Here is a 55,708-nt window from a genome sequence, read left to right on the forward strand (position 1 = left end):
CCTCGAGAAGGAGCTGCACGCGCCTTCCGTCTACGACGAGGCGGTGATGCTGCTGGCGCGCAGCGGCTTCCCCATCGCGCCGGAACGCCTGGCCGCCGACCCGACCCGGCCCACCCAGCCGGACGAGAGCGTGAAGGCGGCCTGGCTGGGCGTCTACCAGGACACCGAGCACCACTGGGCGCTGTACGAACTGGCCGAGAAGCTGGTCGACCTGGAGACCGCGTTCCGCTTCTGGCGCTTCCGCCACGTGACCACGGTCGAGCGCATCATCGGCTTCAAGCTGGGCACCGGCGGCACCTCGGGCGCCAGCTACCTGCGCAAGATGCTCGACGTGGTGCTGTTCCCGGAACTGTTCGCCCTGCGTACCGCGCTCTGACCGCCGGCCCGCGCGGGCGGTGTATGATCGCCTTGTTCGCTTGATAAAAAGAAAAAATGTCGACCTCGCCGCCCGTCCTCGGGCAGTCGTTCTCCCTTTACCTCGACCTGACCCGCCTGCTGGCGGCGGTCATGGTCGTGTTCGCCCATTTCGCCTACTTCGGCGTGATCCCGCAGGGGGCGTGGGGCGTCCTGCCGGCCATGGGGCGCGAGGCGGTGATCGTGTTCTTCGTCCTGTCCGGCTACCTGATCGCCGCCACCACGCTGCGCTCCGGCCAGCGCCCGTCCGCGCGTGCCTATGCGGCGGCGCGGCTGTCGCGGGTGTATTCGGTGGCCTTGCCGGTCCTGCTGCTGGCGCTGGCCGGGGCCGCCGCCGCACGCGCCCTCGGCGACGCCATCCCGTCGCACGCCTACGTGCTCGACAAGCTGTACCTGTACCTGCCGCTACACCTGCTGTTCCTCGGCCAGCACTGGAGCCTGGCCGAAGTCCCGCCCTATCTGGTGCCCTGGTGGTCGCTCGACTACGAAGCCTGGTACTACCTGCTGTTCGGGCTGGCCTGCTACCTGCGCGGCGCGCGCCGCGCCATCCTCGTCGCGCTGGCGCTGGCCCTGATGGGCTACAAGCTCTGGCTGCTGCTGCCGATGTGGCTGGCCGGGGTGTGGCTGTGCCGCAGCTACCGCCGTCCGTGGTTCACGCCGGCGGCGGCCAGGTGCGGCTGGGCGGCGAGCCTGCTGCTGCTGGGCGCCTGGGTCGGGCTGGATGCCGAAGCGCCGCTGCGCGCCGCCGCCCTTGCCTGGTGGCCCTTTCCGTCCCTGCCGCTGGGCAGCGCCGACCGCTTCCTGGGCGACTACCTGCTGTGCGCGATCGTGCTGGCCAACTTCGCCTGCGCGCGCGATGCCGACTTCGCGGCGCTGCTGCGTGTCGCCCCGGCGCTGCGGCGGGCGGCCTCCTATACCTTCACGCTCTACCTGTCGCATGCGGTGGTGATCGGGCTCTGGCTGGCGCTGTATCCGCACGATCCGCGCTCGCACGCCGACATCCTGCTGCTGGCCGCCGCCATCGCGGCCGCCACCCGTGCGCTCGGCGCCGTGACCGAACACCGCCGCGACGCCTGGCGCGCCTGCTTCGCACGGCTGGTGGCGCCGCGCCACGTGTCCGCCGGCGACGCGCAGGACAAGACCGCGGCCTGATACCGCCGGCGCTTTCGACGTACAATCGTCCTTGATTTTTTCCCAACGACGGAGGCGCGATGAAGTGCGACGTACTGATCCTGGCAGGACTGTGGAACTCCGGCCCCGAACACTGGCAAAGCCAGTGGCAGGCGCGCTATCCGGCCTGGACCAAGGCCGCGCACCGCGACTGGAACTGTCCCGAGCGCGACGAATGGGTGGCCGAACTGGACGCCGCGATCGCGGCTTGCCGCGGCGCCCCGATCCTGGTCGCGCACAGCCTGGGCTGCATGCTGGTGGCGCACTGGGCTGCCAGCCGTTCGCCGCTGAAGGTGGCCGGCGCCTTCCTGGTGGCGCCCAGCGACGTCGAAGCGCCCAGCTACCCGGTGCCGGTGAACGGTTTCGCCCCGATTCCGCTCGCGCCCCTGCCCTTCCCGAGCATGGTGCTCGCCAGCGGCAACGATCCCTACATCACGCAGGAGCGCGCCGGCGTTTTCGCTGCAAGCTGGGGCAGCCGGCTGGTGCCGATCGGCGATGCCGGCCACGTCAACGCCGACTCGGGCCACGGCCCCTGGCCGGAAGGCGAACGCCTGCTGCAGGAATTCTGCGACCAGCTCGGGCAACCCGCATGAGCGTCCTGGAGACGGCGCGCCTGCGCCTGGAGCCGATCTGCCCCGCCCACTACGAGGGGCTGCGCGTGCTGAACGCCGACCCGGCGGTGCAGCGCTACATCGCCGGCCGCCCGGAAACGCCCGAGGAAACGGCAGCCATGATCGCGCGCGTGCAGGGGCGCTGGGCGCAGTTCGGCCATTCGTGGTGGAGCTTCATCGAACGGGACACGGGCGAACTGGTCGGCGCCGGCTGCATCCAGCACCTGGGACACGACCCGGCCAACCAGCACGAGATCGGCTGGCGCCTGCGCCCGGACCGCTGGGGCCGCGGCTACGCGAGCGAGGCCGCGCGCCGCATGGCGGCCTTCGCATTCGACGACCTGAAAGCCCCGTCGCTGGCGGCGATCTGCCATCCGGAGAATGCCGATTCCGCCAAGGTGATGCAGCGGCTCGGCATGCGCTACCGGGGCGAAGAGGTCTGGCATGCGCAGACGGTAGCGGTCTACCAGATCGACGCATCGGAATTCGCGGCGCTGCGCCGGATGGCGGCCGCCTGATCGCACCACACGACAACACAAGGCAACAACAGCATGAAGACCTACCACGGCAGCTGCCATTGCGGCAGCGTACGCTTCGAAGCCGACATCGACCTGGGCGCCGGCACCATCAAGTGCAACTGCACGATCTGCACCAAGATGCGCTTCTGGGCAGCGCAGGTGCCGTCCAGCGCCTTCCGCCTGCTGGCAGGGGGCGGCAGCCTGCGCGAATACCGCTTCCACACCCGCCAGGACGCCCATTATTTCTGCGGCCAGTGCGGCATCAACACCTTCTCGACCGGCACGTCGGCGGCGCTGGGGCCTTTCCATGCGGTGGTGCTGGCCAGCCTGGACGACCTGCCGGTGGAGGAACTCCTGGCCGCGCCGGTGCGCTGTCTCGACGGCCGCAACGACAACTGGGTGACGCCGCCCGCCGAGACGCGCCACCTGTAGGCGAAAAAAAACCGGGACACGCGGCCCCGGTTCGGTGTGGCTGACGAAAACGCTTACTTCGCCGTCGCCAGCAGCATCTCGTTCAGGCGCTTCACAAAACTGGCCGGATCGCTCAGGCTGCCGCCCTCGGCCAGCATGGCCTGGTCGAACAGGATGTGCGACCAGTCGGCGAAGCGCGCGCCTTCCGCGTCCTCGTACTTCAGGCGCGTCACCAGCGGGTGGTTCGGGTTGATCTCGAGGATCGGCTTCGATTCCGGCGCGTCCTGGCCGGCCGCCTTCAGCATGCGCAGCAGGTTACCCGACAGCTCGTTCTCGTCCGCGACCAGGCAGGCCGGCGAATCGGTGAGGCGGAAGGTCACGCGCACGTCCTTGGCCTTGTCGCCCAGGGCGCCCTTCATCTTCTCGACCAGTTCCTTGTAGCCAGCTTCGACTTCCTGGTGCTCCTTCTTCTCGGCTTCGTCTTCCAGCGCGCCCAGGTCCAGGCCGCCCTTGGCGACCGACACCAGTTCCTTGCCTTCGAACTCGCTCAGGAAGGACAGCATCCACTCGTCCACGCGGTCCGTCATCAGGAGCACTTCGACGCCCTTCTTGCGGAAGATCTCGAGGTGCGGGCTGTTCCTGGCGGCGTTGTAGCTGTCGGCGGTGACGTAATAGATCTTGTCCTGGCCTTCCTTCATGCGCTCGACGTAGTCGGCGAAGGACACGGTCTGGTCGGCCGCATCGTTGGCGGTCGACGCGAAGCGCAGCAGCTTGGCGATGCGGTCCTTGTTGGTGGCGTCCTCGCCGATGCCTTCCTTGAGCACCTGGCCGAATTCCTTCCAGAAGGTGGTGTACTTGTCGCGACCGGCCTGCTCTTCCGAGTTGGCCATCTCTTCCAGCATGCCCAGCACGCGCTTGGTCGAGCCTTCGCGGATCACCTTCACGTCGCGCGACTCCTGCAGGATCTCGCGCGAGACGTTCAGCGGCAGGTCGCTCGAATCGATCACGCCCTTGATGAAGCGCAGGTAGGTCGGCATCAGCTGCTCGGCGTCGTCCATGATGAAGACGCGCTTCACGTACAGCTTGATGCCGGCGCGCTTGTTGCGGTCCCACAGGTCGAACGGGGCGTGCGCCGGCACGTACAGCAGCTGGGTGTACTCGCTGCGGCCTTCCACGCGGTTGTGGGTATGGGCCAGCGGGTCCTGGAAGTCGTGCGAGACGTGCTTGTAGAACTCGTTGTACTGCTCTTCGGTGATGTCGCTCTTCGAGCGCGCCCACAGCGCGCTGGCCTGGTTGACGGTCTCGAACTCGTCCTTCAGGACGGTCTGCTTCTGCTCTTCGTCCCACTCTTCCTTCTGCATCACGATCGGCAGCGAGATGTGGTCCGAGTACTTGCGGATGATCGACTTCAGCTTCCACGACGACAGCAGCTCTTCCTCGCCGGCGCGCAGGTGCAGGATCACGTCGGTGCCGCGGCTGGCCTTCTCGATCGCTTCGATGCTGTAGTCGCCTTCGCCGGTCGATTCCCAGCGCACGCCTTCGGAGGCGAAGGCGCCGGCGCGGCGGGTATTGACGATGACGCGGTCGGCCACGATGAAGGCCGAGTAGAAGCCCACGCCGAACTGGCCGATCAGGGCCGCATCCTGCTGCTGGTCGCCCGACAGCTTGCTGAAGAATTCCTTGGTGCCCGACTTGGCGATGGTGCCCAGGTGCGCGATGACTTCGTCGCGGCTCATGCCGATGCCGTTGTCCGAAATCGTGATGGTGCGCGCATCCTTGTCGAAGCTGACCTTGATCTTCAGTTCATGGTCGTTGCCGTACAGGGCGTCGTTGTTGATCGCCTCGAAGCGCAGCTTGTCGGCCGCGTCGGAAGCGTTCGAGATCAGTTCGCGCAGGAAGATCTCCTTGTTCGAGTACAAGGAGTGGATCATGAGCTGCAACAGCTGTTTTACTTCTGCCTGGAAGCCAAGGGTTTCTTTTTCGGCAACTGCCATCTTGTTCCTCGTGTTAATTCAGGTTGGGAATAGCGCCCGGGGGCGGATTGCAGCCATATTGGGCTCGCGGAAAGCTTTTCAAGGGGCGGTTTTGGAATAAAATAAGAAAAACACAACAGGGGGACGGCGCCGGCGCAGGCCCGCCCCGGCAGCGGAACATAGGCATTGTGGCTGGCCCGACGTACAATACCTGCTTCTTTCACTGCAACGTCAATCAAACCATGTCCGTCTACGACAAACTCAAAGAACTGAACATCACCCTGGCCGCGCCGGCCACCCCGGCCGCCGCCTACGTCATGTACGTGCAAACCGGCAACCTCGTGTTCATCTCGGGCCACATCGCCAAGAACGCCGACGGCTCGCCGAACGCCGGCATCCTGGGCAAGGACAAGACCACCGCCGACGGCCAGGCCGCTGCGCGCTCGGTCGCCATCGACCTGCTCGGCACCCTGCAGGAAGCCGTCGGCGGCGACCTGAACCGCGTCAAGCGCATCGTCAAGGTGATGAGCCTGGTCGCCTCGACCCCGGACTACAACGAGCAGCACCTGGTCACCAACGGCTGCTCCGAACTGATCGGCGAAGTGTTCGGCGATGCCGGCAAGCACGCGCGTTCGGCCTTCGGCGTCGCCTCGCTGCCGCGCGGCACCTGCGTCGAAATCGAGATGATCGCCGAAGTCGCCTAAACATTTGTTTAGACGAGCATTGCATTTGTTTTAAATTCGTACCGATCGCGGGCTGGGCCTACCCGGCCCGGTCCATCCCCGAGGCCGCCTACCCGCGTGCCTTATAATGGTCCGGCACTACCCGTGCGGTCCCTTCCTGAGAGTCCTGTGAGAACAGCATGAAAATCGACAATCCAAATCCCATCCAGTGGCAGTTTTCGGAACGCGCGCAGCAGCTGCAAAGCTCGTTCATCCGCGAAATCCTGAAGATCACCCAGCGTCCGGAGATCATCTCCTTCGCCGGTGGCCTGCCGTCGCCAGCCACGTTCCCGGTCGAGCGCATGAAAGAAGCCTACGACAAGGTCCTGAGCGAGAACGGCAAGGTCGCGCTGCAGTACGGCCCGACCGACGGCTATGGCCCGCTGCGGGAATGGATCGCCAACTCGCTCTCCACGGAAGGCAGCCGCATCCTGCCGGAACAGATCCTGATGACCTCGGGCTCGCAGCAGGCGCTCGACCTGCTGGGCAAGGTCCTGATCGACGAAGGCAGCCGCGTGCTGGTCGAAACCCCGAGCTACCTCGGCGCCCTGCAGGCCTTCTCGGTCTACCGTCCTGAATTCGCATCGGTCGACACCGACGAACACGGCCTGGTGCCGTCCTCGATCGACGCGATCGCGCAAGGCGCGCGCCTGCTGTACGCGCTGCCGAACTTCCAGAACCCGACCGGCCGCTCGCTGTCGGTCGAACGCCGCCAGGAACTGGTGGAGACCTGCGCGCGCCTCGGCCTGCCGCTGATCGAGGACGACCCTTACGGCACCCTGTCCTACCGCGGCGAGCCGATGCCGAAGATGGTCGCGATGAACCCGGAAGGCGTCATCTACATGGGGTCGTTCTCGAAGGTGCTGACCCCGGGCATCCGCCTCGGCTACGTCTGCGCCCCGCTGCCGCTGGTGCGCCGCCTCGAGCTGGCCAAGCAGGCGGCCGACCTGCACACCGCCCAGCTGACCCAGATGGTGGTGCACGAAGTGGTCAAGGACGGCTTCCTCGACCAGCACATCCCGACCATCCGCAAGCTGTACGGCGACCAGTGCCAGGTGATGCTGGACGCGATGACCGAACACTTCCCGGCCAGCGTGACCTGGACCAAGCCGGAAGGCGGCATGTTCATCTGGGTGACCCTGCCGAAGAGCATCGACGCCATGAAACTGCTCGACCAGTCGCTGGCCGCCCGCGTGGCCTTCGTCCCGGGCGCGCCGTTCTACGCCAACGAACCGGCCACCAATACCCTGCGCCTGTCCTTCGTGACCGTGCCGCCGGAACGCATCCGCGAAGGCATTGCCATCCTCGGCAAGCTGATCAAGGACATGCTGTAAGCACCACACGGCTTGCCGAGGGGAAACCGCCGGTTAGCGCCGGCGCTTGACCGCGAGTAGCGGCGCTACAACAGCGCTACAATATTCAGCGCAGTTTGTGTGCTTGTGGCAACAAATGTTGTCACAAGGGCCGGGGATCGGAGTATGATTTCCGACAGACAACACCCCGGTTTCCCTGCAAGCGAATGAACCACCCTGCTTTCGCGCCCGCGCTGCCCGTACGCCAGGCTGCGATCCTGATCGTCGACGACGCGCCCGCCAGCCTCGGGCTGCTGCAGGATATGCTGCGCAGCCACGGTTACCGGACCTTCGTCGCGATCTCCGGCGAACGCGCGCTCGACCTGGCGCAGCGGGTCCAGCCCGACCTGATCCTGCTCGACGTCATGCTGCCCGGCCTGGACGGCCTGGAGACCTGCCGCCGCCTGAAGGCCAACGCCGCCACCGCCGACATCCCGGTGATCTTCGTCAGCGCCTGCTCCGACACCGAGGACATCGTCGCCGGCTTCGACCAGGGCGCCGCCGACTACATCGCCAAGCCGCTGCGCCTGCCCGAAGTCATCGCGCGGGTGCGCGCCCAGCTCAACTTCCGCTCGGCCAGCCAATCGCACACCCAGCAGGCTGCGCGCCTGCGCATGATCGTCGAGGGCATGGACGAGGGCCTGATGCTGCTCGGCCAGGACGGCCGCATCCAGTACGCCAACCCGGCCAGCGAGCGCTGCCTGGGCTACAGCGAGACCGAACTCGCGGGCCGGCCGCTGGCCGCCCTGCTGGCGGAGCCGGCCGCGAACGACTACGCTGCCTATTTCGACCGCCGCGCCCCGAACCCGGACCCGCAGGGCGGCGACGCCGTCCCGGAGCGCTGCCGCGGCACCCGCGAAGTGCTGCTGCAGCAGCGCGACGGCAGCCTGCGCGCGATGGACCTGAGCCTGTCGCCGATGGCCTCGGGCGAACAGCTGTACGTCGCCCTGCTGCACGACATCACCCACCACAAGCAATCCGAGAACGCGCTGCAGCGCGCGGCCCTGGCCGACCCGCTCACCGGCATCGCCAACCGCCGCCAGTTCGACGCCTGCCTCGAGCGCGAATGGCAGCGCGCGATCCGCACCGTGCGCCCGCTGTCGCTGCTGGTGCTGGACGTCGACCATTTCAAGCTCTACAACGACCTGCTCGGCCATGCCGCCGGCGACCAGTGCCTGCAGGCCGTGGCCAGCACGCTGCAGGCGCACGCCCTGCGCGCGACCGACCTGGCGGCGCGCTACGGCGGCGAAGAATTCGTGCTGCTGCTGCCCGACACCCCCTACGGCGGCGCGGCCAAGCTGGCCGAATCGATCCGCACCGACGTCGAACGCCTGCGGGTGCCAAATCCGCGCTCGACCACCTCCGACTTCGTCACCGTCAGCATCGGCGCGGCGACCTTCGTGCCGACCCAGTTCGACGACATCCGCTCGCTGTTCCTGACGGCCGACCGCGCCATGTACGAGGCCAAGGCGGCCGGGCGCAACCGGGTGCTGGCGGTGGAAGGCGGCTACGCCTGGGAAGCGATGCACCGGGCGCTGGCGCGCTGACTCCCTCAGACCCGCTGCGGATACCCGGTAATGCGCGCGATGTCGCGGTACATCGGCTGCAGCCGGCGGTACATCTTCAGGTAGACCTCGCGGTACAGGCGCTCGTAGACCGCCTGGTTGCCGGGAACCGGCTCGAACACCCTGCCCACCCGTGTCATGGCACCGATCGCCGTGGGAAAGTCCGGGTACAGGCCCAGCCCCACGACGGCGTCGATCGCGGCACCCAGCCCCGAGGTCTCGTACACGTGCGGGCGCGCGGTCGGCAGGCCGAAGATGTCGGCGGTGAGCTGCATCGCCACGTCGCTCTGCGAGCCGCCGCCCGACACCCGCAGCTCGGTGATACGCGAGCCCGAGCGCCGCTCGATGCGCTCCTTCCCCTCGCGCAGCGCATAGGCCAGCCCTTCCAGGATGGCGCGGTACACGTGAGCGCGCGTGTGCACGTCGCCGAAGCCGATGATGGCGCCCTTGGCTTCGCGCCCCGGCACCCGGATGCCCGGGGTCCAGTAGGGCTGCAGCATCAGGCCCATCGAACCGGGCGGCACGGTGCTGGCCAGTTCGTCGAACAGGCGCTCGGGCGCCACGTCTTCCAGCAAGGCGCGCGATTGCTCGTGGTGACCGAACTGCTCCTTGAACCAGTTGACCATCCAGTAGCCGCGAAACACCTGGACCTCAAGGCTGTAGGCGCCGGGAAGCGCCGCCGGATAGGGCGGCACGAAGGGCGTCACCTCGACGTAGCGGCTGGTGGTGGTGTTGATGGTGGCGGTGGTGCCGTAGCTCAGGCAACCGATATGCGGCGCATCGCAACCGGCCCCGATCACCTCGCAGGCCTTGTCGGCGGCCGCTGCCAGCAGCGGCAGGCCTTGCGGAATGCCGGTGTCGCGCGCCGCCTGCGCACTGATCTCGCCCAGCTGCGTGCCCGGCTCCTGCAGCTCGGGCAGCATGTGCGGCTCTACCGCCAGCGCCTGCCATTTCCAGTCGCGCCGTCCGGCCCACCTGCGGCGGCGGTAGTCGAAAGGCAGGTAGGCCACCTGCGAGCCGGACGAATCGGCGAAGCGCCCGCACAGGCGCCAGTTCAGGTAGCCCGACAGCAGCAGGAACTTGTGGGTCCCCCGCCAGACCTCGGGCTGGTGCGCGCGGATCCAGTTGATCTCGGCTTCGCCGCGGAAGCAGTCGATGGTGCCATCGACCCGCGCCAGCTTGAAGGCCGCGCGCCAGAGCGGGCCGATGGGCGGTACGGTCTCGGTACGGCGCTGGTCGAGCCAGGTGATGGCCGGGCGCAGCGGCTTGCCCTCGCGGTCGAGGTTGATGACGGTGCCGCGCTGGGTGGTCACCGCCACGCCGGCGATACGGGCGCGGTCCGCGCCGGGCAGCGTCCAGAGCGTCCGGCAGGCCTGGCACAGCGCCTGCCAGAAGCCTTCCGGACCGTACTCGGCCCAGCCGGGGTGTTCGCTGCGGTAATCCTGCAGCGGCACCTGGGACTTGGCGACGATCTCGCCCTGCAGGTCGAACAGGATGGCGCGCACGCTCTGGGTGCCGTTGTCGATGGCGAGGATCAGCGGGTCATGCATGGAGGTGTTCCGTTCCGGTACACGGCAGGCTGTAGTGGGCCTGCCACAAGCCGAGATAGGCGGCCTGCTCGGCCTCCCAGCGCGCATCGCTCCAGCCCAGCTCCGGCTGGCAGATGGCGCGGATGCGCGGCAGCAGCGTCTGTCCGCCGGCGCGCAATTGGATGCCGAGGCGGGTACGGCGCAGCAGCAGGTCTTCCAGCCGGAGCACGGCTTCGCTGCGCGCGGCCCAGCGCAGTTCGGCCCAGGGCGTCAGGGTCCCGGGGATGGTCTCCAGTTCGCCGTCCTGCGCGGCATCGAGGAGGGCTTGCGCATGGCGCCCGTGGCGCCCGGCCAGGCGCTGCAGCACGCCATGCGGCAGGCCGCGCGGCCCGCGTGGCAGGGCCAGCGGCGCGAACACCGGCCCTGGGGCAAGGTCGGCCTGCCAGCCGGGCAATTGGCGCGCCACAATGCGCAAGGTGTCGAGGGCGATCGCGCGGAAGGTGGTCAGCTTGCCGCCGGTGACCGCCACCAGGCCCGGCTCGTCCCAGACCAGGTGCTCGCGCGTCTCCCTCGAGGGATCCCCGCGGGTGCCGCTGTCGAGCACCGGGCGCACCCCGGCATAGGTGGCGAGTACGTCGCCGTCCTGCAGCTGCAGCTGCGGGAACTGGGCGCGCAGCGCCGCCATCAGGTAGTCGAACTCGGCGCGCGTGACCTTCGCCTCCACGGCAAGGCCTTCGCCGTGGTCGACGTCGGTGGTGCCCACCAGGGTCACGCCCTCCCAGGGAAAGGCGAATACCGGCCGGCCATCGACCGGATGCATCAGGCTGACCGCCTGCGCCAGCGGCAGGCGCCAGGCCTGCAGCACCAGGTGGCTGCCGCGCAGCGGACGCAGGCGCGGCGCTCCACCCTGCCCGGCAATGCCGCCGGCCCACGCCCCGGTGGCATTCACGACCACCCTGGCCGACACCTCGCCGGCGGCGCCGCTGCGGGCGTCGCGCAGCAGCGCGCCGCTCACCCTGCCGCCCTCGCGCAGCAGGTGTTCAACCGCCACGTAGTTGCGCGCTTCGGCGCCGATGCTGCGCGCCTCGTCCAGCACGCGCAGCACCAGGCGTGCGTCGTCGGTCTTGGCATCCAGGTAGCGGATGCCGCCCGTCAGTCCTTGGTGGCGGATGTTCGGCGCCAGCATCCGGAAAGCCTCGGCATCGAGCCAGTGGGCCTCACGGCGCCCGGCCATGGCATCGTAGAGCGCCAGGCCGGCGAGAAAACTGCGCCGCTTGCGCGCGCTGTTGCCGTAATCCGGGAAGGCGAAACCCTGCGCTTCGACCAGGCCGGGCGCATCGCGCAGCAGGGCTTCGCGCTCGCGCACCGATTCGCGGGTCAGGCGCAGCCGCCCCTCCGCCAGGTAGCGCAGGCCGCCGTGCACCAGCTTGGACGAGCGGCTCGAGGTGCCCCAGGCGAAGTCGCGCTGCTCGACCAGCAGCGCCTTCAGGCCACGCCGCGCGGCTTCCAGCAGGATGCCGGCGCCCGTGATGCCGCCGCCGATCACCAGGATGTCGAGGTCGTCGTGCTTCATGATGCGACCAGCTTGCCCGGATTCATGCGCCCGTCCGGGTCGAAATGGCGGAACAGCGCCGTCATCGCCCCCAGCCCCAACTCGCCCTTCTCGATGCCCAGCCAGGGCGCGTGGTCGGCGCCGACCCCGTGCTGGTGGCTGATGGTGCCTCCCGCCGCCACGATCGCCTCGGACACGCGCGTCTTCAACTGGCGCCAGCGCGCCAGGTCGGCCTCGAAACTGCCGGCCAGCCTGAACACGAAGGTCGAGTACACGCTCGCGCCTTGCGGGTAGAGGTGCGACAGGTGGGTATAGGCGTGCATCCGCTCGCCCCAAGGCTGCAACGCCTCGGCGGCGGCGCGCTCAATGCCGTCCATCGCGCTGCTCACGTGCGGCCAGTCGACCGCGGTTTCCACGGTGTCGATCGCATAACCCTGCGCCCAGGCCGCATTGCGCAGGTAGACGCTGCGGAAGCGGTTGCGGCGCCAGCGTTCGCCCAGGACGCGCCCCACGTGCACGCCGCCATGGCCGCGTGCCAGCGCGAGCGCCGCGCGCAGCGCCGGCAGCGTCTGCGCCTTCGCGCCGCTCACCCCGATCATCAGCATGCACTTGCCTTCCCTGCAGCCGCGCAGCGACAGCCAGCCCTCCAGCAGGCGCACCAGCCTGGCGTGGCCGGCCAGGGTCAGCATGGTGGTGGTTTCCACCGCGTTCGACAGGCGCAGCATCGACAGCGGCAGGCGCGCCTGCGCCAGTTCGCGCACCGCCGCCACGGCCTGCTCCCAGCCCGGGAAGAACACCGCATGAAAGGCTTCGTGTTGCGGCAGGCGGCTGATGCGCACCGTGGCATGGGTCAGGATGCCGAGCCGTCCTTCGGAACCGAGCACCATTTCGCGCAGGTCGATGCCGGCGCTGGATGCCGGAAAGGTCGGTATCTCGAGCGTGCCCCTGGGTGTCTCGACCCGGCCACCGGCGAACAGTCCCTCGATGCGTCCGTAGCGCAGCGACTGCTGGCCGGAGGAGCGCGTCACCACCCAGCCGCCCAGGGTCGAGTATTCGAAGGACTGCGGGAAGTGGCCAAGGGTGTAGCCGTGCGCGCGCAACTGGGCTTCGAGGTCGGGCCCGGCCACGCCGGCGCAAAAAGTGGCCAGCTGGGCTTCGCGGTCGAGCGAGACCAGCGCGCGCATGCGTCCCATGTCGATGCTGAGCACCGGGCGGGAAGCCTCAATGATGCCGAGGTGGCCGGCCACGCTGGTGCCGCCGCCGTAGGGAATCACGTCGGCGCCGGTGCTTGCTGCAAACGCCAGCAGCTCGCGCACCTGTTCCGCGGATTCCGGATAGCCGACGCCGTCCGGCGCCGCCCCGACGCGGCCATGGCGCAGGCGCAGCCAGTCGGGCAGGCTCTGGCCCAATGCGTGCCGCAACCTGGCCTGCGGGCTGGCGTCGACCAGCGGGTGCGGCGGCAGGCGGCCCGGCGCCAGCTGCGCGCAGGCCGCATCGAAGCTGGCGTCGTTCGGGGTACTGCCCTGCCCCAGCCGTTCGCGCAGGAAGGCCCGTGCCTCCGGTGCCAGCTCCGTCTCGATCGAATCGTCTCCCCAGCCATTCCATCGCCGCATGCTCGTTCCTTTTTATGTACAGCAATTGCCAATTAAGCCAGAATAGGCCCCTCTACTCCAACCGTCTTGCGCTTTCATGCCACAGTCTTGCTCCATTGCGTCAGCCGGCACGGATGGCGGCCGGGTGACCGGCGCCTATCTGCAGCCGGTGCTCGAAGCCGCCGCGGCGCAGGGCATCGATGCCGACCGGCTGGCGCGGGCGGCGGGCCTGCCGCCTGCACTGCTCACTGCCGACTCCCTGGGCGCCCGCGACTACCTGGCTCTACTGGACGCAGGTGCGCACCTGAGCGAAGACCTGCATTTCGGCCTGCACGTCGGCGAACGGGTCCGGCCCGGCACCTACTCGGTCTACGGCCTGGTGCTGATGGCCTGCCGCGACTTCGGCCAGGCGCTGGAACATACGCTGCGCTACGAGCAGCTTGCCCACGACCTGGGCCGCTCGCATCTGGCGCTGGAGGGGGTGGACGCCCTGTATGGCTGGACCAGCCACTATCCCGGCGCCTCGCGCCACCTGGTGGAAAGCGTGTTTGCCGGCATCCGCGTCTTCGGCAGCTGGCTGGCCGGACGGCCGCTCGCTCCGCGCGCGATCGCCTTCGCCCACCGCAGCGATGCGCCGGCCGGCGAATACCTGCGCGTGCTCGGCGTGCAAGCGCAGTTTGGCGCGCCCGCCAACACGGCGCGCTTCGACGCCGCCCTGCTCGCGGCGCCGGTGCCGAATGCCGATCCAAGCCTTTATCCGGTGCTGCGCCGGCATGCCGAACGGCTGCTGAACGAGCGCGGCGCCCAGGGCGCGGGCCTGGCGGCGCAGCTGCGCGCGGCCCTGATCCGCGCACTCCCGCACGGCGCGGCGCGCCTGCCGGCGGTGGCGGAGCAGCTCGGCATGTCGCCGCGTACCCTGCAGCGCAAGCTGGCCGATGCCGGCAGCAGCTTCCAGCACGTGCTCGACGGCGTGCGCTACGAACTGGCCCAGGACTACCTGCGCCAGCGCGAGCTGGGCCTGGTGGACATCGCCTTCCTGCTGGGCTACCAGGAGCAGAGCGCATTGACCCACGCTTTCCGCGAGTGGTCGGGCGTCAATCCGGGCGCCTGGCGCGAAACCTACTTCAGGAGTCGACATGGACAGCAATAAGCGACATGAGCTGGTGCGCATGGGTTGGGACATCCATGCCGTCGTCGAAGAAAGCTACCGTCAGCATCCCGCAAGCAAAAACGATCCGGAAGACTGGCGCGAGAAGCGGCGCCTGCTGCTGGCCGACATGGCGATCCACCTGCTCCAGACCGCGCTCGAGCCGGGCGACATCGAACTGGACAAGCTGCGCAACAACCTGCACGCGATCCTGACTATTTCGGACGGGTTCCTGCCGGATGCCGGATTCAGGACAGCGCCCGGAAAGCTGTACGGCGACCGAGGCCGAGGGCTGCTGTAAAATCAGACCACGCCGGCGACGTCGGTGTTTCAAATGCACTCATCAAGGAATGGTATGGCGAAGAAAGAAGAACTCGACGAAGAAACCCTGGCGTTCATCCAGTGGTGTGTCGAGGTGGAAGGTTTCCTTGTGAAGGGCGGCGCGACCGTCAGGCAGGCACAGGACCATATCGAAGAACAGGTCGAGTGGTTCATGGACCAGTTCTACGACGGGCTGACGCCCGAAGAAGCGGCCAGGGAAGCCCTGGCCTGAACGCGCCGGCAAGCGCCGGTCGTACACGCTGCCGCACCCGCCGTTCCCAGGGCCAGGCCCATTTCGGCGTGGCTCACTGCAGCCGATGCACTAGGAGGCCGGTCCGGGTTTCAAGACCTCGAGCTGGTCGGGTGCGAGTGCGATGGTCTGGGCCGGGAAGGCCAGGCTGAAGCCCGCTTCCTCCAGGCGGCAAACAATCGCCAGCAGCAGGGCTTCGCGCACGACGACGCTGACCTCGAATTCGGGGACGTCGATATACGAGAACACCTCGACATCGAATGAGCGTGCGCCGATCGCACCCAGGTTCGCACGCGCCCCCTCGGCGATGTTCTCGTGCCCGAGCACCACCTGCCTGACAATGCCGACGGCTTCCTCGAGCCGCGCGGCCGGCGTGCGGTAGTCCAGCGCAATGACCGGATTGAACAGGAAGCGGTCGCGCGCGGCGAAGTTCTCGATCTGGCGCGACGAGAAGTCGCCGTTCGGGATGGTCACCAGGGTGCGGCCCAGCGTACGGATGCGGCTCGAGCGGATCCCGATGTCTTCCACGGTGCCGATCACGTCCCCGACCTTGATGAAGTCGCCCACCTGCGCGGGGCGATCGGCGATCACGGTGACGCTGCCGACCAGGTTCTCCACGGTCTTCTGCGCACCCAGCGCCAGTGCGATGCCGCCGATGCCGAGCGCCGCGATGCCGGTGGTGACATCGATGCCGAAGGTGTCCAGGATGCCGATCCCCGAGAACAGGAGCAGCAGCACCTTGGCCGTGCGGCGTAGCAGGATGATGACGGACACCACCTGGCGCCGGCCGCGCCGTTGCATGCGCGTGATGGCCAGCTGGGCGACGGCATTGACCAGGCGCAGGCCGAACCAGACGAAGGCAATGACCAGCAGGATGCCGGTATAGCGCAGCAGGGTCTGGCGCGCCACGATAGCGACCGGCAAGCGCTCGGCCCATTCGAAGAACACGAACACGGCAATCAGGAGGCTGAACGGCGGCAGGGCCGCTTCGAAAAAGCGGTAGAAGCCGTTGGCGGCGGGATCGGCCACGAAGCGGCGCATGATGGCGACCAGGATCGTCGCCAGCGTCCACAAGCCAACGAAGACCAGCATGCCCAGACCGACCAGCATGCCCCAGTCTTCCAGTGGCGCGCCGGCCACGGTGAACTGCGCGCGTTGCGTGAGCGGCCGTCCGCCAGACCCACCGGTCGCCGCTGCAATGCCCCCCGTGGTCTCGCGCGAGATGCGCCAGATCTGCTGCCCGTCCTCTTCGCCGCGGCTGAGCAGGACCGGAATGGTCCTGCCCTTGACCACGATTTCGCCGACCCGTTCCTGGTTCACCGGGAGCTCGTCGCCGATCCTGCCGGTCGCAACGTTCGACAGGGCGGCATAGGGTTCCAGCGATCCGCCACTGTCGAGCAGCGCCTGGAACTCGCGCGCCCTGGCCGCCGCGGTGGCGCGCTGACGGCTGCTGTTGGCCGGCAGGTCGAAGTACTGCGCGGCGCGGTCGTAGTCGTGTTCGGCCAGGGCCCGGATCAGCCCGGAAACCGTCGAACGCGGCGTTTCACGGCCAAGCAGGTCGGCCTCGGCGGCCGCGGCCTGGGCGGCCTCTTCGGGCGGGGCGGCGAAGGCCACCGTGGACGTCAGGATCACTGCAAACAGCAGCCATGCCAGGGACAAGGGTAGCAGTACGCTCCGGAAAGAAAAACGCATTCTCGAGCAACTCCTTCGAATGTGGGCAGCGCGAAGTCTAGCATCCAGCCGGTCCCGGCACTGTCCGGGCGCCTCCCGATCGCTTCTGCGGGCAAGGGCTATAATTGGCTGAATATTCAAAGTAAACAGGCCGCTCATGCGCGGTGACCGACGTGAATCCACATCTCGACCAGCTCCACCCCTACCCCTTCGAACAGCTGCGCCAGCTGTTCTCCGGCGTGACCCCGAATCCGGAATACAGCCCGATCAGCCTGGGCATCGGCGAGCCGAAGCACCCGACGCCCGCCTTCATCGAGAAAGCCCTGCTGCATGCGATGAGCGGCCTGGCCGTCTACCCCAGCACCCACGGCGGCGAGCCGCTGCGGGTGGCGATCGCGGGCTGGCTGGAGCGCCGCTACGGCATCCCGGCGGTCGACCCGGCCACCATGGTGCTGCCAGTGAACGGCTCGCGCGAGGCGCTGTTCGCTTTTGCCCAGTGCACCGTCGACGGTAGCAGGAGCGGTGCGCTGGTGATGAGCCCCAACCCCTTCTACCAGATCTACGAAGGCGCGGCCTACCTGAGCGGCGCTACGCCGTATTATGTGAATTCCGAACCCGGCCGCAACTTCGCGCCGGACTTCGGCAGCGTGCCCGATGAGGTCTGGTCGCGTGTGCAGCTGCTCTACGTCTGCTCGCCGGGCAACCCGACCGGGGCCGTGCTCACGCTCGAGGACTGGCAGCAGCTGTTCGCGCTGTCCGAGCGCCACGGCTTCGTGGTCGCGGCAGACGAATGCTATTCCGAGATCTACTTCGGCGCGATGCCGCCGCTGGGCGCGCTGGAAGCGGCGCACCAGCTGGGCCGCAGCAGCGGCGACCGCCCGTACAAGAACCTGGTCGTGTTCTCGAGCCTGTCGAAGCGCTCGAACGTGCCGGGGATGCGCTCGGGCTTCGTGGCGGGCGACCCGCAACTGCTGAAGAAATTCCTGCTCTACCGTACCTACTGCGGCGGCGCAATGTCGCCGCCGGTGCAGGCGGCCTCGATCGCGGCCTGGAACGACGAGCAGCACGTGCAGGAAAACCGCGCGCTGTACCGCGAAAAATTCCAGCTCATCACGCCGCTGCTGAAGGAAGTGATGGACGTCGAACTGCCCGACGCCGGCTTCTACCTGTGGGCCGACGTGCGCCGGACCGGCCTGTCGGACACCGAGTTCGCACGCCGCCTGTACGCCGAATATAATGTGACGGTTTTGCCGGGTAGTTATCTTGCACGCGAAGCGCACGGCCTCAACCCGGGCCGCCACCGCATCCGCATGGCACTGGTCGCCAGTGTCGACGAAGGACTCGAAGCCGCCAACCGCATCGTCGAGTTCTGCAAGGGACTGTAAGCCGGCAGCACCACCGAACAACCCAACCAACGAATCATCATGACCCAACAACTCCAGAACATCATCGACACCGCGTGGGAACAGCGCGCGGAGATCAGCCCAGCCAGCGCCAGCCCTGAGGTGCGCGACGCGGTCGCCCACGTGCTCGCGGGCCTGGATGCCGGCACCCTGCGCGTGGCCCAGAAAGACAGCGGCAGCTGGGTCGTGAACCAGTGGATCAAGAAGGCGGTCCTGCTGTCCTTCCGCCTCGAGAACAACGTGGTAATGGGCGGCGGCGGCACCCTCGGCGGAAGCCCGCAGTTCTACGACAAGGTTCCGACCAAGTTCGCCGACTACACCCCGGAAGATTTCGCCAAGGGTGGCTTCCGCGTGGTGCCGCCGGCGGTGGCCCGCCGCGGCAGCTTCATCGGCAAGAACGTGGTGCTGATGCCGTCCTACGTCAACATCGGCGCCTACGTCGACGAAGGCGCGATGGTCGACACCTGGGCCACCGTCGGCTCCTGCGCCCAGATCGGCAAGAACGTGCACCTGTCGGGCGGCGTCGGCATCGGCGGCGTGCTCGAGCCGATGCAGGCCAACCCGACCATCATCGAAGATAACTGCTTCATCGGCGCCCGCTCGGAGATCGTCGAAGGCGTGATCGTCGAAGAGAACTCGGTGATCTCGATGGGCGTCTACATCGGCCAGTCGACCAAGATCTACAACCGCGAAACCGGCGAGATCAGCTACGGCCGCGTGCCGTCGGGCTCGGTGGTGGTGTCGGGCAGCCTGCCGTCCGCGGACGGCAAGTACAGCCTGTACTGCGCCGTGATCGTCAAGCGCGTGGACGCCCAGACCCGCGCCAAGACCGGCATCAACGAGCTGCTGCGCGGCGACTGATGCGCCTGCTGACCGCGTGGGCGGGATGACCCGCCCACCCTACAACGGCGAGCCGGTTCTCGTAGGGTGGGCGGCTTCGCCGCCCACGCGGTCAAGCAGCATTGGAGCACCACTAAATTAGGAGACGATGCCATGGCCATGGACCGCCTGTTCCAGCTGATGAAGGAGAAGAACGCATCCGACATGTTCTTCGCCGTGAACTCGCCGGTGCACATCAAGATCAACGGGAACCTCATCCCGATCAACCAGCATCGTCTCGAACCCGACAATATCGTCTCGCTGCTGTCCGAGATCGCCACGCCCGAGCAGATGCAGGAGCTCGAGCGCGAGAACGAACTGAACATGGGCGTGTCGGTCCCCAACCTGGGGCGCTTCCGCCTGTCGGCCTTCCGCCAGCGCGGCTCGATCTCGGCGGTGTTCCGCTTCGTGCCCGCGAATATCCCGCCGCTCGGCGAACTGGGCCTGCCGCCGGTCTTGTCCGAACTGATCATGGAAAAGCGCGGCCTGCTGCTGATCGTGGGCGCCACGGGTTCCGGCAAGTCGACCACCATCGCCTCGATGCTGGACCACCGCAACGAACAGCGCACCGGCCATATCCTGACGCTGGAAGACCCGATCGAATACCTGTTCAAGAACAAGAAGTCGATCGTCAACCAGCGCGAGATCGGCAGCGACGCCACCAGCTTCGGCACCGCCCTGCGCAACTCGATGCGCCAGGCGCCCGACTGCATCCTGATCGGCGAAATCCGCGACAAGGAAACCATGGCGGCGGCGCTGGCCTACGCCCAGTCGGGCCACCTGGTGCTGGCCACCCTGCACGCCAATAACAGCTACAACGCGCTGAACCGCATCATCAGCTTCTACCCGATCGAGAACCGCGCCGCCCTGCTGCAGGACCTGGCGTCGAGCGTCAAGGCGATCGTCTCGCAGCGCCTGGTCAAATCCAGCGCCGGCGGCCAGCGCCAGGCCGCGGTCGAGGTCATGCTCAACACCCGCTACATCGCCGACCTGATCGAAAAAGGCGAGATCGGCCAGATCAAGGACGCGATGGACAAGAGCCTGTCGCCGGGCTCGCAATCGTTCGAGACCGCCCTGCTCAAGCTGGTGAAGGACGGCCTGGTGAGCCAGGAAGAAGCGCTGGCGAATGCCGACTCGGCCACCAACCTGCTCTGGCTGCTCAACAACGGGCCGGACAGCCAGGTGCAGGAAGAGCAGGACAAGCCGGGCGCTGGAAAAGGGCCGGAAGGGCAAGGCCCTTCCTTTACCGAGTTCACGCTCAACTAGCAGGGGCCGGGCGCCCTGCCGTAGCATCCTCCCCTCTCCATCTGTGTACAATCTCCGGGTAAGGCGCTTGTGCTATCCTCGCGCGTTTCCAAATTTCAAGTATCGCTCGCCCAGCCGAGCGCATGCATCGACGCCTCTACCATGACCATTACCCTCTACGGCATCCCCAACTGCGACACCGTCAAGAAAGCCCGCACCTGGCTGGCGGACAAGGGCCACGACTTCACCTTCCACGACTTCAAGAAGCAAGGCTTGACGCGCGAACTGGTGGCCGGCTGGCTCGAACAGCTCGACTGGGAAACCCTGGTCAACCGCAAGGGCACGACCTGGCGGAACCTAGACGACGAGCGCAAGGCGCAGATCGTCGACAAGGCCAGCGCACTGGAGCTGATGCTGGAAAACCCGTCCGTCATCAAGCGCCCGGTGCTTGCCGGCGTCGGCCCCGTCTCGGTCGGCTTCTCGGCCGACATGTACGAGGCCAAGTTCAAGGCAGCCGCATGAAACCCTCGCGCACCCAACTTCTCACCGAAGAACTGATCGCCCTCGATTCGGTCACGCCGCACGACAAGGGCTGCCAGCAGCGCCTGATCGCGCTGCTGGCGCCGCTCGGTTTCCACTGCGAGACCATCGAATCGAACGGCGTCACCAACCTGTGGGCGCGCAAGGGAACGACCTCGCCGGTGTTCGTGTTCGCCGGCCATACCGACGTGGTGCCGTCCGGCCCCGAACATCAATGGCAGTCGGCGCCCTTCGTGCCGACCCGGCGCGACGGCAAGCTGTATGGCCGCGGCGCCTCGGACATGAAGACCTCGATCGCGGCCATGGTGGTGGCTTGCGAAGAATTCATCGCCGCGCATCCGGAGCACAAGGGCTCGATCGCCTTCCTCATCACCAGCGACGAGGAAGGCCCGGCGGTCGACGGCACCGTGGTCGTCTGCGAAAAACTGGAAGAACGCGGCGAGACCCTGGATTACTGCCTGGTGGGCGAACCGACCTCGGTGCACGTGCTAGGCGACACCATCAAGAACGGCCGCCGCGGCTCGCTCTCGGGCCACCTGGTGATCAAGGGCATCCAGGGCCACATCGCCTACCCGCACCTGGCGCGCAACCCGATCCACCAGGCCGCGCCGGCGCTGGCGGAACTGGCGGCGGAAAGCTGGGACGAAGGCAACGAATACTATGCGCCGACCAGCTGGCAGATTTCCAACATCCAGGCCGGCACCGGCGCCAACAACGTGATCCCGGGCAGCGTAAGCCTGGACTTCAACTTCCGCTTCTCCACGGCCAGCACCGCCGACGGCCTGGAAGCGCGCGTGCATGCCATCCTCGACCGCCACGGCCTGGACTACGAGCTGCAGTGGACCCTGTCCGGCCAGCCCTTCCTGACGCCGAAAGGCCTGCTCTCGGACACGCTGTGCAACGCGATCTTCGACGAACTGGGCGTGCAGACCGAGCTGTCGACCACCGGCGGCACCTCCGACGGGCGCTTCATCGCCCGCATCTGCCCGCAGGTGATAGAATTCGGGCCTCCGAACGCCAGCATCCACAAGATCGACGAACACATCGAGCTGCGCTACATCGATCCCCTCAAGAACATCTACCGCCGCACGCTGGAACAGCTGCTGGCGCAGTAACAACAATACCTCGGGAGAAGGCCATGACCAACACCACTTTCAGCACGCCGCGCGATCTGCTGCGCTATGCGATCACCCGCTTCAACTCTGCCCGCCTGTTCTTCGGCCACGGCAGCGCCGAGGCCTTCGACGAAGCGGCCTACCTGATCCTGCACACCCTCAAGCTGCCGCTGGACCGCCTCGATCCCTTCCTGGATGCGAAGCTGCTGCCCGAGGAAGTGATCCAGGTGATGGAAGTGATCGAGCGCCGCGTCACCGAGCGCGTGCCGGCAGCCTACATCACCCGCGAAGCCTGGCTGGGCGAGTACCACTTCTACGTGGACGAGCGCGTGCTGGTGCCGCGCTCCTTCATCGCCGAACTGATTCCCCAGACCTTCAGCCCCTGGGTGCAGGATCCGGAAAATGTGGAAAACGTGCTGGAACTGTGCACCGGCAGCGGCTGCCTGGCGATCATGATGGCCGACGCTTTCCCGAACGCCGTGGTCGACGCGGTCGACATCTCGAAGGATGCGCTGGCCGTGGCCGAGCACAACATCCGCGAGTACAAGCTGGAAGGCCGGGTCAACCCGATCGAATCGGACCTGTACACCAACGTCCCGTTCAAGAAGTACGACCTGATCGTCACCAACCCGCCCTACGTGAACAGCGTCTCGATGGGCAAGCTGCCGCCGGAATACCTGCGCGAGCCGCAGATCGCCCTGGCAGGCGGCGAGGACGGCATGGACCTGGTGCGCAAGATCGTCGAAGGCGCGGCCGAGCGCCTGACGCCGGAAGGCATCCTGGTGGTCGAGATCGGCAACGAGCGCGACTACGCCGAAGCGGCCTTCGGGCACCTGGGCCTGACCTGGCTGAGCACCAGCGCCGGCGACGATGCGGTGTTCCTGCTGACGGCCGAACAGCTGCAATCGCAATAATTTACGTTTGCTTTAACGATGTTCGTAGGGTGGGCGGCTTTGCCGCCCACGCGTCCAACCAGCAGATGCGTCACCACAGCGCATGCGAGAGTTGAACGCGTGGGCGGGAGACCGCCCACCCTACGTAAAACTAGAAACTTGCAATGATCCGCTTCCAGAACGTCAGCCTCATGCGCGGCACCAAGCCGCTGCTTGAGGGCGCCGACCTTACCCTCAACCCGGGCGACAAGATCGGCCTGATCGGCGCCAACGGCGCCGGCAAATCGAGCCTGTTCGCCATGCTGCGCGGCGAGCTGCATCCTGACCAGGGAGCGATCGATTTCCCGGCCAAGTGGCGCATGGCCTACGTGGCGCAGGAGACCCCGGCGCTGGACCGCCCGGCGCTGGACTACGCGATCGACGGCGACGTCAACCTGCGCCGCCTGCAGGCCGAACTGGCCGAGCTGGAAGCGCATCCGGACGCGCACGACCACGGCATGCGCCTGGGCGAACTCCACAGCCTGCTGCTTGACGCCGACGCCTACACGGTGCAGTCGCGCGGCGAGCAGCTGCTGCTGGGCCTGGGCTTCTCGCTCGAGCAGATGCAGCAGCCGGTGGCCAGCTTCTCGGGCGGCTGGCGCATGCGCCTGAACCTGGCGCAGGCCCTGATGTGCCCTTCCGACCTGCTGCTGCTGGACGAGCCGACCAACCACTTGGACCTGGACGCGATCATCTGGCTGGAAGACTGGCTGAAACGCTATCCGGGCACCCTGATCATCATCTCGCACGACCGCGATTTCCTTGACGAGATCGTCAACGTGGTCGTGCACATCGACCAGCGCAGCCTGACGCGCTACTCGGGCAACTATTCCGCCTTCGAGCGCCAGCGCGCCGCCCACCTGGTGCTGGCCGCGGCGGCCTTCGAAAAGCAGCAGCGCACCCGCGCCCACCTGCAGTCCTTCGTGGACCGCTTCAAGGCCAAGGCCACCAAGGCGCGCCAGGCCCAGAGCCGCATGAAGGCGCTGGCCAAGATGGAAGAACTGGCGCCGCTGCGCGCCGCCGCCGAATTCTCCTTCGAGTTCCGCGAGCCACTGTCCGCGCCCAACCCGCTGCTGGTGCTGGACAACGTCGATGCCGGCTATCCGCTGCTCGACGAGCATGGCGACAAGGTCGGCGGCAAAGCCATCGTCAAGCGCGTGAACTTCTCGCTGCAGATCGGCCAGCGCATTGGCCTCTTGGGCGTGAACGGCGCCGGCAAGTCGACCCTGATCAAGACCGTGGCCGGTGAATTGATGCCCCTGGAGGGCAAGGCGACCCTGGGCAAGGGCCTGTCGATCGGCTATTTTGCCCAGCACCAGGTCGAGATGCTGCGCCACGACGAGTCGCCCCTGTGGCATTTGGCGAAGATCGCGCCGACCGTGCGCGAACAGGAGCTGCGTAACTTCCTCGGCAGCTTCAACTTCCCGGGCGACATGGTGACCAGCCCGATCGCGCCCTTCTCCGGCGGCGAAAAGGCGCGCCTGGCGCTGGCCCTGATCGTGTGGCAGCGGCCCAACTTGCTGCTGCTGGACGAACCGACCAACCACCTCGACCTGGAAACGCGCGAGGCGCTGACCATGGCGCTGGCGCAGTTCGAGGGCACCGTGGTGCTGGTCTCGCACGACCGCCACCTGCTGCGCGCCACCACCGACGAATTCATCATCGTCGCCGACGGCAAACTGCAGCCTTTCGATGGCGACCTGGACGACTACAAGGAATGGCTGTTCCAGACCAAGCTCGGCAAGGGCACCGCTACCCTGCCGACGGCGGCGCCGTCGAAGCCCGGCGCGCCTGCCGCGAGCCCCGCCCTGGCGCCGGTCGACCGCAAGGAACAGAAGCGCCAGGAAGCCGAAGAACGCCAGCGCCTGGCCGCGGTGCGCAAGCCGCTCGAGAACCGCGTCAAGCGCCTGGAAGAGCAGATGGCCAAGCTGAACGCGAAGAAGGCCGAAATCGACGCCCAGCTGCTCGACCCGGCCGTCTACGAGGCCGAGAACAAGGACAAGCTCAAGACCCTGGTGGCCGACCAGGCCTTTGCCTCGCGCGATCTGGAGCAGCTCGAATCCGAATGGCTGGAGCTGCAGGAGCAGCTCGAAGGCCTGGCTGCCTGAGGCCTGCTCAGGCCACCTGACGCGGTTCGGCCGGCGCCACCGCCATCAGGCGCTCGATATCGATCAGGATCATGCGGCGTCCGCGCGCCAGGCCCAGACCGATCAGGTAATCGGCATCGCGCCGGGCGCCCGGCAGCGGCGCCACCTGTTCCGGGCGCAGGCGCACCACGCCGGTGACGCGCTCCACCACGACCCCCACCATGCCGGCCTGCACCCGCACGATCACCACGTCGGTGTCCGGCTCGGGCAGCGAAAAGCTGCTGGCGAACGCGGCCCGCAGGTCCATCACCGGCATGATCACCCCGCGCGAGAGCGCCACGCCGCCGATGATCTCGCCGTCATTGGAAAAGCGCTCGAGCGACCGGAAAACTTTCAATTCCTGCACGGCGGCATAGTCGAGCCCGTATTCGAGCCCGCCCAGGGTAAAACCGAGGAATTGCTGGGATGCGGCGAGGATCTGGGTTGGCATGGCGGTTCCTTTCGTCGGCACCACCTATGCTAAATGCTTGATCGTTCGAAATTGTTGACTGCAGTCAACTAGCGACCTGCGCTGGATGCGCGCTGGCGTTCTTGTCCCGGTTTCTGGGCGTCCTCGCCGCCAAGCAACATGGCCACCAGCGGCGCGTCGTTCGGATTGACCAGCACGTCGGTCAGTTGCGCGCGCGGCACCAGCGAGACCGCCTGGCTCTCCCAACCCATGTCGGACGGGCAGCCGCCCACGCGCCGGCCCAGGTAGTAGCGTGTCCGGCTGCGGCTGCGGGTCAGGTCGGCCAGGAAGCCGGTCAGGACCACGCGCAGGCCGCTCTCCTCGAAGGCTTCGCGCACCGCCGTGGCGCGCAGGGGCACGCCCGGGTCGAGCGTCCCCTTGGGGAAGGTGGCCGGGTAGCCGCCGAAGGCGTTCGAGGGATGCACCACCCAGACCCGCCCGTCGCCTTCCAGGATGACCACGCCCGCCGCCACGCGCTTGCCCGGCGCCGGCACGAAGGGCGGCTCGGGGAAGTCGTCGACCTGGGCCACGTCCCGTTGCGCCACCAGCGCCCAGCCGGCATCGTCTTGCGGCGCGTCGCGCCAGATGGCGCAGGCGATGCCGTTCAGGGAAGCAGGCGCCGGCCCGTGCGGCACCACCGTGGCGATGCGGCCCGGGTCGAGCCAGCTGTCCATGGAGCTCGCCTGGGTGGGGGAATGCAAGGCCACGCTGGCGCCGTCGTCGTCGATCTTTGGATGGTGGAGAATCATGCGTTCATTGTACGGCAGGCGCCGCGCCGGTTGGCTTGGCCGGCCGCTTCCGCATTGCCCTCCCACCTCTTCTGTGACAAGATCGGCGGACTGCCTCGGAAAACTGCCCAACCCGACAAGAATGAACAAGACACCCGGCTCCGCCCCCATTACCCTCGCGCTCGACAACGTCCTGCTCGACACCCGGCCACGCCGGCTCGGGGGCTGGCGCCGCGGCGGCGCCGAATTCCTGTACTTCGGTTTCAAGAATGCGCGCGCCTGCCTGTTCGTGGGCCTGTTCTTTGCCGCCATGATGCTTACCCCGCGCGCCGGCGTGTTCGGCCTGCCGCGCTACGACCTGCTGCTGCTGGTGGCGCTGGCCATCCAGCTGTGGATGGTGCGCTCCGGCCTCGAGACGATCGACGAACTGAAGGCGATCTGCCTGTTCCACGCAATCGGCTTCGCGCTCGAGGCCTTCAAGGTGTCGGGCGCGATCCAGTCCTGGGCCTACCCCGACTTCGCCTATACCAAGGTAATCGGCGTGCCACTGTTCTCGGGCTTCATGTACGCCGCGATCGGCAGCTACATCGTGCAGGCCTGGCGCCTGTTCGACCTGCGCATCCGCCACCATCCGCCGCACTGGATGGCCTGGACGATCGCGATCCTGATCTACCTGAACTTCTTCACCCACCATTACATCGGCGACTACCGCTGGTACTTGGCGGCCTGCGCGCTCGGCCTGTACTCGCGCACCACCGTGGTGTTCCGCCCGCTGGACCGCGACCGCAAGATGCCGCTGCTGCTCTCGTTCGTGCTGATCGGCTTCTTCATCTGGCTGGCCGAGAACATCGGCACCTTCTGGGGCGTGTGGCGCTACCCGAACCAGCTGGGGGCCTGGTCGGTGGTCCACGTGAGCAAATGGAGCTCGTGGTCGCTACTGGTAATCATGACCTTCACCATCGTCGCCAACCTCAAGCACATCAAGCAAAAGATTCATGTCGCACGGGCCTAGGCCCGGGCGGTAGTATGATGAATGCCTTACGCATGTGTCCGCTTTCCTGAGGGAATTCCATGAAACCGACGACCTGCATCGCCGCCCTGTGCGCCGCCCTTCTGCTGCTGGCCTGCCCGGCCCATGCAATCGGCTTCCAGAGCGAACGGGCGCTTGCCGCCGGCGAAGTCGACCTGCGGGGCCTGCTGGCCGGACTCGAGCGCCAGCGCGCGAACGCCATCCGCAAGCGCGATGTCGCCGCCCTGCGCCACCTGATGGACCGCCAGTACCTCCACGTCGACAGCCGCGGGCGCGTGCGCAGCAAGACCGAGCTGCTGTCGGCACTCGAGCGCGACGATTTCCATTACCGGAGTTACCAGGTCGAATCGGCCGAGGTGCAGGAGCTCGGCGGCGGCGCGGCCCTGGTCACCGGCAACTTCACATCGCTGCAGTCCGGCGCCAAGGCCCGGCCCTTCCGCGGGCGCTACGTGCACGTCTGGGTACGCCAATCGGACGGCTGGAAGAACACCTTTCACCAGGTCACCGGGATCAGGCCGGCGAGCACCCGCTGCCAGTGCGATTGATACCCCCTGCCGGGCTCAGGACGCCAGCGCCGCGGGGGGCGGCGCAGTACTCCACCTGAAGCTGCCGCTGCTTCCCGCAAACAGCAACTCGGCGCCGCTGGCGTCGCGCAGGCGCGTCCGGATCTCGCGCACCCGCATCTCGCGCGCCTGCAGCGTGCGCGCGCCTGCGCCCTCGCCCTCGGCGCCCGGTGCGGCATCGGGCTCGACGTCCAGGGCGCGCACCGTGACCTCGCCGGCCACCTGCGCGATGGCGACGCCGGCGGCATCGGCGGGCTGGGCGCGCTGCACCTCCAGTTTCGCCAGCAGGGCCATGCCGGCCTGCTGCTCGGCCTCGATATCCTTGATCTCCTGCGACAGCGCGGCCATCTGCTTGAGCGCCGGCGCGGCGCCCGCGGCCAGCTTCCTGAACGCCGGCTGCTGCTCGGGCGTGAGCACCAGCTCGCCCTTGCGCACGCGTCCGGCCAGCCTGACGTAGCTGGCCACTTCCGGCTGGGCGCTGACCGCTCCCATCGCGCCGCGCCGCGCCTGCGCCATCTCGCCGAACTGGCCGACCCGCTCGCGGATCAGCGCCAGCGCCTGGTCGATGCGGCCGCAGTCGGGGCGCAGCACGAAGACCCGCATCTCGCTGTGTCCGCGCGGCGCGGCGCGCTCGATGGTAATCCGCTTGGCGGCGATGGTGCAGCCCTCGGCCTGGCCCGCTTCCACCACGTCGGCCACGATTTCGCAGTTGAGCGCCTCCACCACCGTGACCTTGCTGCCCGAGATGCTGCAGTTCTCGGCGCGCTGCAGGCTGACTTCGCCGTTGGCGCTGTGGATGGCGGCGCTTGAGGCCACGCCGGCGACGACGATCGGACCGTCCGCGTTGCGCGCGCTGCCGCCCATCAGGTTGCGGTTCAGGCGCACCGTTCCGCCGCGCGAGACCACGTTGCCGAAGACGTCGGCATGCACCGTGATGCTCTCGCCTTCGACCACCCGGTTTTCCTGGATCTCGCCGAATTCCTCGTAGTCGCCTTCCAGCTGCAGGTTGCCGGTGGTGCGGGCGCTGACGCCGTCGTGGCTGACGATCTTGTCGCCCACCGAGAGCCGGTTGCCCTCGACGTTGAGGAAGCCGTCCTGCAGCGCCACCACGAACTCGCCCTCCGCGATGCGGTCGACAGTGGTGCCGGGCCCGCTCCATTCGGCCAGGTCGAGGTCGGCCGGCAACTCCGGCGCCAGCGCGATGCCCTGCAGTTCGAAGCCCGCTTCGCCATGCGTGCGCGGCAGTTTCTGCAGCAGGCGCTTGCCGCGCTGGACCTGCGGGAAGCGGTTCTGGAAGCTCATCAGGTCGAGCTTGCCGTTGGCCAGTTGGCGCGGGGCGTCGCTGCGGTGCAGTTCGCTCGACACTTCGACCACGCGCGCGTCCTGCCCCGGGCGCGGCGGCAGGCGGCGCGCCACCGTCACCCGGCCGGCGGCGACCGATCCGATGGCGCCTGCCACCGCCGCGAGATCGATCCCGAAGCGGATGCCCTTCATCCACATGTCGGCGATGAATTCGTCGATGTCGAGCCGGGTCGGCTGCTCCACGCCGTCGGCGTCGACCAGGAACACCGGCTCGAAGTAATACTCGGCCTGGCCGTCCGCGATCTTGACGGCGCGGTAGAGCGCGCGCCGGCGCGGGTCGAACGGCAGGATATCGTCGGCCAGGCGCAGCACGGCGCCGCCGCCCCGCATGGACGTCGAGCGCGGCAGCTCGGGACCATGGCCGAACAGGGCCTTGATCAGGACGGGATAATCGAGGCCGGCGAAATAGTGATTGCGCAGCAGGACGCTCTCGACCGCCGCCAGCAGCGTGGGGCCGAGCGCGGCGGCGTCGCAATAGACGCCGTCCGCCTGTCTGAGGATGCAGGCTTCGGCGGACGGAGCGCTGGATACGGTGGAATTGGGCACGGCACACGCTCCCCTTCTGGTAGGTGTGCGTAACGATAGCATGTTACCTAGGGTAAATAAACATATGGCAACAAGATATCCGTCAAGAAACTCTATACACGAGGACAAGCCACTGATCGGTCGACACTGACGGCGCCAACGACAACGGCGCCCGCAGGCGCCGTTTGGATGGAGCGAACCAGCCGCTGCGTCAGCGGCGGCGCGCGTTCGGGTACAGGTCCATGCCGGCTTCGTTGATCTGGCGGCGCAGGTCGCGGCGCTCGTCCGGCGTCATGCGGCCGCCGCGGCGGTTGCCTTCCTCGCGCATCGCCTGCTCGCGCATGGCCTGCTCCTGCTGGCGGCGGGCCTCCTCGCGCATCTGCATTTCGTAGGCGCGCTGGTCGTAGCGCGGATCCTGCTGGCGGGCGTCGAAACGCTCGCGCATCTGCTGCTGCGGGATTTCTTCACGGCGCGGACCACGATCCTGTCCGCCCGCCATGGCGCCGGCGGCAGTCACGGCGAGGACGCAAGCGACCACGCCGCACCGGGCGAGGCGTGCCAGCCGGCCGCCGCTTGCAGCTGCAACTTCTGCCTGGGTTTTCGTAGACACGTTGTTCATGGTGTTCCTCTTCCGCGATGCCATATAAACAGATAAGCTGTGACTTCCACTTGCCGCCAGTGTATGTGCATACCGTCCGAGGAGTAAGCCTGATTGGGTAAAGTTTGTAACACAATGTAATGGCTGAGCCATATGGGCGAGGTGTCCAAGCCATAAGACGTTACCATAGCGACATGCTTCTGACAATTCTGGATTCCATATGAACGCATCGACGAATAATACGGGGTCGACCCCGGCCAACGGCGCCCCCGGCAACCAGGGCGGCCACTCCGCCAAGATCATGGTGGTGGACGACGACGTCCGCCTGCGCGACCTCCTGCGCCGCTATCTCACCGAGCAGGGCTTCCAGGTGGTGACTGCGGAAAGCGCCCCGGCCATGAACAAGCTGTGGCTGCGCGAACGCTACGACCTCCTGGTGCTCGATCTGATGCTGCCCGGCGAAGATGGGCTGTCGATCTGCCGCCGCCTGCGCGGCGCCGGCGACCAGACCCCGATCATCATGTTGACCGCCAAGGGCGAGGACGTGGACCGCATCGTCGGCCTCGAGATGGGCGCCGACGACTACCTGCCCAAGCCCTTCAACCCGCGCGAGCTGGTGGCCCGCATCGGCGCGGTCCTGCGCCGCAAGGGTCCGGACGAGATCCCGGGCGCGCCCAGCGAGACCCCGCAGACCTTCGAGTTCGGCGACTTCGTGCTCGACCTGGGCACGCGCACGCTCAAGAAGAACGGCGAGACCGTGCCCCTGACGACCGGCGAATTCTCGGTGCTGAAGGTGTTCGCGCGCCATGCGCGCCAGCCGCTGTCGCGCGAGAAGCTGATGGAACTGGCCCGGGGTCGCGAATACGAGGTGTTCGACCGCTCGCTGGACGTGCAGATCTCGCGCCTGCGCAAGCTGATCGAGCCGGATCCTTCCAGCCCGCTGTACATCCAGACCGTCTGGGGCCTGGGCTATGTGTTCATCCCTGAAGGACAGCCGCGCTAGTGTTTGCCCCATTCTCGGCGGCGCGGCGCGCCGCCCGCTTCGCCTGGTACCGGAGCGGCCTGTTCTGGCGCACCTTTCTGTTGATGTCGGCGCTTACCGCCGTCTCGATCGGTTCGTGGATCGGCATGATCAGCGTGTTCCAGCGCGGCCCGCAGGTGCAGCAGACCGCCGAGCTGGTGGTGTCGGTGGTCACCCTCACCCGGGCCGCCCTCACCCATTCGGCGCCCGACCTGCGGCGCGAGCTGCTGCTCGAGCTGGTGTCGAACGAAGGCATTCGCATCCTCACGCTGAACGACGACGACCTGGTCGAACCGCCGCCCAACAATCCGCTGATGCCAGAGATCGCGGCCCTCGTGCGCGAGCGCCTGGGCAAGCAGACCCGCTTTTCCAGCGGCGTCAATGGCGTGCCGGGCTTCTACATCAGCTTCAACATCGACGGCGACGAATACTGGCTGATGCTCGAGCGCGAGCGCCTGGCCGGCCTGACGCGGGTGCAGTGGATCGGCTGGGCCACGCTGGTGGGCCTGCTGTCCCTGATCGGCGCGGCCTTCATCTCCTCGCTGGTCAACCGGCCGCTGGCGCGGCTGACGGCGGCGGCGCGCGCCATCGCCAAGGGCGAGCGCCCAAGCCCGTTGCCCGAGAAGGGTTCGCAGGAGATCATCGAGGCCAACCGCAGCTTCAACCAGATGGTCGAAGACCTGGCCCAGGTCGAGAAGGACCGTGCGGTGATCCTGGCCGGCATCTCGCATGACCTGCGCACCCCGCTGGCGCGCATGCAGCTCGAGGTCGAGATGGCCAACCTGCCGCAGGATGCCCGCGAAGGCATGCAGTCGGACATCAACCAGATGGATGCGATCATCGGCCAGTTCCTGGACTACGCCAAGCCGACCGACGCCGCCACCTTCGTGGGGGTGAACCTGTCCGAGATGCTGTCCGATGTCGGGCGCGAAGCAGGACGCATCCGCGACCTGCGGGTGCAGGTCGACCTGATGCCGGGCGTGCACGTGATGGGCAACGCCACCGACCTGCGGCGCGTGATCAACAACATCATCGAGAACGCCCGCAAGTACGGCAAGACGCCGGGCCAGGACTATACCGAGATCGCGATCGTGCTGCGGGTCAAGGCGACCGGCCACGGGCGCCGGGCCGTGATCGAGATCTGCGACCACGGCGTGGGCGTGCCGCAAGACCAGATCGACCAGCTGCTGAAACCCTTCACGCGCCTGGACAGCGCGCGCGGCCAGGCCAACGGCGCCGGCCTGGGCCTGGCCATCGTCGAGCGCGTGCTCACGCGCCACAACGCCGAACTCACGGTGAGCAACCGCGAAGGCGGCGGCCTGCTGCTGCAACTGGCGCTGCCGCTGGCGGGGTAAGCAGCCCATGGCCCAGCTGCTGGCGATCCTGCTGCGCGGCTTCGGCCGCAACCTGCTGGTGTTCGCGGCCATCGTGCTGGTGCTCGCGTCCGGGCGCTGGCTGCGCGGCGAGTGGGCCGACATCCAGCACATCGTCGGCGAACTGCCGGCACTGCGCCAGGCCCAGGCCGGCTTCGACGCGCGCCGCACCGTGCTGGCGCGCACGGCGGAAGAAGAGATGCGCCGCCTGTCGGGCGCCGGCATCAGGCAGCTCGACCAGCGGATCGCCACCCTCGACGGCGAGATCGCGCAGCTGCAGCGCGCGCAGCAGGCCGCACCGGTGCTGGAGGCCGCGCTCGCGGGCCGCGATGCGCTGGCGCAGCGGCTGGCCCAGTCGGCCCAGCGCGCGCTGGACATCGAACTGCGACGCCAGCAGAAGGCCTACCTGCTGGCCCTGCGCGCACGCGTGGACGCCGTCGCCAACCGGCGGGCGGCGCTGGCCACCCTGGAACGGCTGCACCAGGAACACATCACTGTCTACGCCGCGCTGCGGGACACGATGCAGCGGCGCGCCCGCGCCGCAGCGGCCGCCGGGCCATGGGGCAAGCTGTTCTTCACCGCGTCTTACCGCGAATTGCAGGCGCTGGAGGCGCTGGAGCGCCGGCTACGGGCCCGCAACGAGGCGGCGCACCGCGCCTTCGTGGCGCAGCGCGCCCTGGTCAGCGGGCTGCCTTCGGTCGAGGCACTCGGCGCATTCCGCCCCGACCAGCAAGCCCTGGGGGCCGCCGCCGCGCCGCTGCGCGAACGTCTCCAGCAAGTGGAGCAACTGGCCGGCACCAGCGCCGCCTGGCGCGCCTGGCAGGTGCTGCAGCCGCTGCTGCTGCCGGCGCTGCTGGTGCTGGTGGCCTGGTGGCTGGTCCCAGGCGCCATCCGCGCCCTGTTCTACTTCGTGCTGGCGCCGCTGGCGGCGCGCAGGCCGCCGATCGTGATCGGCGCCGACCGTCCGGATTTACCGACGTCCCTGCCCGCTTCCCTGCTCACTTCCCAGCGCATTTCCGCCGTCGCGCAACGGGTGCGGCTGGCGCCGGGCGAGGAACTGCTGATCCGTCCGGATTATTGCCAGAGCCAGCCGGCAGGCGTTGCCGTCGCCACCCGCGTGCTGTTCGACTGGCGCCGGCCGCTGAGCAGCCTTGCCGCCAGGCTGTGGATGCTCAAGCGCCTGCGCGCCGTGACGGCGGCCGAGGTGGTGGTGTCGCCCACCGGCGACCCGCTGGACGAAGTCGCGCTGCTGGAACTGGGCCCCGGAGAATCCTTCGTACTGCAGCCGCGCGGCCTGGTGGGGATGGTCCACCCGCTCGGCCGGCGGCCCGCCATCCGCAGCCACTGGCGCCTGGGCACCCTGCATGCCTGGCTCACCCTGCAGCTGCGCTACCTGAGCTTCGAGGGGCCGGCGACACTGGTGGTGAAAGGGTGCCGCGGCGTGCGCCTGGAGGGCGCCGGCGCCGGCCGCAGGATCAGCCAGGATGCGACCCTGGGCTTCAGCGCCCAGGCCCGCTACACCACCGTGCGCGCCGATCCCTTCCTGCCCTACCTGATGGGCAGGCAGCCCCTGTTGCAGGACAGCTTCGCCGGAGCGGGCGCCCGCTTCCTGTACGAGGAAGTGCCGCGCAGCGCCCGCGCCGGCCAGGGCGGGCGCAATCCCTTCGAGGTGCTGATCGACGCCGGGCTGAAGGCCTTCGGCATCTAGCGCGTCCGCGGTGGGGTGAAAATGCCATGCAAGCGGCATGGACGGCGGCCGTGCGGCCGCCTCCTTTCACCCCTGTTTCAGGCTCGCCAGTGCCTCGGCAATGCCCGGATAGCGGAACACGAAGCCCTCCCGCTCCAGGCGGCGCGGCGCCACGCGCTGGCCTTCCAGCAGCAGGTCGGCCTGCTCGCCCAGCGCCAGCCGCATCGGCCAGCCCGGCGTCGGCACGAAGGCGGGGCGGCGCCAGATGCGCGCGGCCGTCCTGCTGAACGCCGCCTGGGTGACCGATTCGGGTGCGGTGAAATTGCTCACCCCGATGCCCGGCCCGGCAGCGGCGTCCAGCGCATGGCGCCAGCGGTGCGCCATGCCGCGCACCAGGTCGTCCACGTGGATCCAGGACAGCCACTGGCGTCCGCTCCCCAGCCTGCCGCCCGCGCCCAGCAGGATCGGCAGCAGCATCGCGGGCAGCGCGCCGCCGGCGCCGAGCACCAGGCCGAAGCGCATGCACTCGACCCGCACGCCATGCTGCGCGGCCTCGCCCGCCGCTTCTTCCCATTCGCGGCACAGGTCCGACATGAACATCGCTTGCGGCGGCGCGGCTTCGTCCAGCACCGCGTCGTCGCCGATCTTCTGGATGCCGTAGTAGCCGATCGCGGAAGCGTTCAGCAGCAGGAAGGGTTTGTGGCGCGCCTGCGCGATCCAGGCGACCAGCCGGCGCGTCAATCCGACGCGGCTGCGGCGCAGGGCCGCCTTGCGCGCCTCGGTCCAGCGCGGGCCGAGGATGCGGGCGCCGGCCAGGTTGACGACCACGTCCACCCGGCAATCCGGTCCCAGCGCATCCGGCGCGGCGACGCAGCGCACCCTGTCCTCGAACAGGCGCGCCGCCGCCTCGGGCTGGCGGCTCAGGGCGATCACCGTATGGCCGTCGCGCAGCAGGGCGCGCACCAGGTGCTGGCCGATGAAGCCGGTGGCGCCGGTGACCAGGACCGTGCGCGGCTGGGTGTCGAAGGCCAGTTGCGGCGCGCTGCCGTCGTCGGGTGCGATCCGGGTGCGCCGCATGGCGGCCAGCACGTCGCCCAGGCCGGACAGGCGTTCTCCGTGGGGAGCAGCGTTGGTTGCGGTATTCATGGTTTCTCCTTGCCGGCGGGGAGGAAGCGCGCCACCTGGCCGCCCATCCTGAGCATGCGCTGCAGGGTGGGTGGCGGCAGGTGCTGGAAGTCCTGGAAGCTGGTGCTGAGCATCTCGAGGAAGTCGAGCACGGTCTGCATGCGCGCCAGCGTGGCCGCGTCGAGGTCCTGGTCTTCCGCACCGTCGATCGCGCATTCGCGCAGCACGGTCAGGGTCGGGTCGATCTCGCGCCGCTTGCGCTCCTCCAGGATGAGCCGGAAGATCTCCCACACGTCCTGCAGGGCCTGGAAATGGTCGCGCCGGTCGCCCAGTACATGGCTGACCCGCACCAGCTTCCAGTTCTGCAGCTCCTTCAGGCTGTTGCTGACGTTGGAACGCGCCACCCCGAGCGCCTCGACGATGTCGTCGGCGGCCAGTGGCCGTCCGCTGAGGTAGAGCAGCGCATGGATCTGCGCCACTGTGCGGTTGACGCCCCAGCGGGTGCCCATCTCGCCCCAGTGCAGGACGAACTTCTGTTCGGTCGGGCTCAGCTTCATGATTTTCCTTTATTTCTGTTATTACAGAAATTAAAGAACAAGATGCACAAAAGGTCAAGCGAATCCGTGCCGGTGCTTGTGCCGGCTCGCGACCCGCATGCCGGGGCGGGCATGCCGGCATCGGCTGGCTTGCGACGGCGGCTTCGTTATACTGTCGCCTTTCGACCTTCGCGAGCCCGCCATGACCGCAACCTCCGCCCTCTCCTACCGTGACGTCGAACTGGCCGCCGAGCGCCTGCTTGGGGCCGCGCATCGCACGCCGGTGCTGACCTCGACCACGGCCAATACACTGTCCGGCGGCACGCTGTTCTTCAAGTGCGAGAACTACCAGCGCATGGGCGCGTTCAAGTTCCGCGGCGCCTACAACGCGATCGCGAAATTCGACGATGCCCAGCGCGCCGCCGGTGTGCTGACCTACTCGTCGGGTAACCACGCGCAGGCGATCGCCCTGTCGGCGCGGCTGGCCGGCATCAAGTCGACCATCATCATGCCGCAGGACGCGCCGGCGCTGAAGGTCAAGGCCACCAGGGAATACGGCGGCGAAGTGATCACCTACGACCGCTATCTCGAAAACCGCGAGGAGATCGGCCGCCGCCTGTCGGAAGAGCGCGGCATGACCCTGATTCCGCCCTACGACCACCCGGACGTGATCGCCGGCCAGGGCACGGCGGCCAAGGAACTGTTCGAGGAAGTCGGCGAGCTCGACATCCTGCTGGTGTGCCTGGGCGGCGGCGGCCTGCTGGCCGGCTGCGCCCTGGCGGCGCGCGCGCTGTCGCCGTATTGCAAGGTGATCGGGGTCGAGCCGGAGGCGGGCAATGACGGCCAGCAGTCGCTGCGCAAGGGCGAGATCGTGCACATCGCGGTGCCCCGGACCATCGCCGACGGCGCCATGGTGACCCACATCGGCGAGCACAATTTCGAGGTGATCCGCCGTAGCGTGGACGACATCGTCACCGTGACCGACGCCCAGCTGGTGCAGACCATGGCCTTCTTTGCCGAACGCATGAAGATGATCGTCGAGCCGACCGGCTGTCTGGCGGCGGCCGCGGCGCTGCACGGCGTGGTCGACGTCAGGGGCAAGCGCGTCGGCATCCTGATCAGCGGCGGCAACGTCGACCTCGCGCGCTTTGCCGAGCTGATGCAGACGCTGGACGCCTGAAAGATTCCCCGATGGAATTCATCCAGTCGCCCGAGCTGCCCGCGCCCGCCGGGCATTATTCGCAGGCCGTGGTCACGCGCGGCGGCCTGGTGTTCGTGTCGGGCGTGCTGCCGGCGCGCGACCTGGCCGACCTCTCCTTCGACGCCCAGTGCGCCTCGGTGTTCGCGCAGTGCGAGAAGATCCTGCATGCGGCCGGCTGCGGGATGAATGACGTGGTGCAATGCACGGCCTACCTGGCGGGGGTCGAGCATTGGCCCGGGTTCAACACCGCCTACGCCGGCGTGTTCGGCGAGCACCGCCCGGCGCGCGCCGTGGTGCCGGTGCCGGCCCTGCATTACGGTTTCCTGGTGGAAGTACAACTGGTGGCGGAACGGCCGGACCGCCGATACGGCTGAGAGATTCTCGTGCGCAGCCCGCGCACACGTGAAGCAGCGAACAGAGCATTGTAAGTTTGACACTGACAATGAAGGCTCCTAGTAAAGGAGCCGACCATGAAGCGTCATCTCTGCCTCAGCATCCTTGTCGCGGCCCTGGCCGTACCCGCCGCCCCACTGGCCGTCGCCGGCGCGGACATCGTGAAGTGCGTGGACAGCGCCGGCCGCGTCACCCTGACCGACCAGCCCTGCGAGAGCGGCACCACCATGGTGCGCCTGGCAAATACCCCGGCTGACGAAGGCTTCAGCCGTGCCGAGCCGCATCCGCTCGCCGTCGAGCATGGCGCCCTGCCGCCGCCGCCCGTGCAGCGCCGCCACAACGTCCCGCGCGTGAAAGCCAAGCCGATGATGCGCGACGTCGTCACCCTGAAGGCGGCGCGCGCGCAGTTCCTGCTCATGGATACGGCGGCGGCGAAACAGACCCTGGCGACGCTTGATTGACGACCCGGCCGCCCGGCCGGCTCAATGCAGGTCGTGCAGGCGGGTCACGCTCGCCAGGTGCATCGGCGATGGCGACTCCAGCTCGCGCAGTACCTCCAGCACCTCGGGATTGGTGATGAAATCCGCTGCCGAGCGTGCCTGCAGCAGACGTTCCGGCGGCTGCGAACGCGCCACTGCCCAACCCTGCACATAGTCCACCCCGATCTCCGCCAGCGTCTGCACGGTGGCGGCATCTTCGGCCCACTCCGCGATCGTCTTCATGCCCAGGTTGCCGGCCAGGCTGACGATCGCTTCGACGATCGCCACGTTGGCCGGGTGGGCGTTGATGTTGACGATGAAGTTGCCGTCGATCTTCAGCACGTCGGCCGGCAGTTCCTTCAGGTAGGAGAACGAGGTATAGCCGGCGCCGAAATCGTCCAGCGCCACCTTCACGCCGAAGCTGCGCACCTGATCGATGAAGCGGCGGGTATTGTCGAGGTCGTGCAGCGCGACACTTTCGGTGATCTCGAGGCACAGGCGGCTGGCGACGTGCACGTAGCGGCCCAGGATGTCGAAGGTGTCCTGCACGAAGCGCTCGTCGTTGAGCGAAGCGCCCGACAGGTTCATGCAGACGAAGCGGGTATTGCCCAGCTGGTCGGCGTGCTCGGCGATCCAGCCCAGCGTGGTGTTCAGCACCCAGCGGTCGATCATGCTGGCGCGGCCGCTCTTCTCGGCCGCGGAGATCACCGCCCCGGCCGGCACCACGCGGCCGTCCGCCTCGCGCATGCGCAGCAGGACTTCGAAATTCAGCGATTCACGCGGGTTGCACAGCGACATGATCGGCTGCATTTCCAGCAGCAGGTTCTCGGTGGCCTGCGGTCCGGACAGGCGCGCCACCATGTCCAGCTCGGCCTCGCGCTGGCGGAAGGCTTCGGCGCCGCGCTCGTACACCACCAGGCCGTCGCCGGCGCCGGTCTTGGCTTCGCGGCAGGCGCGGTCGGCGGTCGAGACCGCATCTTTCATGGCGATGCCCGGCGCTACCTCGATCAAGCCGACCGAACCGCGCACGTGGAAGGCCTTGTCGCCCACCCGGTAGGGCGTGTTGCCGAGGCGGTCGACGACGCCGCGGCAGATGATCGAGGCCAGCGGGATCGCCGTCTCCGGCATCAGGATCACGAATTCGTCGCCGCCCACGCGGCCGATCTGCTGGCCGCCGGCCAGCATGGTGGCCATGCGCTCGCACACCTGCTTGAGCACCTCGTCGCCGGCTGCATGGCCGAACAGGTCGTTGATCAGCTTGAAGCGGTCGAGGTCGACGTAGGCCAGGGCCATCGGCTTGCCTGCGGCCAGGCCGTTGGCGGCCAGTGCGAACTCGCGTTCGATGCCGCGCCGGTTGAAGACCTTGGTCAGCGGATCGTTGTTGGCCATGAACTGCAGCTGCTCGGTGGCCTTGTGCTTCTCGGTGGTGTCCTGCAGCACGCCTTCGATGCGCGAGCGCGCCAGCGTGGCGCTGACCAGGAAGCGCTGGCTGCCGTCGCGGCTGGTCAGCTCCATCTCGGCCTCGGCCTTGGCGTGCACCTGCTCGTGCAGTTCGGTCCAGGTGCTTTCGGCGAAGAACTGGCGCCAGGCGGTGCGGCCCGGCACGAAGCTGACGATGCCCAGCATCTTCTGCAGGGCCGGGTTGACGCTCAGGAAGTGGCCATACATGTCGAGCGTGAACAGGCCGACCGGCATGGCCTGGTAGGCGTGTTCCAGCTCCTGCTGGGCGGCTTCGCGCTGTTCGGTCTCGACCCGCATCTGCTCGGCCACGGCCAGCGCGGCCAGCAGGCTCGAGGCCAGCGCGGCGGTGACGCTGTTGATGATGCCCAGCAGTTCGCGCATGCCGAGCGCGGCCGAGGCGACTTCGGCGATGGTGGCCAGGAAGCTGACCGCGAACGAGGCCGCGAACCAGGAGGCGACCCGGTTGCGCGACTCCGCGATGATCTTGAACAGGCCCACCGTCATGACCGAGAAGCAGCATACGGTGATGCCCCACAGCAGCGGCAGATACATGCCGTAAGGCAGGAGGATGGCGGCGGCCAGCATCGGCAGGCACAGCCACTGCATGATGCGGAACGGCAGCACGTAGCGCAGCGCGGCGATGTTTTCCTTCAACAGCGCCTGGTACAGGGTCAGCGTCGCGATGCCGTACAGGGTGATCGAGACCGAACGGCTGCGCAGCAGCCAGTCGGACGGAATGGTCTGGCCCAGCCACTGGATGTCCCAGCCGGCCGACAGCGCGGCCACGCGCAGGTTCAGCACCAGCCAGCCGGCGAACAGCACATACAGCGGCTGGCGGTTGATCACGGCGGTAATCAGGATGAACAGGGCCAGCACCACCATGCCGCCGTCGAGCAGGCCCGACTTGCGGTGGTACTGCTCGACCGATAGCGCGTACTGGTCGGCCGGCCATTGCAGCACCGACAGGCGGGCCGGGCCGGCAAAGCGCGCGCGGCACAGCAGTTCGGGCGGCAGCGGCGCCAGGGTCAGGGCGAAGCCGGCCTTCGAGGCTTCAACGACGCCGGTGCCGGCGCCGCGGGTGGCGGCGCCCAGCGGCGCCAGGCTGGCGGCGTCCCAGCAGGCGACATCGAGCGCATGGCGCGAGGGAAATTCGACTACCTGGCTGCCGGCGCGCGGCATCGGTTCGAACAGGAACCAGACCGGCGCCTCGGACAGATGGGTGTCGTGGCCGCTGACCAGGCTCGAGGCACGTGCCCGCGCCAGGGCTGCGGCGGGGCTCAGCGCAGCCTCCTGCTGGTCCGCGACGTACATCGACAGCGGCACGTCGCCGGTGGTGCGGTACTGGTCGTGCCAGAACACCAGCGCAATCAGGGAAACCAGGCCGATTCCGAACGGAATCAGGTAGTAGGAAAAAAACTTCAACACCCGCTCCACGGCCGCGTGCGCGGCACCTGGGAGCGATAAACGACGTGGGGGTGTTGGTGTTGGCATAGGCTGGATCACTGCGAACGAATATTACCACCGGACCCGGCGATAGCGTCAAAGCGCAAGGATACAGCTTTAGAGTAATGCCGTCATGCAATATGTGCTCAGGCGGCGGCGAATTCTCGTCGCTGCAACGTTAAGTCCGTCATGCGTGCCGCATGGGTCGGCTTGGCCAGCAAGGGTGGACGGGACGGGCCGACATCGATGTCCGGATGGTGCGTGTTGAAGAAGAAATTGAACAGCGGATGGCGCGCGTCGCGGTAGCGCTGTTCGAAGCTGGCGATCTCGAAGGCCATCACGCGGTGCGGGATATTGCCGACGTGGCGCAGCGGCACCAGGCCCTGCTCCGGGAACACGTCGGCGAACAGCATCTGTTCGTACTGGCGGTCGACCGGCGGCCGGCCGGTGGCGACCGAGTAATCGATGGCATTGTCTTCGCAGTACATGAAGCAGGCCTTGATCAGCGCCACCTTGACCATGCGGCCGACGCGGCCCTCGTCGATGCCAAGACGGGTTGCTTCGACCAGGCGGCGGCCTTGCAGCCAAGCGGGCAGCTCGATCGACTCCTCGACGCCGAGCGGACGGTACAGGTTGGTGCGGATACGCGTGCTGCCGAGCGGCGAGCCGTCCAGCTTGGACTCGGCCAGCAGCACGATGGTGTCGTCTTCGTAGTCGGCCGCTTCCGGCTGCGCCAGCGAACGTGCGAACTCGGGCACGTGGCGGGCATAGGCGGCGTGGCGGATCCTGACGGCTTTCAGCAGGTCGGCCTCGGTCTCTACCCGGCGAACGGTGAAGGGCAGGCGCTCGGTGGCGTGTCCGGCCGCACGTGCTTCGCGAGTGGCACGTGCCGACGTACCGACGGAATTGGAAACGACTGGGTCGAACAGCGACATGAGGAAAACTCCTGGATTGAATTTGTGAAACAAAGTTTGCTTGATTCAAATTATCAATCCCCTTAGCAATTTTCTAATTGCTGAGTTGAAGTACTTTTTACCCTCTATTTGTCCTACAAAATATTAGGAATATTCCGACAAATTTGTAATATTCATCCTACATGAAAACACGGTCGTACTTAACATTGTGTTTACAATTTCCCGATGCGGTGTCACAAAGCGGTCATGCAGGAGTGAAGTGACTTCGTTGTTCAATATTTAAGTTGTCGACATCGTGCGCGCGCTGCCGCTAACGCGGATGGATGCGCCCGGCTCGGGCGGGATGTCCGCGCCCAGGCGCGAACGCATGCCCATGTCCTCGCCCTGCACCACGTCGATATGGCCGCCGTGCGGCCAGCCGAGGTCGCGCAAATAGCCCGCCAGCGCCGCGGTGCCGGCGCCGGTGGCCGGGTCCTCGAGCACGCCGCCGGAAGCGAACGGGTTACGCGTGTGGAAGCGTTGCGGGGTTTCCGCCCACGCCAGCACGACCGTGACCAGGCCATGTGCGTTCATCAGGCGGCGCCCGGCGTCCAGTTCGTAGGCCATGCGCGCCAGCGCGGCGCGGCTGTTCAGGGCCAGCACCAGGTGATCGGCGCCGCCATGGGCCAGCGCCGGCGGGATGCGCTCGTCGAGATCGGCGCGGGTATAGCCGAACAGCGCCAGCGCGGCCTCCACCAGCGCGCCCGGGGCCGGGCCGCTGCGGGTCGGCGGCGACTGCAGGCTGGCCGCCACCCGTGCGCCCTCCACCCTGCCCTCGACCGAGATCGCGGCCGCGTTCAGCGCCAGGTCGTAGCGGCCGTCGCCGAAGCGGCGCGCCAGCGCGGCGCCCAGCGCGATGGTGGCGTGGCCGCAGAACGGCACTTCGGACTCGGGCGAGAAATAACGCACGCGCCAGGCCTTGCCGCCGCCCGCGGCAGTGTCCTGCGGTGCGGCGAACGCGGTTTCGGAAAAGCCGATGGCGTGCGCCAGCGCCTGCATCTGCGCGGCGGGCGGCAAGGCATCGCCGATCCAGACGCCGGCAGGGTTGCCGCCGCTGTCGCCGTCGGAAAATGCGGCAATGCGCAGGATGTCGGCAGGGTCGATCGCAGCCGGATCGGTGGCGGCCGGATGGGCGGAGCGGAGCATGGTGGGTCCTTTCTTGTGCTTGAGCAAACGCCATCATTATCCGCCGGCGGGACCGCTGGCGTCCCAGTCGGGGAATTCGTCCATCAGCATGAGCATCGAGTCGCCGATGCGCTATGCGGCGTGGGCCAGCTTGCCGCTTGGGCCCGGCAGGCGCATGACTTCGACGGCGCCGAAGGCACGCACGTAGAAGGCGATGGCGTCCGCCGCGCCGGCGCAGACCAGGTGGGGCGTGATGGTGTGCATGCCGTCTTCGACGGGTGTCACGGGGCTGCTGCTTGCATTCATGGGAGACTCCTCGGTTTTTGGACAAGCGTAAAGACATTAGCGCCGGATGATGGTTCGCACAATCCCCATCAAGCTTGACCCGGCAAGCCGCCCGGGCTAGTATTTAGACGTTCATCTAATTAGAAAGCGATCAAACATGGCTGTACCGCTGAACGACGTGTTCAAGGCGATCGCCGACCCGACGCGGCGCGAGATCCTGCGCCTGCTGCGTCACGAAGAGATGAGCGCGGGCGAGGTGGCGGCGCGGTTCGACATGACCAAGCCGACCATGTCGCATCATTTTGCAGTGCTCAAGGCGGCCGGCCTGATCACCAGCCGGCGCGAGGGACAGACCATCTGGTACGCGCTCGACACCACCGTGCTCGAGGACGTGCTGGCCTGGTCGATGGACATGGCGCGCAGCGCCAAGGGAGACAAGCGATGAAGAAACGTTTTATCTGGGTGTGCGCGGCGGCGCTGCTGTTCAGCCTGGGCATGCTGGCCTGGATCTATCCGGAACTGCCGGCGCGCGTGCCGATGCACTGGAACGCCGCCGGCGCGGTCGACGGCTGGGGCGAGCGCCACATGCTGTTGATGCACTCCGCCTTCCTGCTCGGCGTGCCGGTGCTGTGGCTGGCGCTGCCGACGCTGTCGCCGCAGCGCTTCGCGGTCGACAGCTTCGAGGCCACCTGGTGGTTCAGCGGCATGGCGCTGGCCGGCCTGTTCGCCTACCTGCAGTGCATCCACCTGCTGGCCGCGTGGCGGCCCGGCTTCCCGATGGACCGCGCGCTGGTGGGCGGGATCGGCCTGTTCTTCGTCCTGGTCGGCAACGTGATGGGCAAGGTGCGCCGCAATTTCTGGCTCGGGGTGCGCACCCCGTGGACGCTGGCGAACGAGCGCGTGTGGTATGCGACGCACCGGCTGGCGGCCAAGACCATGGTGCTCGGCGGGCTGCTGGCGCTGGCCGCGGCGCTGGGCGGGTTGCCGGGGACGGTTGCGGTGGCGGCGCTGGCCGGCGCCGCGCTGGTGCCGGCGGTGTTCTCGCTGGTGTACTACAAGCGCCTGGAGCGGGCGGGCACGCTGGAGGCCTAGCCTCGGCGATCCAGCACCTGCTGCAGCCGCCGCGCCAGGAACTCCACCAGCGCCGCCACCCGCGGCGCCAGCGATCCCTGTTTATAGAAGACCGCCCACACCGGCTGCGTCCACGGCAGGGTCGCCTCCTCGAGCACCGGCAACAGCCGTCCGGCCGCCACGTCGGCGCGCGTCAGGAAGTCCGAGAGCGAGGCCACGCCGGCGCCGGCCAGCGCCAGGTGGCGCACGGTTTCGCCGCTCGACGCCGTCACGCCCGGATGCACCGTCCAGCCCTCCCCGCCCGCGTGCCGCAAGGGCCAGGTGTTGAGCGTGGCCGGCGCCGTGAAGCCCAGCGTCCGGTGGTGCTCCAGCGCCTCGACCGTCGCGGGCGCGCCGTGCCGGTCGATATACCCGGGCGCGGCCAGCACGCGCAGGCGGGTCGCGCCGAGGCGGCGCGCGTTCAGCGTCGAATCGGGCAGCGCGCCGATCCGGATCGCCAGGTCGGCCCGCTCTTCGATCAGGTCGACGTAGGTCTCGCCGCTGACCAGTTCCAGCTGCACCAGCGGGTAGGCGTCCAGGAAGTCCGGCACCAGCGGCGCCAGCAGGTGATCGAGCGCCGGCGTGGCTGCGTTGACGCGCACCAGGCCGGATGGCTGCGAACGCCGCGCAGCGGCTTCGAGCTCGGTATTCGCCAGGTCGGCCAGCAGGCCGCGCGCACGCCCCAGCAGCCAGCTCCCCTCTTCCGTCAGCTGCAGGCGCCGCGTCGTGCGCTGCATCAGCGTCATGCCCAGCTGCGCTTCCAGGCGCGAGATCGTGCGCGAGACGCCCGAGGGGGTCTGCCCGAGGCGCGCGGCCGCCTTCGAGAACGAGCCGGTATCTATGACGGCGACGAAGGCAATGAGCGCATCTATATCGATCATTCGTGACTCCAGATCAAAAGTAAATTGTACGCCAAGGCATTTTTCTCTGTGCGGCGGCCGGGCACACTGCGTGGCCTGGATCAACCCGGCACAAGGAGAACACCATGCCACTCGCCCTCTGGGCGCTCACGCTGAGCGCCTTCGCCATCGGCACGACCGAGTTCGTGATCGTCGGCCTGATTCCCACCATCGCCGCCAGCCTCGGCGTGTCCGTGCCCTCGGCCGGCCTGCTGGTCAGCCTGTATGCGCTCGGCGTTGCCGTCGGCGCCCCGGTGCTCACCGCACTCACAGGCCGCGTGCCGCGCAAGCAGCTGCTGCTCGGCCTGATGCTGCTGTTCACCGTCGGGAACCTGGTGGCCTGGATGGCGCCCGGCTTTGGCGCCCTGATGGCCGCACGCGTGCTCACCGGCCTCGCGCACGGCGTCTTCTTCTCGATCGGTTCGACCATCGCCACCAGCCTGGTGCCAAAGGAAAGAGCCGCCAGCGCGATCGCGCTGATGTTCACCGGCCTGACCGTCGCCCTGGTCACCGGCGTGCCGCTCGGGACCTTCATCGGCCAGCACTTCGGCTGGCAGGCCACGTTCCTGGCGGTGTCGCTGCTGGGCGTGGCGGCCATGATCGGCAGCTGGATCCTGGTGCCGTCGAACATTGCCGGCAGCACGCCGGCGAGCCTGCCGGCCCAGCTCGCGGTGCTGAAGAAGCCGCGCCTGCTGCTGGTGTATGCCATGACCACGCTCGGCTACGGCGGCTCCTTCGTCGCCTTCACTTACCTGGCGCCGATACTGCAGGAGGTCTCGGGCTTCGCCGCCGCCAGCGTGAGCCTGGTGATGCTGGTGTACGGCGTCTCGGTCGCGGCCGGGAACATCTGGGGCGGCCGGCTGGCCGACCGCAAGGGTCCGCTGGCGGCGCTGCAGATCGTGTTCGCGCTGCTGGCCGTGGTGCTGCTCGTACTGACCTTCACGGCGCCGCACAAGTGGCTGGTGCTGGCCACCGTGCTGGCCTGGGGCGCGGTCGCCTTCGGCAACGTGCCGGGCCTGCAGGTCTACGTGGTGCAGCGCGCCGAACGCGACGCGCCGCAGGCCGTGGACGTGGCCTCCGGCCTGAACATCGCCGCCTTCAATGTCGGTATCGCCCTGGGCGCCTGGGGCGGCGGCCTGATCGTCGCCAGGCTGGGCCTGATGGCCACGCCGCCGATCGGTGCCCTGATCGTCGCCGGCGCGTTCGGACTCACCACGCTGGCGCGCCGGCTGGACCGCCGCGACGGCGTGCCGGCCAAGGCCAGGGCCGGCCGCGTCCTGGCCAGCCATTGAGGTGCAGGGGAAGGGCTACTCGTCCAGCTCGGGATAGTGGCGGAAGATCCCGTTCTGGTTGAACGGAATGCGGCGCGCCGAGGCCAGATAGGCCGCGATGTTGGGACGCGCCGCGACGCGGTCGCGCAGCGCGGCCAAGGCCGGGTACTCGCCTTCGAGCCGCTTCATCGCGTTCGGGAAGGCATGGCGCAAGCCGTCGATTACCTGGAACAGCGACAGGTCGGCATAGGTCGGCTTGTCGCCCACCAGCCAGTCGCGCGGCTCCGGATTGCTGAGCAGGCGAGAAAAATAGCCGAAGAACTTCGGCAGGCGGGTCTCGATGAAGTCGGCGGCGCGCCGCTGCGCTTCCGGCTTCTGGTCTTCGTAGTAGAGCGAGGTGGCGATCGGATGGTGGGTGTCGTGGATCTCGGTGACCAGGTCGGCGATGGTCAGTTGCAGCTGGTGGGTCCAGAGACGGCCGGGATCGGTGCGCGGCGCCAGGCCGTGCTGCTCGCCGAGGTACAGCAGGATGTTGGCGACCTGGCCGATGGTCAGTTCGCCCGCGCGCAGGAACGGCGGGGCGAACGAGGGATGGGCTTCGGTCTCGAGCGCCGACAGCAGCAGGTCCATGCCGCCCTCGCGGCGCGACACGTCCACGTACTCGGCCCCGGCTTCCTCCAGGGCAAGGCGAACGAACTCGCCGCGTCCCTGGATACCCGGCCAGTAAAAAAGTTCATACGCCATCTTGCACCTCCGGTCTGGTTCGGTCTGGCGCAATTATCGATGATGAATCGGAAGCGTGTCGCCGCACAAACATGGTAATCTTGTTTGCCCGTCAGGCGAAAACAAAAAGTCGCAAACGACACAAAGTCATCTACGAGAGAGACACCATGAACGCAACCTTTCCCGGTTTCCTTCACCTGACCCTGACACGTCCCGGTTCCAGTTAGCAATCCCGGCTATTGCATGGCAGAATGTGATTTCTGACGTGCAAGCCCGTCATCCCGGCGGGCATCGAAGATAAAGACGATGGCGCCATCCCGGCGCCAGCAACTTTACGCCGACCTATGCCGACTGGAGCGCTCCCATGATCTTCGCTCACCTGACCAAGCACTGGATTGCGCGCCGCAGCCAGTACACCCCCGCGTCCTGGATCCTCAGCATCGTGCGCAGCCTGCGCGTGCTGCGCTACTGGCGCGAGCACCAGGCCCTGTGCCGCCTCGACCTGGTGCGCCGCTTCGTCGCGGCCGCGCCCAACGACGACCTGTTCCACCACCTGAGCCACCGCAACTACCTGTCCAGCGACCTGAGCGCCCGCCAGCGCGTGCAGTGCGTGCTGTCGCACTACCGCTTCGAGGACGCCGCCTTCGGGAATGCCTACCACCAGGCGGTCTACGGCGGCGGCGGGCTCACGCTCTGGCAGCACCTGTCGCAGGACGACAAGGGCGAGCACAGTTTCCTTCTGCGCCTCGAGATGGCGCCGCGCCACGACGCCGAGGGCGACCTCACCATCTCGCTGGTCGCCGACGGCAATTACCTGCACCGCCTGTCCTATACCTGGGTCGACGGCCAGCTGGCCGGCGTCGACCTGCCCACCGTGCCCTTCGTCACGCGCAACCAGGGACGCTGGACCGACTCCGGCGCCGCCTTCGACGCCTTCGAAGCCGCCTTCCCCAACAACTCGCCGAGCTTTTTCTGCTTCGCCGCGATGCAGGGCGTGGCGCAGGCGCTGGGCATCGACCAGGTGGTGGCCATCAAGTGCACCTCGCACATCGCCTACAATCCGCTCGACGTGAAGCACTTCGAGAACGCCTACGACGGCTTCTGGAAGATCCTCGGCGGCATCGAGATGCCGGGCCGCAGCTACCTGATCCGCCTGCCCTTCTACCTCAAGCCGCTGTCCGAGATGCCGTCCAAGCACCGCAAGCGCGCCGCCCAGCGCCGCGAATTCTGGCGCGCCATCGGCGACTCCACCCGCAGCATCCTGCTGCGCCACATGGCGCCGGCCGCCAGCAAGCAGACCCACGCGGCGACCGCGCCGGCCACCGCCGAGGCCTGACCCGGCGCCACGCCCTGGCGCGGCCGCCGGCGCGGAGGCGCGACTGACGCCGGGCAAGCCCGCCATTGCCATTCCCACCACACCCGTCCGGGTCCGTGGTACACTGCCGCCTCGCTAGGGGTCCTGGCGCGCGCACACAGCGCGCTGCCGGGTGAGAGATACCCTTCGTACCTGATCTGGATAATGCCAGCGAAGGAAAGCGCAACGCAGTTCCCATTCTTGTTTGCCCTTCCCCCACGTTGGCTCCGGCTTTTTTATTAAAAGCAGCGCGCCATGCTCGACGTGGCGCGCGATAACGAGCAAACCATGACTTCCAAGCTGAAACAGTCCGTTCTTGCCTGCGCCATCCTGCAGGCTTTCTCCACTACTGCATCCGCACAACAGACCGAGGCCGTGCCCTCGGTCGTCGTCACCGGCAGCCGCTGGGTCGCCAGCGACCGCGCCGGCATCGGCGGCTTCAACGACACGCCGCTGCTCGACACCCCGGCCTCGATCACCGCCATCGAACGCACCCGGATGCTGGACCTGTCGATCCGCAACGTGACCGACGCGGCGCGCTACGACGCCTCGATCGGCGACGCCTACAACGCGGTCGGCTACGCCGAGCAGTTCTCGATCCGCGGCTTCGCTCTCGACAACGCCAGCAGCTACCGCAAGGACGGCATCGCGATTCCCGCCGACGCCCAGATCCCGCTGGAAAACAAGGAACGCATCGAAGTGCTGCGCGGCCTGGCCGGCCTGCAAGCCGGGGTCGCGGCGCCCGGCGGCATGGTCAACTTCGTCACCAAGCGCCCGACCGATGCGCCGCTGCGCTCGGCCCTGCTGGAAGTGAGCGAGCGCGGCACCGTGCACGGCGCGATCGACCTGGGCGGCCGCAGCGAGGACCGCCGCTTCGGCTATCGGCTCAACGCGGCCGCCGAGGACATCAAGTCCTATGTGCGCGGCGCCGATGGCGAGCGCCAGTTCGTGTCCGGCGCCTTCGACTGGCAGATCACGCCGAGCGCCCTGCTTCAGCTCGACCTCGACCACCAGCACAAGGCGCAGATCACGGCGCCCGGCTACCAGCTGCTGCGCAACGAAGTCCTGCCGACCGGCGTATCGGCCAAGACCCTGCTGAACGACCAGCCCTGGACCAAGCCGGTGGCAACCGACAGCAGTAACCTGGGCCTGCGCTTCGAATACCGTCTGAATCCCGGCTGGACCGCGACGGTCAAGGCCAACAAGCACTGGTTCAAGCGCGACGACTATACCGCCTTCCCCTACGGCTGCAGCAACGAGGGCGACGGCTACTATCCGGGCTACTGCGCGAACGGCGACTACGACGTCTACGACTACCAGAGCGTGGGTGAGCGCAAGTCCCCGTGGGGCGTCCAGGCGATGCTGCAGGGCCGCCTGGATACCGGCGCGGTGCGCCACCAGCTGACGGTCGGCGCCGCGCTGTCGGAACGTCACGACAGCTACGGCGAATACGTCTACGACTACGCCGGCTACAGCAACATCTGGCACAACCGGGCCGTCGACCCGGCTCCGGGCAACCCGCGCACCGGCCCGGTGATGGAACGCCGCAGCGACCGCGAGACGGCGCTGTTCGCGCAGGATGTGGCCACCCTGTCCGACAAGCTGACGCTGCACGCCGGCCTGCGCTGGGTAAAGCTCAAGCGCGACGAGCTGGCCGAGATCGAGCAAGGCTGGGTGCATGCGAAAGACAGCTTCGTGCTGCCGAGCGTGGCGCTGGTCTACGCGCCGGCGCGCGACTGGCGCGTCTACGGCTCGCTGAGCCACGGCCTGCAGCATGGCGGCATCGCCGAGATGGGCACCGCCAACGAAGGCAGCGTGCTGCCGCCGGGCCGCTCGAAGCAGGTCGAGGTCGGCGTCAAGGGTGTGGTCAACAACGCGATGATGCTGTCGGCCGCACTCTTCGACGTCAAGCAGGGCCTGGAGTACGTCGACGCCGCCAATGACTTCGTGCGCGCCGGCGAGCAGCGCCACCGCGGCCTCGAACTGGCGGCCCAGGGCAAGCTGAATCCCGACCTGAACTACAGCCTGTCGCTGATGGCGCTCGACGCCGAGCAGAGCGGCACCGGCGACGCCAGCGTGGAAGGCAAGCGCGTGACCAACGTGCCGGAATTCCGTTCGACCGCCTGGCTGGAATACGCGGTGCCGGCGGTCGCCGGCCTGAAGGTCGACGCCACCTGGCAGTACGCCGGCAGCAAGGCCTTCGATCCGGCCAACCGCGCGATCGTGCCGGGCTACCACGTGGCCGCGCTGGGCGCCTCGTACGCGCTGCGCGTGGGCGGCGTCGCGACCGTCCTGCGCGCCCGCGTGGACAATGTGTTCGACAAGTTCTACTGGCGCGACGTGACGCAGTCGCTGGGCGGCTACCTGCTGCCGGGCGCGCCGCGCACCTTCCGGGTGTCGGCGCAGTTCGACTTCTAGGTGGTCCTGTAGGGTGGCCGGCGCAGCCGGCCACCCTCCGATATGGGATTCCTCAGTCGGCCAGTTCCGCCAGCTTGCCCAGGCAGCGCCGCTGGAAGCCATTCAGGCCCGCACTGACGAAGCTGTCCTCCGGCTCGATCACGCCCGCGTCGAGCAGCAGGCGCAGCTTGGCGATGCGGTCGCCCTGGGCCAGGGCCTGCGCCAGGTGCGGCGCGTCGGCCTCGCCCACGCATGCGATCGCCTCGACCACCTCCGGCGGAAAGTCCCAGTGCTGCGCGATCACCGACGACAGCCGGCGGCTGGCGGCGAACAGTTCCAGCCCGAAGCTGCCCGCCCTCGGCACCTTGCCTTCGCAGATGCGGTCGGCCACCTGGAACGCCACCTGCAGCCCGACGTTCTGCATCAGGCCGGCCAGGTAGGATTCGAACACGCCCGCCGACAAGCCCGGCGCCATCACGCTGGCGGCAAAGGCACAGCGCTCGGAGTGGCGCCAGACGTTCGGGGCCACCTGGCGCGCCACGCCCTGCACCTTCACCCGGACCAGCGGCCGGATCGCAATCCGCGCCAGCAGCATGCGCAGGCCGTTCAGGCCCAGCATCGTGACCGCGCCCTCGAGCGTCTCGATCGGCTTGGCCGGGCGATAGTAGGCGCTGTTGGCCTCGCGGATCACCTCGGCCACCAGCACCAGGTCGCGCCCCACCTCGGCCGACAGCGCGGCGGTGGAGATGTTCTCGTCCGACAAGGCGCCGAGCAGCTGCGACACCAGTTCCGGCACGCGCGGCACCAGGCCGGACGCGTTCTCGGGATCGTCCGCCAGGCCGCGCACCCGGTCGAGGACCTGTTGCTCCAGCTCCGGACTGGCGGTGGTGCCGCTGGATGCTACCAGCCAGCGGTAGAACGCGGCATCGACTTCCGCCGCCATGTCTTGCTCATCCGCTGCCGCAGCCAAGCCTGCGCTCGCCGCGTTAGCGGTTTCCTTCTCCGTACCGCCCAGCAGGCGGCCTATCCATTTTTTCACAGCGCACCGCCGTCTTTGATATAAACAGAGAAATCTATTTTAATGCCATAAAGCAACAAATGCTAATTCGAAATCGCTTTCTCTTAGACCTGCATCAATAGCACGGGCCGATCGGCCCATCAGCTGGCCCGCCCCAGCAGCGCCTCCACCGCGCCGATCCGCTGCGCCAGGCTACCCTCGAGCAGGACGTAGGGAATCGCGCGCGCCTGCAGGGTCTCGAGCAGCATCCGGTGCACGTTCTGGCGCACCGCTTCCGATTCGCGCTGCAGGCCATCCGGCTCCCAGGGGCTGTCGGGCGCCGTCACCAGGGTCCAGGCGTAGTCGTGACGGCTGTCCAGGCGCGCCAGCTGCGGATCGACACGGCCCCAGTACTGGCGGCTGTACAGCGCCGTCATCAGCGGCGTGGTGTCGCAGAACAGCAAGCGGTGGACCCGGCTTGCCGCCACCTCGGCTGCCTGGTCCTCGCGCGCACGCTGGGTACGGGCGATCGGGTACTGGTCGCTTTCGAAGGGCACGCGGGCGTGGGTGTCGACGAATTCGCGCAGGTATTCCGGCACCCACACGGCGCCGTAGTGCCGCGCCAGCGCTTCGCACAGGGTCGACTTGCCGGACGATTCGGCGCCCAGCACGGCGATCCGGCGGACGCCGGCGTCGGTGTGCGCCGTCATGCATCCCTCCGCGCGATGTTCGACCAGGCACGCCAGCCGGTCCAGGCCAGCGCCACGAAGATCGCGTACAGCACTGCGGTCAGCATCAAGCCCTTGTACACGTACAGGCCGACGTACAGCACGTCGACCACGATCCAGACCAGCCAGTTCTCGACCTTCTTGCGGCCCAGCAGGAGCTGGCCCACCAGGCTGCCCGCGGTCAGGAAGCCGTCCGCATGCGGCACGTCGGTGTCGGTGAGATGGTCGAGGAAGGACGAGAGCAGCACGAAGCCGAGCGCCCATGCGGCGATCGCCCACCACCAGCCCTGGCGCTGCAGTCGGGTGACCACCAGCGGTTGCGCGCCGGCGCCGTGCAGCCACTGGTACCAGCCCCACACCGAGGCGGCGATGAACACGAACTGCAGGCCCATGTCGCCGTACAGCTTGGCCTCGAAGAACACGGCTGCATAAGTCGCCGAGGAGGCGATCGAGAACAGCCAGGCCCAGTGCTTCTGGCGGATGTTCAGCAGCACGGTGGTCACCGCCAGCAGGAAGGAGATGAGTTCCAGCGGCGTGGTCGCCACACCGGCAAGGATGAGAGTATCGTTCATGCAATGAAATGGAAAGACGCCGGATGGTAACAGCAAACAGGCCGTAGCGCTTGCTCGCCGCTACGGCCTGTTCCAGTCACTCGCGCTGCTTCGGAAGCTTACTTCTTCGGATACTTGATCGTCATTTCCTTCAGCAGGTTGTCGGCCCCGTCGACTTCCTTCATCACCCACAGCATGTAGCGGATGTCGACGTGGATCGCGCGCGTGATGGCGCTGTCGAAGTACCAGTCCTTGGTGATCGATTCATAGGTCGAGTCGAAGTTCAGGCCCACCAGCTCGCCGCGCTTGTTCATCACCGCCGAACCCGAGTTGCCGCCGGTGGTGTCGGCGCTGGACAGGAAGTTCACCGGCACGGTACCCAGTACCGGATCCTTGAACACGCCGTAGCGCTTGGCCTTGATTGCATCGAGCAGCGCGTTCGGCGCGATGAACGGATCCTTGCTGGTGGCCTTCTCGACGATGCCTTCCACCGTCGTGAACGGGCCCTTCACCAGGCCGTCGCGCGGCGCGTACGGCGCCACGGTGCCGTAGGTCACGCGCAGGGTCGAATTGGCGTCCGGGTAGACCGGCTTGCCTTGCGACTTCTTCCAGGCGATGACAGCCGCCATGTACTGCGGGATCACGCGCTCCAGGTTGCCGTCGATCTCGTTGCGGCGGTTCTCCAGGCCCATGCCGGTATCGTGCAGGCGCACCGCCAGCGCGATGAACGGGTCGTTCGACTTGCGGAAGGCATCGGCATCCTTGCCGATCCAGGCCAGGCGCCTGGCGGTGTCGGCCAGCTCGGTCGACTTGTACATCGCGTTCAACGCGTTCGGCGCCGGCAGCAGCGCGTCCAGGCCCTGCGGGCGCAGCTTGGCGTCGATGCGGGCATAGCGGGCCAGCGCGGCGCCCCAGCGGGCTTCATCCACCTGCGGCACGAAGGACTGCTCCAGGCGGGTCAGGCGCGCCTTGATGAAGGACAGGTCGCGCTCCTGGTAGCCGGCTTCGCGCTGGGCGTCCGGCTTCTGGCGCTCCAGCGCCAGGCGGTACAGAGTGCGCGCACTCTTGAGCAGGTCGCTGTGGGTGGCTTCAGCCCAGGCGCCTTCCTGGCGCGAGGCCGCCATGTCCTGGGCGATCACGCTGTCCAGCTCACCCAGCAGGTTCTTGGACGCGCCGCTGCCGTTCGCCTTGTGCCAGGCGCGGAACTCGGCGTCCTGCACGTCCTTGATCGCGGCAATGTCCTTGCGCGCGAAGCCGTCCAGCAGGCCCTGGGTCTTCTTCAATACGTTGTTCAGGCTCTTGGCCACGCTGGCGTAGCGCACGTCCCAGGCCGGATTGCCCATGGTGGCGGCCGAGATCACCGACAGGTCGGCGGTGATGCTGGCGACCTTGCCGGGGAAGTCGACGTCGCGCGCGAAGCGGATTTCCGCAGGCAGCTTGTAGCGGCTGGTGCGGCCCGGGTAGCCGGCCAGCAGGATCGGATCGCCGTTCTTCAGGCCTTCGGCGGAGACCACCAGGAAGTCCTTCGATTTATACGGCACGTTGTTCGGCGACGGGTCGGCCGGACGGCCGTCCGGGCCGACATAGGCGCGCAGGAAGGAGTAGTCGCCGGTCTGGCGCGGCCACTCGTAGTTGTCGATGTCGCCGCCGAAGTTGCCGATGCGGTCGGACGGCGCGTGCACCAGGCGCACGTCGCGGATCATCAGCTGCCTGATGCGGTAGTACTCGAGCCCGCGGTGGAAGGCCGGCACCGAGCAGCGCACCGACTTGTCGGTTTCGCATTCGGCCACCAGGGCCTTGACGCGCGACTCGACCAGTTCGTGGCGCTCGCGGCCAGACATGGTCGGGCTCAGGCCCTTGAGCACGCGGTCGGTGACGTTTTCCACCTTCTCGGTGACGTACACCAGGGTGTTCGGGCCGCCCGGCAGTTCCTCGGCGCGGCTCTTGGCCAGGAAGCCGTTGACGATGTAGTTCTTTTCCGGGGTCGAGTTGCGCTGGATGGCGCCGTAGGCGCAATGGTGGTTGGTGACGATCAGGCCGTCCGGCGACACGAACGAGGCCGAGCAGCCGCCCAGCGAGACGATGGCGCTCATCGGATGCTTGGTCAGGTCGGCCAGTTTCTCGGCCGGCATGGTGATGCCGATGCGCTTGAGTTCGGATTTGAGTTGCGGCAGCTGGTGCGGCTGCCATTGGCCTTCGTCGGCAAGCGCGACACTCGCGACGCCCATCAGGGCAACGGGCAGGACGATCGATTTGAACAAGGTGGGACCCCAGTGGAATAAA

51 protein-coding genes, 1 pseudogene and 1 riboswitch (1 of these 53 cut by a window edge) are annotated in these 55,708 nt (G+C 67.7%); of the genes and pseudogenes, 31 read left to right on the top strand and 21 right to left on the bottom strand.

Annotation, left to right across the window (positions count from 1 at the left end; translation table 11 throughout):
• The 5 genes in view from kynA to AB3347_RS15225 are tightly spaced (at most 59 nt apart) and all read left to right on the top strand, a layout consistent with a single transcriptional unit that may run on beyond the window.
• Positions 1-376: the 3' end of a tryptophan 2,3-dioxygenase gene (gene kynA / locus AB3347_RS15205; protein ID WP_369092642.1), read on the top strand. It extends 467 nt beyond the left edge of the window; only the last 376 of its 843 coding nucleotides appear in the window; its start codon lies beyond the left edge, outside the window; it ends in the stop codon at positions 374-376.
• 56 nt (positions 377-432) lie between these two features.
• Entirely contained in the window at positions 433-1,566 is a 1,134-nt protein-coding gene (locus AB3347_RS15210) for an acyltransferase family protein (RefSeq protein ID WP_369092643.1), read from the top strand.
• A gap of 59 nt (positions 1,567-1,625) precedes the next feature.
• Positions 1,626-2,177 (top strand): RBBP9/YdeN family alpha/beta hydrolase, encoded by a 552-nt coding sequence (locus tag AB3347_RS15215; protein ID WP_369092644.1) that lies wholly within the window; start codon positions 1,626-1,628, stop codon positions 2,175-2,177.
• Positions 2,174-2,713: a GNAT family N-acetyltransferase gene (locus AB3347_RS15220; protein WP_369092645.1), complete on the top strand. Its 540-nt coding sequence runs from the start codon at positions 2,174-2,176 to the stop codon at positions 2,711-2,713. The genes AB3347_RS15215 and AB3347_RS15220 overlap by 4 nt, the downstream gene beginning before the upstream one ends.
• Before the next feature lie 33 nt (positions 2,714-2,746).
• Entirely contained in the window at positions 2,747-3,145 is a 399-nt protein-coding gene (locus AB3347_RS15225) for a GFA family protein (protein WP_369092646.1), read from the top strand.
• Between the two features lie 53 nt (positions 3,146-3,198).
• Here AB3347_RS15225 and htpG read toward each other — a convergent pair whose 3' ends face one another.
• A complete protein-coding gene (gene htpG, locus AB3347_RS15230) occupies positions 3,199-5,118 on the bottom strand; it encodes a molecular chaperone HtpG (RefSeq protein ID WP_369092647.1) in 1,920 nt (639 codons plus the stop codon).
• A gap of 221 nt (positions 5,119-5,339) precedes the next feature.
• Here htpG and AB3347_RS15235 point away from each other — a divergent pair, with 221 nt between their 5' ends.
• The 3 genes from AB3347_RS15235 to AB3347_RS15245 all read left to right on the top strand — a co-directional run bounded on the left by AB3347_RS15235 (position 5,340) and on the right by AB3347_RS15245 (position 8,718).
• Positions 5,340-5,801, top strand: coding sequence for a RidA family protein (locus AB3347_RS15235; protein WP_369092648.1), 462 nt, complete (start codon positions 5,340-5,342; stop codon positions 5,799-5,801).
• A 158-nt stretch (positions 5,802-5,959) separates the two neighbouring features.
• Entirely contained in the window at positions 5,960-7,153 is a 1,194-nt protein-coding gene (locus tag AB3347_RS15240) for a PLP-dependent aminotransferase family protein (protein WP_369092649.1), read from the top strand.
• A gap of 185 nt (positions 7,154-7,338) precedes the next feature.
• Complete coding sequence (locus AB3347_RS15245; protein WP_369092650.1) at positions 7,339-8,718, top strand: diguanylate cyclase; 1,380 nt, start codon at positions 7,339-7,341, stop codon at positions 8,716-8,718.
• A gap of 5 nt (positions 8,719-8,723) precedes the next feature.
• Here the strand turns inward: AB3347_RS15245 and AB3347_RS15250 are convergent, their stop codons facing one another.
• Genes AB3347_RS15250 through AB3347_RS15260 form a run of 3 tightly spaced genes read right to left on the bottom strand, consistent with a single transcriptional unit; the run spans position 8,724 to position 13,430 of the window.
• Entirely contained in the window at positions 8,724-10,286 is a 1,563-nt protein-coding gene (locus AB3347_RS15250) for an FGGY-family carbohydrate kinase (RefSeq protein ID WP_369092651.1), read from the bottom strand.
• Positions 10,279-11,838 carry a glycerol-3-phosphate dehydrogenase/oxidase gene (locus AB3347_RS15255; RefSeq protein WP_369092652.1) on the bottom strand — a complete coding sequence of 520 codons (1,560 nt, stop codon included), beginning with the start codon at positions 11,836-11,838 and terminating at the stop codon, positions 10,279-10,281. The genes AB3347_RS15250 and AB3347_RS15255 overlap by 8 nt, the downstream gene beginning before the upstream one ends.
• Positions 11,835-13,430, bottom strand: a complete 1,596-nt coding sequence (locus AB3347_RS15260) for an FAD-binding oxidoreductase (protein WP_369092653.1) — start codon at positions 13,428-13,430, stop codon at positions 11,835-11,837. Before AB3347_RS15260 ends, AB3347_RS15255 begins: the two co-directional genes overlap by 4 nt.
• 76 nt (positions 13,431-13,506) lie before the next feature.
• Between AB3347_RS15260 and AB3347_RS15265 the strand changes: the two genes are divergently transcribed.
• The 3 genes from AB3347_RS15265 to AB3347_RS15275 are packed head-to-tail and all read left to right on the top strand — an operon-like array spanning position 13,507 to position 15,109.
• On the top strand, positions 13,507-14,559 hold the full coding sequence (locus tag AB3347_RS15265; protein WP_369092654.1) for an AraC family transcriptional regulator: 1,053 nt from the start codon (positions 13,507-13,509) through the stop codon (positions 14,557-14,559).
• A complete protein-coding gene (locus AB3347_RS15270; RefSeq protein WP_369092655.1) occupies positions 14,546-14,857 on the top strand; it encodes a hypothetical protein in 312 nt (103 codons plus the stop codon). The genes AB3347_RS15265 and AB3347_RS15270 overlap by 14 nt, the downstream gene beginning before the upstream one ends.
• Before the next feature lie 54 nt (positions 14,858-14,911).
• On the top strand, positions 14,912-15,109 hold the full coding sequence (locus AB3347_RS15275) for a hypothetical protein (protein WP_369092656.1): 198 nt from the start codon (positions 14,912-14,914) through the stop codon (positions 15,107-15,109).
• A gap of 90 nt (positions 15,110-15,199) precedes the next feature.
• Here the strand turns inward: AB3347_RS15275 and AB3347_RS15280 are convergent, their stop codons facing one another.
• Complete coding sequence (locus tag AB3347_RS15280; protein ID WP_369092657.1) at positions 15,200-16,786, bottom strand: mechanosensitive ion channel family protein; 1,587 nt, start codon at positions 16,784-16,786, stop codon at positions 15,200-15,202.
• 185 nt (positions 16,787-16,971) lie between these two features.
• Between AB3347_RS15280 and dapC the strand changes: the two genes are divergently transcribed.
• From dapC to AB3347_RS15315, 7 genes are all read left to right on the top strand, one after another.
• The gene (dapC, locus tag AB3347_RS15285) at positions 16,972-18,183 is read left to right on the top strand and encodes a succinyldiaminopimelate transaminase (protein WP_369092658.1); all 1,212 of its coding nucleotides are present in this window, start codon (positions 16,972-16,974) and stop codon (positions 18,181-18,183) included.
• Positions 18,184-18,222: 39 nt separating this feature from the next.
• A complete protein-coding gene (dapD, locus tag AB3347_RS15290) occupies positions 18,223-19,062 on the top strand; it encodes a 2,3,4,5-tetrahydropyridine-2,6-dicarboxylate N-succinyltransferase (protein ID WP_369092659.1) in 840 nt (279 codons plus the stop codon).
• A 132-nt stretch (positions 19,063-19,194) separates the two neighbouring features.
• Complete coding sequence (locus AB3347_RS15295; RefSeq protein WP_369092660.1) at positions 19,195-20,346, top strand: PilT/PilU family type 4a pilus ATPase; 1,152 nt, start codon at positions 19,195-19,197, stop codon at positions 20,344-20,346.
• Between the two features lie 141 nt (positions 20,347-20,487).
• On the top strand, positions 20,488-20,847 hold the full coding sequence (locus tag AB3347_RS15300) for an ArsC family reductase (protein WP_369092661.1): 360 nt from the start codon (positions 20,488-20,490) through the stop codon (positions 20,845-20,847).
• Complete coding sequence (dapE, locus tag AB3347_RS15305; protein ID WP_369092662.1) at positions 20,844-21,980, top strand: succinyl-diaminopimelate desuccinylase; 1,137 nt, start codon at positions 20,844-20,846, stop codon at positions 21,978-21,980. Before AB3347_RS15300 ends, dapE begins: the two co-directional genes overlap by 4 nt.
• A 23-nt stretch (positions 21,981-22,003) precedes the next feature.
• A complete protein-coding gene (gene prmB, locus AB3347_RS15310; RefSeq protein WP_369092663.1) occupies positions 22,004-22,894 on the top strand; it encodes a 50S ribosomal protein L3 N(5)-glutamine methyltransferase in 891 nt (296 codons plus the stop codon).
• A 143-nt stretch (positions 22,895-23,037) separates the two neighbouring features.
• Entirely contained in the window at positions 23,038-25,020 is a 1,983-nt protein-coding gene (locus AB3347_RS15315) for an ATP-binding cassette domain-containing protein (protein WP_369092664.1), read from the top strand.
• Positions 25,021-25,027: 7 nt separating this feature from the next.
• Here AB3347_RS15315 and AB3347_RS15320 read toward each other — a convergent pair whose 3' ends face one another.
• Together AB3347_RS15320 and AB3347_RS15325 are read right to left on the bottom strand one after the other, a co-directional pair.
• On the bottom strand, positions 25,028-25,489 hold the full coding sequence (locus AB3347_RS15320; protein WP_369092665.1) for a chemotaxis protein CheW: 462 nt from the start codon (positions 25,487-25,489) through the stop codon (positions 25,028-25,030).
• 68 nt (positions 25,490-25,557) lie between these two features.
• A complete protein-coding gene (locus tag AB3347_RS15325) occupies positions 25,558-26,256 on the bottom strand; it encodes an NUDIX hydrolase (protein ID WP_369092666.1) in 699 nt (232 codons plus the stop codon).
• A gap of 121 nt (positions 26,257-26,377) precedes the next feature.
• On the opposite strand from AB3347_RS15325, the gene AB3347_RS15330 reads away from it, so the two are divergent.
• Positions 26,378-27,247, top strand: coding sequence for a DUF817 domain-containing protein (locus AB3347_RS15330; protein WP_369092667.1), 870 nt, complete (start codon positions 26,378-26,380; stop codon positions 27,245-27,247).
• A gap of 59 nt (positions 27,248-27,306) precedes the next feature.
• Positions 27,307-27,810 carry a nuclear transport factor 2 family protein gene (locus AB3347_RS15335; RefSeq protein WP_369092668.1) on the top strand — a complete coding sequence of 168 codons (504 nt, stop codon included), beginning with the start codon at positions 27,307-27,309 and terminating at the stop codon, positions 27,808-27,810.
• A 15-nt stretch (positions 27,811-27,825) separates the two neighbouring features.
• Here AB3347_RS15335 and AB3347_RS15340 read toward each other — a convergent pair whose 3' ends face one another.
• Both AB3347_RS15340 and AB3347_RS15345 read right to left on the bottom strand, forming a co-directional pair.
• Positions 27,826-29,736, bottom strand: coding sequence for a flagellar assembly protein A (locus AB3347_RS15340; protein ID WP_369092669.1), 1,911 nt, complete (start codon positions 29,734-29,736; stop codon positions 27,826-27,828).
• Between the two features lie 190 nt (positions 29,737-29,926).
• Positions 29,927-30,334 (bottom strand): hypothetical protein, encoded by a 408-nt coding sequence (locus AB3347_RS15345; RefSeq protein ID WP_369092670.1) that lies wholly within the window; start codon positions 30,332-30,334, stop codon positions 29,927-29,929.
• A 280-nt stretch (positions 30,335-30,614) separates the two neighbouring features.
• Between AB3347_RS15345 and ompR the strand changes: the two genes are divergently transcribed.
• Genes ompR through AB3347_RS15360 form a run of 3 tightly spaced genes read left to right on the top strand, consistent with a single transcriptional unit; the run spans position 30,615 to position 34,415 of the window.
• Positions 30,615-31,316, top strand: a complete 702-nt coding sequence (ompR, locus tag AB3347_RS15350) for a two-component system response regulator OmpR (protein ID WP_051306146.1) — start codon at positions 30,615-30,617, stop codon at positions 31,314-31,316.
• The gene (locus AB3347_RS15355; RefSeq protein WP_369092671.1) at positions 31,316-32,689 is read left to right on the top strand and encodes an ATP-binding protein; all 1,374 of its coding nucleotides are present in this window, start codon (positions 31,316-31,318) and stop codon (positions 32,687-32,689) included. Before ompR ends, AB3347_RS15355 begins: the two co-directional genes overlap by 1 nt.
• A 7-nt stretch (positions 32,690-32,696) precedes the next feature.
• Entirely contained in the window at positions 32,697-34,415 is a 1,719-nt protein-coding gene (locus tag AB3347_RS15360) for a hypothetical protein (RefSeq protein WP_369092672.1), read from the top strand.
• Positions 34,416-34,481: 66 nt separating this feature from the next.
• On the opposite strand, the gene AB3347_RS15365 is transcribed toward AB3347_RS15360, so the two are convergent.
• Together AB3347_RS15365 and AB3347_RS15370 are read right to left on the bottom strand one after the other, a co-directional pair.
• Entirely contained in the window at positions 34,482-35,540 is a 1,059-nt protein-coding gene (locus AB3347_RS15365) for a TIGR01777 family oxidoreductase (protein WP_369092673.1), read from the bottom strand.
• On the bottom strand, positions 35,537-36,076 hold the full coding sequence (locus AB3347_RS15370; RefSeq protein ID WP_369092674.1) for a GbsR/MarR family transcriptional regulator: 540 nt from the start codon (positions 36,074-36,076) through the stop codon (positions 35,537-35,539). The genes AB3347_RS15365 and AB3347_RS15370 overlap by 4 nt, the downstream gene beginning before the upstream one ends.
• Positions 36,077-36,257: 181 nt before the next feature.
• Here AB3347_RS15370 and AB3347_RS15375 point away from each other — a divergent pair, with 181 nt between their 5' ends.
• The 3 genes from AB3347_RS15375 (at position 36,258) to AB3347_RS15385 (ending at position 38,110) form a co-directional block, all read left to right on the top strand.
• Complete coding sequence (locus AB3347_RS15375) at positions 36,258-37,235, top strand: threo-3-hydroxy-L-aspartate ammonia-lyase (protein WP_369092675.1); 978 nt, start codon at positions 36,258-36,260, stop codon at positions 37,233-37,235.
• Between the two features lie 11 nt (positions 37,236-37,246).
• On the top strand, positions 37,247-37,630 hold the full coding sequence (locus tag AB3347_RS15380) for a RidA family protein (protein WP_369092676.1): 384 nt from the start codon (positions 37,247-37,249) through the stop codon (positions 37,628-37,630).
• A 96-nt stretch (positions 37,631-37,726) separates the two neighbouring features.
• Positions 37,727-38,110 (top strand): DUF4124 domain-containing protein, encoded by a 384-nt coding sequence (locus AB3347_RS15385; RefSeq protein ID WP_369092677.1) that lies wholly within the window; start codon positions 37,727-37,729, stop codon positions 38,108-38,110.
• A gap of 21 nt (positions 38,111-38,131) precedes the next feature.
• Here the strand turns inward: AB3347_RS15385 and AB3347_RS15390 are convergent, their stop codons facing one another.
• The 4 genes and pseudogenes from AB3347_RS15390 to AB3347_RS15405 all read right to left on the bottom strand — a co-directional run.
• Complete coding sequence (locus tag AB3347_RS15390) at positions 38,132-41,014, bottom strand: EAL domain-containing protein (protein ID WP_369092678.1); 2,883 nt, start codon at positions 41,012-41,014, stop codon at positions 38,132-38,134.
• A 164-nt stretch (positions 41,015-41,178) separates the two neighbouring features.
• The gene (locus AB3347_RS15395) at positions 41,179-41,967 is read right to left on the bottom strand and encodes a hypothetical protein (protein ID WP_369092679.1); all 789 of its coding nucleotides are present in this window, start codon (positions 41,965-41,967) and stop codon (positions 41,179-41,181) included.
• Positions 41,968-42,225: 258 nt separating this feature from the next.
• Positions 42,226-43,131, bottom strand: a complete 906-nt coding sequence (locus tag AB3347_RS15400; RefSeq protein WP_369092680.1) for a PhzF family phenazine biosynthesis protein — start codon at positions 43,129-43,131, stop codon at positions 42,226-42,228.
• Positions 43,132-43,179: 48 nt separating this feature from the next.
• Positions 43,180-43,416, bottom strand: a pseudogene (locus AB3347_RS15405) (VOC family protein); the annotation flags it as partial.
• 136 nt (positions 43,417-43,552) lie between these two features.
• Between AB3347_RS15405 and AB3347_RS15410 the strand changes: the two are divergent.
• Both AB3347_RS15410 and AB3347_RS15415 read left to right on the top strand, forming a co-directional pair.
• Complete coding sequence (locus tag AB3347_RS15410; protein WP_369092681.1) at positions 43,553-43,840, top strand: autorepressor SdpR family transcription factor; 288 nt, start codon at positions 43,553-43,555, stop codon at positions 43,838-43,840.
• Positions 43,837-44,487 (top strand): SdpI family protein, encoded by a 651-nt coding sequence (locus AB3347_RS15415; protein ID WP_369092682.1) that lies wholly within the window; start codon positions 43,837-43,839, stop codon positions 44,485-44,487. Before AB3347_RS15410 ends, AB3347_RS15415 begins: the two co-directional genes overlap by 4 nt.
• Here AB3347_RS15415 and AB3347_RS15420 read toward each other — a convergent pair.
• Positions 44,484-45,386: a LysR substrate-binding domain-containing protein gene (locus AB3347_RS15420; protein ID WP_369092683.1), complete on the bottom strand. Its 903-nt coding sequence runs from the start codon at positions 45,384-45,386 to the stop codon at positions 44,484-44,486. The genes AB3347_RS15415 and AB3347_RS15420 overlap by 4 nt on opposite strands.
• A gap of 104 nt (positions 45,387-45,490) precedes the next feature.
• On the opposite strand from AB3347_RS15420, the gene AB3347_RS15425 reads away from it, so the two are divergent.
• Positions 45,491-46,696 (top strand): MFS transporter, encoded by a 1,206-nt coding sequence (locus tag AB3347_RS15425; protein ID WP_369092684.1) that lies wholly within the window; start codon positions 45,491-45,493, stop codon positions 46,694-46,696.
• Positions 46,697-46,711: 15 nt separating this feature from the next.
• Here the strand turns inward: AB3347_RS15425 and AB3347_RS15430 are convergent, their stop codons facing one another.
• Positions 46,712-47,419 (bottom strand): glutathione S-transferase, encoded by a 708-nt coding sequence (locus AB3347_RS15430; RefSeq protein ID WP_369092685.1) that lies wholly within the window; start codon positions 47,417-47,419, stop codon positions 46,712-46,714.
• A 343-nt stretch (positions 47,420-47,762) separates the two neighbouring features.
• Here AB3347_RS15430 and AB3347_RS15435 point away from each other — a divergent pair, with 343 nt between their 5' ends.
• Both AB3347_RS15435 and AB3347_RS15440 read left to right on the top strand, forming a co-directional pair.
• Positions 47,763-48,734 (top strand): DUF535 family protein, encoded by a 972-nt coding sequence (locus AB3347_RS15435; RefSeq protein ID WP_369092686.1) that lies wholly within the window; start codon positions 47,763-47,765, stop codon positions 48,732-48,734.
• A gap of 106 nt (positions 48,735-48,840) precedes the next feature.
• A riboswitch (TPP riboswitch) is annotated at positions 48,841-48,949 on the top strand.
• Positions 48,950-49,040: 91 nt separating this feature from the next.
• Positions 49,041-51,170 (top strand): TonB-dependent siderophore receptor, encoded by a 2,130-nt coding sequence (locus AB3347_RS15440; RefSeq protein WP_369092687.1) that lies wholly within the window; start codon positions 49,041-49,043, stop codon positions 51,168-51,170.
• A gap of 52 nt (positions 51,171-51,222) precedes the next feature.
• On the opposite strand, the gene AB3347_RS15445 is transcribed toward AB3347_RS15440, so the two are convergent.
• The 4 genes from AB3347_RS15445 to AB3347_RS15460 all read right to left on the bottom strand — a co-directional run bounded on the left by AB3347_RS15445 (position 51,223) and on the right by AB3347_RS15460 (position 55,686).
• Positions 51,223-52,092: an HDOD domain-containing protein gene (locus AB3347_RS15445; protein ID WP_369092688.1), complete on the bottom strand. Its 870-nt coding sequence runs from the start codon at positions 52,090-52,092 to the stop codon at positions 51,223-51,225.
• A 215-nt stretch (positions 52,093-52,307) separates the two neighbouring features.
• Positions 52,308-52,856, bottom strand: coding sequence for an AAA family ATPase (locus AB3347_RS15450; protein WP_369092689.1), 549 nt, complete (start codon positions 52,854-52,856; stop codon positions 52,308-52,310).
• Entirely contained in the window at positions 52,853-53,446 is a 594-nt protein-coding gene (gene pnuC / locus AB3347_RS15455) for a nicotinamide riboside transporter PnuC (RefSeq protein WP_369092690.1), read from the bottom strand. Before pnuC ends, AB3347_RS15450 begins: the two co-directional genes overlap by 4 nt.
• Positions 53,447-53,544: 98 nt before the next feature.
• Positions 53,545-55,686 (bottom strand): S46 family peptidase, encoded by a 2,142-nt coding sequence (locus tag AB3347_RS15460; protein ID WP_369092691.1) that lies wholly within the window; start codon positions 55,684-55,686, stop codon positions 53,545-53,547.
• Between the last annotated feature and the right edge of the window lie 22 nt (positions 55,687-55,708).

The sequence above is a fragment of the Massilia sp. X63 genome, assembly GCF_041023745.1.
Classification (GTDB): Bacteria; Pseudomonadota; Gammaproteobacteria; order Burkholderiales; family Burkholderiaceae_D; genus Telluria.

What these genes read in the sequence shown, in the direction of transcription:
- AB3347_RS15210 (WP_369092643.1), top strand. Translation starts at nt 433, where the DNA reads ATGTCGACCTCGCCGCCCGTCCTCGGGCAGTCGTTCTCCCTTTACCTC.
- AB3347_RS15215 (WP_369092644.1), top strand. Translation starts at nt 1,626, where the DNA reads ATGAAGTGCGACGTACTGATCCTGGCAGGACTGTGGAACTCCGGCCCC.
- AB3347_RS15220 (WP_369092645.1), top strand. Translation starts at nt 2,174, where the DNA reads ATGAGCGTCCTGGAGACGGCGCGCCTGCGCCTGGAGCCGATCTGCCCC.
- AB3347_RS15225 (WP_369092646.1), top strand. Translation starts at nt 2,747, where the DNA reads ATGAAGACCTACCACGGCAGCTGCCATTGCGGCAGCGTACGCTTCGAA.
- htpG (WP_369092647.1), bottom strand. Translation starts at nt 5,118, where the DNA reads ATGGCAGTTGCCGAAAAAGAAACCCTTGGCTTCCAGGCAGAAGTAAAA.
- AB3347_RS15235 (WP_369092648.1), top strand. Translation starts at nt 5,340, where the DNA reads ATGTCCGTCTACGACAAACTCAAAGAACTGAACATCACCCTGGCCGCG.
- AB3347_RS15240 (WP_369092649.1), top strand. Translation starts at nt 5,960, where the DNA reads ATGAAAATCGACAATCCAAATCCCATCCAGTGGCAGTTTTCGGAACGC.
- AB3347_RS15245 (WP_369092650.1), top strand. Translation starts at nt 7,339, where the DNA reads ATGAACCACCCTGCTTTCGCGCCCGCGCTGCCCGTACGCCAGGCTGCG.
- AB3347_RS15250 (WP_369092651.1), bottom strand. Translation starts at nt 10,286, where the DNA reads ATGCATGACCCGCTGATCCTCGCCATCGACAACGGCACCCAGAGCGTG.
- AB3347_RS15255 (WP_369092652.1), bottom strand. Translation starts at nt 11,838, where the DNA reads ATGAAGCACGACGACCTCGACATCCTGGTGATCGGCGGCGGCATCACG.
- AB3347_RS15260 (WP_369092653.1), bottom strand. Translation starts at nt 13,430, where the DNA reads ATGCGGCGATGGAATGGCTGGGGAGACGATTCGATCGAGACGGAGCTG.
- AB3347_RS15265 (WP_369092654.1), top strand. Translation starts at nt 13,507, where the DNA reads ATGCCACAGTCTTGCTCCATTGCGTCAGCCGGCACGGATGGCGGCCGG.
- AB3347_RS15270 (WP_369092655.1), top strand. Translation starts at nt 14,546, where the DNA reads ATGGACAGCAATAAGCGACATGAGCTGGTGCGCATGGGTTGGGACATC.
- AB3347_RS15275 (WP_369092656.1), top strand. Translation starts at nt 14,912, where the DNA reads ATGGCGAAGAAAGAAGAACTCGACGAAGAAACCCTGGCGTTCATCCAG.
- dapD (WP_369092659.1), top strand. Translation starts at nt 18,223, where the DNA reads ATGACCCAACAACTCCAGAACATCATCGACACCGCGTGGGAACAGCGC.
- AB3347_RS15295 (WP_369092660.1), top strand. Translation starts at nt 19,195, where the DNA reads ATGGCCATGGACCGCCTGTTCCAGCTGATGAAGGAGAAGAACGCATCC.
- AB3347_RS15300 (WP_369092661.1), top strand. Translation starts at nt 20,488, where the DNA reads ATGACCATTACCCTCTACGGCATCCCCAACTGCGACACCGTCAAGAAA.
- dapE (WP_369092662.1), top strand. Translation starts at nt 20,844, where the DNA reads ATGAAACCCTCGCGCACCCAACTTCTCACCGAAGAACTGATCGCCCTC.
- prmB (WP_369092663.1), top strand. Translation starts at nt 22,004, where the DNA reads ATGACCAACACCACTTTCAGCACGCCGCGCGATCTGCTGCGCTATGCG.
- AB3347_RS15315 (WP_369092664.1), top strand. Translation starts at nt 23,038, where the DNA reads ATGATCCGCTTCCAGAACGTCAGCCTCATGCGCGGCACCAAGCCGCTG.
- AB3347_RS15320 (WP_369092665.1), bottom strand. Translation starts at nt 25,489, where the DNA reads ATGCCAACCCAGATCCTCGCCGCATCCCAGCAATTCCTCGGTTTTACC.
- AB3347_RS15325 (WP_369092666.1), bottom strand. Translation starts at nt 26,256, where the DNA reads ATGATTCTCCACCATCCAAAGATCGACGACGACGGCGCCAGCGTGGCC.
- AB3347_RS15330 (WP_369092667.1), top strand. Translation starts at nt 26,378, where the DNA reads ATGAACAAGACACCCGGCTCCGCCCCCATTACCCTCGCGCTCGACAAC.
- AB3347_RS15335 (WP_369092668.1), top strand. Translation starts at nt 27,307, where the DNA reads ATGAAACCGACGACCTGCATCGCCGCCCTGTGCGCCGCCCTTCTGCTG.
- AB3347_RS15345 (WP_369092670.1), bottom strand. Translation starts at nt 30,334, where the DNA reads ATGAACAACGTGTCTACGAAAACCCAGGCAGAAGTTGCAGCTGCAAGC.
- ompR (WP_051306146.1), top strand. Translation starts at nt 30,615, where the DNA reads ATGGTGGTGGACGACGACGTCCGCCTGCGCGACCTCCTGCGCCGCTAT.
- AB3347_RS15360 (WP_369092672.1), top strand. Translation starts at nt 32,697, where the DNA reads ATGGCCCAGCTGCTGGCGATCCTGCTGCGCGGCTTCGGCCGCAACCTG.
- AB3347_RS15365 (WP_369092673.1), bottom strand. Translation starts at nt 35,540, where the DNA reads ATGAATACCGCAACCAACGCTGCTCCCCACGGAGAACGCCTGTCCGGC.
- AB3347_RS15370 (WP_369092674.1), bottom strand. Translation starts at nt 36,076, where the DNA reads ATGAAGCTGAGCCCGACCGAACAGAAGTTCGTCCTGCACTGGGGCGAG.
- AB3347_RS15375 (WP_369092675.1), top strand. Translation starts at nt 36,258, where the DNA reads ATGACCGCAACCTCCGCCCTCTCCTACCGTGACGTCGAACTGGCCGCC.
- AB3347_RS15380 (WP_369092676.1), top strand. Translation starts at nt 37,247, where the DNA reads ATGGAATTCATCCAGTCGCCCGAGCTGCCCGCGCCCGCCGGGCATTAT.
- AB3347_RS15385 (WP_369092677.1), top strand. Translation starts at nt 37,727, where the DNA reads ATGAAGCGTCATCTCTGCCTCAGCATCCTTGTCGCGGCCCTGGCCGTA.
- AB3347_RS15395 (WP_369092679.1), bottom strand. Translation starts at nt 41,967, where the DNA reads ATGTCGCTGTTCGACCCAGTCGTTTCCAATTCCGTCGGTACGTCGGCA.
- AB3347_RS15400 (WP_369092680.1), bottom strand. Translation starts at nt 43,131, where the DNA reads ATGCTCCGCTCCGCCCATCCGGCCGCCACCGATCCGGCTGCGATCGAC.
- AB3347_RS15410 (WP_369092681.1), top strand. Translation starts at nt 43,553, where the DNA reads ATGGCTGTACCGCTGAACGACGTGTTCAAGGCGATCGCCGACCCGACG.
- AB3347_RS15415 (WP_369092682.1), top strand. Translation starts at nt 43,837, where the DNA reads ATGAAGAAACGTTTTATCTGGGTGTGCGCGGCGGCGCTGCTGTTCAGC.
- AB3347_RS15420 (WP_369092683.1), bottom strand. Translation starts at nt 45,386, where the DNA reads ATGATCGATATAGATGCGCTCATTGCCTTCGTCGCCGTCATAGATACC.
- AB3347_RS15425 (WP_369092684.1), top strand. Translation starts at nt 45,491, where the DNA reads ATGCCACTCGCCCTCTGGGCGCTCACGCTGAGCGCCTTCGCCATCGGC.
- AB3347_RS15430 (WP_369092685.1), bottom strand. Translation starts at nt 47,419, where the DNA reads ATGGCGTATGAACTTTTTTACTGGCCGGGTATCCAGGGACGCGGCGAG.
- AB3347_RS15435 (WP_369092686.1), top strand. Translation starts at nt 47,763, where the DNA reads ATGATCTTCGCTCACCTGACCAAGCACTGGATTGCGCGCCGCAGCCAG.
- AB3347_RS15440 (WP_369092687.1), top strand. Translation starts at nt 49,041, where the DNA reads ATGACTTCCAAGCTGAAACAGTCCGTTCTTGCCTGCGCCATCCTGCAG.
- AB3347_RS15445 (WP_369092688.1), bottom strand. Translation starts at nt 52,092, where the DNA reads ATGGCGGCGGAAGTCGATGCCGCGTTCTACCGCTGGCTGGTAGCATCC.
- AB3347_RS15450 (WP_369092689.1), bottom strand. Translation starts at nt 52,856, where the DNA reads ATGACGGCGCACACCGACGCCGGCGTCCGCCGGATCGCCGTGCTGGGC.
- pnuC (WP_369092690.1), bottom strand. Translation starts at nt 53,446, where the DNA reads ATGAACGATACTCTCATCCTTGCCGGTGTGGCGACCACGCCGCTGGAA.